Origin of the sequence: Glycomyces lechevalierae (assembly GCF_027622945.1) — a bacterium.
GTDB lineage: Bacteria > Actinomycetota > Actinomycetes > Mycobacteriales > Micromonosporaceae > Glycomyces > Glycomyces rutgersensis.
In genome coordinates, this window is sequence record NZ_JAPZVQ010000022.1 from 1 (window position 1) to 56,949 (window position 56,949).

53 protein-coding genes are annotated in these 56,949 nt (G+C 70.7%); 33 read left to right on the forward strand and 20 right to left on the reverse strand.

Annotated elements, in window-relative coordinates:
* Positions 1-215: arginine deiminase-related protein (locus O2L01_RS23615; protein ID WP_270124508.1), on the forward strand; the 215-nt coding region annotated here is incomplete at its 5' end.
* A 156-nt stretch (positions 216-371) separates the two neighbouring features.
* Here O2L01_RS23615 and O2L01_RS23620 read toward each other — a convergent pair.
* Together O2L01_RS23620 and O2L01_RS23625 are read right to left on the reverse strand one after the other, a co-directional pair.
* A complete protein-coding gene (locus O2L01_RS23620) occupies positions 372-1,217 on the reverse strand; it encodes a hypothetical protein (RefSeq protein WP_270122778.1) in 846 nt (281 codons plus the stop codon).
* Between the two features lie 131 nt (positions 1,218-1,348).
* Positions 1,349-2,077, reverse strand: a complete 729-nt coding sequence (locus tag O2L01_RS23625; protein WP_270122777.1) for a hypothetical protein — start codon at positions 2,075-2,077, stop codon at positions 1,349-1,351.
* Between the two features lie 229 nt (positions 2,078-2,306).
* On the opposite strand from O2L01_RS23625, the gene pdhA reads away from it, so the two are divergent.
* The 9 genes from pdhA to pstB all read left to right on the forward strand — a co-directional run bounded on the left by pdhA (position 2,307) and on the right by pstB (position 13,762).
* Positions 2,307-3,461: a pyruvate dehydrogenase (acetyl-transferring) E1 component subunit alpha gene (pdhA, locus tag O2L01_RS23630; RefSeq protein WP_270122776.1), complete on the forward strand. Its 1,155-nt coding sequence runs from the start codon at positions 2,307-2,309 to the stop codon at positions 3,459-3,461.
* A complete protein-coding gene (locus tag O2L01_RS23635; RefSeq protein ID WP_270122775.1) occupies positions 3,458-4,432 on the forward strand; it encodes an alpha-ketoacid dehydrogenase subunit beta in 975 nt (324 codons plus the stop codon). The genes pdhA and O2L01_RS23635 overlap by 4 nt, the downstream gene beginning before the upstream one ends.
* Positions 4,433-4,441: 9 nt before the next feature.
* Positions 4,442-5,755: a dihydrolipoamide acetyltransferase family protein gene (locus O2L01_RS23640; protein ID WP_270122774.1), complete on the forward strand. Its 1,314-nt coding sequence runs from the start codon at positions 4,442-4,444 to the stop codon at positions 5,753-5,755.
* 431 nt (positions 5,756-6,186) lie between these two features.
* Complete coding sequence (locus O2L01_RS23645) at positions 6,187-7,695, forward strand: hypothetical protein (RefSeq protein WP_270122773.1); 1,509 nt, start codon at positions 6,187-6,189, stop codon at positions 7,693-7,695.
* A gap of 129 nt (positions 7,696-7,824) precedes the next feature.
* Complete coding sequence (locus tag O2L01_RS23650; RefSeq protein WP_270122772.1) at positions 7,825-9,366, forward strand: recombinase family protein; 1,542 nt, start codon at positions 7,825-7,827, stop codon at positions 9,364-9,366.
* 58 nt (positions 9,367-9,424) lie between these two features.
* On the forward strand, positions 9,425-11,215 hold the full coding sequence (locus O2L01_RS23655) for an NHL domain-containing thioredoxin family protein (protein ID WP_270122771.1): 1,791 nt from the start codon (positions 9,425-9,427) through the stop codon (positions 11,213-11,215).
* Between the two features lie 136 nt (positions 11,216-11,351).
* Positions 11,352-11,540: a hypothetical protein gene (locus O2L01_RS23660; RefSeq protein WP_270122770.1), complete on the forward strand. Its 189-nt coding sequence runs from the start codon at positions 11,352-11,354 to the stop codon at positions 11,538-11,540.
* Positions 11,541-11,870: 330 nt separating this feature from the next.
* Positions 11,871-12,722: a DUF6042 family protein gene (locus tag O2L01_RS23665; RefSeq protein ID WP_270122769.1), complete on the forward strand. Its 852-nt coding sequence runs from the start codon at positions 11,871-11,873 to the stop codon at positions 12,720-12,722.
* A 161-nt stretch (positions 12,723-12,883) separates the two neighbouring features.
* Positions 12,884-13,762: a phosphate ABC transporter ATP-binding protein PstB gene (gene pstB / locus O2L01_RS23670; RefSeq protein WP_374727634.1), complete on the forward strand. Its 879-nt coding sequence runs from the start codon at positions 12,884-12,886 to the stop codon at positions 13,760-13,762.
* A 143-nt stretch (positions 13,763-13,905) separates the two neighbouring features.
* On the opposite strand, the gene O2L01_RS23675 is transcribed toward pstB, so the two are convergent.
* Both O2L01_RS23675 and O2L01_RS23680 read right to left on the reverse strand, forming a co-directional pair.
* Positions 13,906-14,904 carry a hypothetical protein gene (locus tag O2L01_RS23675; RefSeq protein WP_270122768.1) on the reverse strand — a complete coding sequence of 333 codons (999 nt, stop codon included), beginning with the start codon at positions 14,902-14,904 and terminating at the stop codon, positions 13,906-13,908.
* Between the two features lie 189 nt (positions 14,905-15,093).
* The gene (locus tag O2L01_RS23680; protein WP_270122767.1) at positions 15,094-16,539 is read right to left on the reverse strand and encodes an aldehyde dehydrogenase family protein; all 1,446 of its coding nucleotides are present in this window, start codon (positions 16,537-16,539) and stop codon (positions 15,094-15,096) included.
* Positions 16,540-16,745: 206 nt separating this feature from the next.
* On the opposite strand from O2L01_RS23680, the gene O2L01_RS23685 reads away from it, so the two are divergent.
* Positions 16,746-17,459, forward strand: a complete 714-nt coding sequence (locus O2L01_RS23685; RefSeq protein ID WP_270122766.1) for a hypothetical protein — start codon at positions 16,746-16,748, stop codon at positions 17,457-17,459.
* Between the two features lie 206 nt (positions 17,460-17,665).
* On the opposite strand, the gene O2L01_RS23690 is transcribed toward O2L01_RS23685, so the two are convergent.
* Positions 17,666-17,971 carry a DUF3073 domain-containing protein gene (locus O2L01_RS23690; protein ID WP_270124576.1) on the reverse strand — a complete coding sequence of 102 codons (306 nt, stop codon included), beginning with the start codon at positions 17,969-17,971 and terminating at the stop codon, positions 17,666-17,668.
* Between the two features lie 310 nt (positions 17,972-18,281).
* Positions 18,282-19,352 (reverse strand): Glu/Leu/Phe/Val dehydrogenase dimerization domain-containing protein, encoded by a 1,071-nt coding sequence (locus O2L01_RS23695; protein ID WP_270124509.1) that lies wholly within the window; start codon positions 19,350-19,352, stop codon positions 18,282-18,284.
* Positions 19,353-19,503: 151 nt separating this feature from the next.
* Here O2L01_RS23695 and O2L01_RS23700 point away from each other — a divergent pair, with 151 nt between their 5' ends.
* The 4 genes from O2L01_RS23700 to O2L01_RS23715 all read left to right on the forward strand — a co-directional run bounded on the left by O2L01_RS23700 (position 19,504) and on the right by O2L01_RS23715 (position 22,673).
* Positions 19,504-20,340, forward strand: coding sequence for a hypothetical protein (locus tag O2L01_RS23700; protein ID WP_270124510.1), 837 nt, complete (start codon positions 19,504-19,506; stop codon positions 20,338-20,340).
* Between the two features lie 205 nt (positions 20,341-20,545).
* The gene (locus O2L01_RS23705) at positions 20,546-20,767 is read left to right on the forward strand and encodes a BldC family transcriptional regulator (protein WP_205328228.1); all 222 of its coding nucleotides are present in this window, start codon (positions 20,546-20,548) and stop codon (positions 20,765-20,767) included.
* A gap of 510 nt (positions 20,768-21,277) precedes the next feature.
* Positions 21,278-21,805 (forward strand): hypothetical protein, encoded by a 528-nt coding sequence (locus O2L01_RS23710; protein WP_270124511.1) that lies wholly within the window; start codon positions 21,278-21,280, stop codon positions 21,803-21,805.
* Position 21,806: 1 nt separating this feature from the next.
* Complete coding sequence (locus tag O2L01_RS23715) at positions 21,807-22,673, forward strand: PrsW family intramembrane metalloprotease (protein ID WP_270124512.1); 867 nt, start codon at positions 21,807-21,809, stop codon at positions 22,671-22,673.
* Positions 22,674-23,239: 566 nt separating this feature from the next.
* Here O2L01_RS23715 and O2L01_RS23720 read toward each other — a convergent pair.
* Positions 23,240-24,142, reverse strand: coding sequence for an HhH-GPD family protein (locus O2L01_RS23720; protein ID WP_270124513.1), 903 nt, complete (start codon positions 24,140-24,142; stop codon positions 23,240-23,242).
* 92 nt (positions 24,143-24,234) lie between these two features.
* Here O2L01_RS23720 and O2L01_RS23725 point away from each other — a divergent pair, with 92 nt between their 5' ends.
* On the forward strand, positions 24,235-24,897 hold the full coding sequence (locus O2L01_RS23725; RefSeq protein ID WP_270124514.1) for a hypothetical protein: 663 nt from the start codon (positions 24,235-24,237) through the stop codon (positions 24,895-24,897).
* Positions 24,898-24,908: 11 nt separating this feature from the next.
* Here O2L01_RS23725 and disA read toward each other — a convergent pair whose 3' ends face one another.
* Positions 24,909-26,036 carry a DNA integrity scanning diadenylate cyclase DisA gene (gene disA, locus O2L01_RS23730; protein ID WP_374727633.1) on the reverse strand — a complete coding sequence of 376 codons (1,128 nt, stop codon included), beginning with the start codon at positions 26,034-26,036 and terminating at the stop codon, positions 24,909-24,911.
* 205 nt (positions 26,037-26,241) lie between these two features.
* Positions 26,242-26,835 (reverse strand): hypothetical protein, encoded by a 594-nt coding sequence (locus tag O2L01_RS23735; protein WP_270124516.1) that lies wholly within the window; start codon positions 26,833-26,835, stop codon positions 26,242-26,244.
* A gap of 103 nt (positions 26,836-26,938) precedes the next feature.
* Here O2L01_RS23735 and O2L01_RS23740 point away from each other — a divergent pair, with 103 nt between their 5' ends.
* Together O2L01_RS23740 and O2L01_RS23745 are read left to right on the forward strand one after the other, a co-directional pair.
* Positions 26,939-27,532, forward strand: coding sequence for a hypothetical protein (locus O2L01_RS23740; RefSeq protein WP_270124517.1), 594 nt, complete (start codon positions 26,939-26,941; stop codon positions 27,530-27,532).
* A gap of 81 nt (positions 27,533-27,613) precedes the next feature.
* Complete coding sequence (locus O2L01_RS23745) at positions 27,614-27,826, forward strand: hypothetical protein (protein WP_270124518.1); 213 nt, start codon at positions 27,614-27,616, stop codon at positions 27,824-27,826.
* 6 nt (positions 27,827-27,832) lie between these two features.
* Here O2L01_RS23745 and O2L01_RS23750 read toward each other — a convergent pair whose 3' ends face one another.
* From O2L01_RS23750 to O2L01_RS23775, 6 genes are all read right to left on the reverse strand, one after another.
* Positions 27,833-29,425, reverse strand: coding sequence for a glycoside hydrolase family 13 protein (locus O2L01_RS23750; RefSeq protein ID WP_416259811.1), 1,593 nt, complete (start codon positions 29,423-29,425; stop codon positions 27,833-27,835).
* Positions 29,410-30,744, reverse strand: coding sequence for a Gfo/Idh/MocA family protein (locus tag O2L01_RS23755; RefSeq protein WP_270124520.1), 1,335 nt, complete (start codon positions 30,742-30,744; stop codon positions 29,410-29,412). Before O2L01_RS23755 ends, O2L01_RS23750 begins: the two co-directional genes overlap by 16 nt.
* A 5-nt stretch (positions 30,745-30,749) precedes the next feature.
* On the reverse strand, positions 30,750-31,655 hold the full coding sequence (locus O2L01_RS23760; RefSeq protein ID WP_270124521.1) for a carbohydrate ABC transporter permease: 906 nt from the start codon (positions 31,653-31,655) through the stop codon (positions 30,750-30,752).
* Entirely contained in the window at positions 31,652-32,560 is a 909-nt protein-coding gene (locus tag O2L01_RS23765; protein WP_270124522.1) for a carbohydrate ABC transporter permease, read from the reverse strand. The genes O2L01_RS23760 and O2L01_RS23765 overlap by 4 nt, the downstream gene beginning before the upstream one ends.
* Positions 32,561-32,694: 134 nt before the next feature.
* On the reverse strand, positions 32,695-34,071 hold the full coding sequence (locus tag O2L01_RS23770) for an ABC transporter substrate-binding protein (protein WP_270124523.1): 1,377 nt from the start codon (positions 34,069-34,071) through the stop codon (positions 32,695-32,697).
* A gap of 120 nt (positions 34,072-34,191) precedes the next feature.
* Entirely contained in the window at positions 34,192-34,779 is a 588-nt protein-coding gene (locus tag O2L01_RS23775; RefSeq protein ID WP_270124524.1) for a hypothetical protein, read from the reverse strand.
* 96 nt (positions 34,780-34,875) lie between these two features.
* On the opposite strand from O2L01_RS23775, the gene O2L01_RS23780 reads away from it, so the two are divergent.
* Both O2L01_RS23780 and O2L01_RS23785 read left to right on the forward strand, forming a co-directional pair.
* Positions 34,876-35,583: a sulfotransferase domain-containing protein gene (locus tag O2L01_RS23780; RefSeq protein ID WP_270124525.1), complete on the forward strand. Its 708-nt coding sequence runs from the start codon at positions 34,876-34,878 to the stop codon at positions 35,581-35,583.
* A gap of 41 nt (positions 35,584-35,624) precedes the next feature.
* Positions 35,625-36,101: a GNAT family N-acetyltransferase gene (locus O2L01_RS23785; RefSeq protein WP_270124526.1), complete on the forward strand. Its 477-nt coding sequence runs from the start codon at positions 35,625-35,627 to the stop codon at positions 36,099-36,101.
* Positions 36,102-36,183: 82 nt separating this feature from the next.
* Here the strand turns inward: O2L01_RS23785 and O2L01_RS23790 are convergent, their stop codons facing one another.
* The gene (locus O2L01_RS23790; RefSeq protein WP_270124527.1) at positions 36,184-37,323 is read right to left on the reverse strand and encodes a serine hydrolase domain-containing protein; all 1,140 of its coding nucleotides are present in this window, start codon (positions 37,321-37,323) and stop codon (positions 36,184-36,186) included.
* Positions 37,324-37,630: 307 nt separating this feature from the next.
* On the opposite strand from O2L01_RS23790, the gene O2L01_RS23795 reads away from it, so the two are divergent.
* The 3 genes from O2L01_RS23795 to O2L01_RS23805 all read left to right on the forward strand — a co-directional run bounded on the left by O2L01_RS23795 (position 37,631) and on the right by O2L01_RS23805 (position 39,346).
* A complete protein-coding gene (locus O2L01_RS23795; protein WP_270124528.1) occupies positions 37,631-38,032 on the forward strand; it encodes a hypothetical protein in 402 nt (133 codons plus the stop codon).
* Between the two features lie 101 nt (positions 38,033-38,133).
* The gene (locus tag O2L01_RS23800) at positions 38,134-38,625 is read left to right on the forward strand and encodes a nucleotidyltransferase domain-containing protein (RefSeq protein ID WP_270124577.1); all 492 of its coding nucleotides are present in this window, start codon (positions 38,134-38,136) and stop codon (positions 38,623-38,625) included.
* A gap of 82 nt (positions 38,626-38,707) precedes the next feature.
* Complete coding sequence (locus O2L01_RS23805) at positions 38,708-39,346, forward strand: TMEM175 family protein (RefSeq protein WP_270124529.1); 639 nt, start codon at positions 38,708-38,710, stop codon at positions 39,344-39,346.
* 54 nt (positions 39,347-39,400) lie between these two features.
* Here O2L01_RS23805 and O2L01_RS23810 read toward each other — a convergent pair whose 3' ends face one another.
* Entirely contained in the window at positions 39,401-40,687 is a 1,287-nt protein-coding gene (locus tag O2L01_RS23810) for an adenylosuccinate synthase (RefSeq protein ID WP_270124530.1), read from the reverse strand.
* Positions 40,688-40,813: 126 nt separating this feature from the next.
* Here O2L01_RS23810 and O2L01_RS23815 point away from each other — a divergent pair, with 126 nt between their 5' ends.
* The 4 genes from O2L01_RS23815 to O2L01_RS23830 all read left to right on the forward strand — a co-directional run bounded on the left by O2L01_RS23815 (position 40,814) and on the right by O2L01_RS23830 (position 46,513).
* Complete coding sequence (locus O2L01_RS23815) at positions 40,814-41,644, forward strand: diacylglycerol kinase family protein (RefSeq protein ID WP_270124531.1); 831 nt, start codon at positions 40,814-40,816, stop codon at positions 41,642-41,644.
* Between the two features lie 336 nt (positions 41,645-41,980).
* Positions 41,981-43,900, forward strand: a complete 1,920-nt coding sequence (locus tag O2L01_RS23820) for a beta-galactosidase (protein WP_270124532.1) — start codon at positions 41,981-41,983, stop codon at positions 43,898-43,900.
* A gap of 413 nt (positions 43,901-44,313) precedes the next feature.
* Complete coding sequence (locus O2L01_RS23825; protein ID WP_270124533.1) at positions 44,314-45,075, forward strand: SGNH/GDSL hydrolase family protein; 762 nt, start codon at positions 44,314-44,316, stop codon at positions 45,073-45,075.
* Positions 45,076-45,496: 421 nt separating this feature from the next.
* Entirely contained in the window at positions 45,497-46,513 is a 1,017-nt protein-coding gene (locus O2L01_RS23830; RefSeq protein ID WP_270124534.1) for a DUF4253 domain-containing protein, read from the forward strand.
* 124 nt (positions 46,514-46,637) lie between these two features.
* Here the strand turns inward: O2L01_RS23830 and O2L01_RS23835 are convergent, their stop codons facing one another.
* On the reverse strand, positions 46,638-47,879 hold the full coding sequence (locus O2L01_RS23835; RefSeq protein ID WP_270124535.1) for a sensor histidine kinase: 1,242 nt from the start codon (positions 47,877-47,879) through the stop codon (positions 46,638-46,640).
* A gap of 138 nt (positions 47,880-48,017) precedes the next feature.
* On the opposite strand from O2L01_RS23835, the gene O2L01_RS23840 reads away from it, so the two are divergent.
* Positions 48,018-48,869 carry a CPBP family intramembrane glutamic endopeptidase gene (locus O2L01_RS23840; RefSeq protein ID WP_270124536.1) on the forward strand — a complete coding sequence of 284 codons (852 nt, stop codon included), beginning with the start codon at positions 48,018-48,020 and terminating at the stop codon, positions 48,867-48,869.
* Positions 48,870-48,927: 58 nt separating this feature from the next.
* A complete protein-coding gene (locus O2L01_RS23845) occupies positions 48,928-49,593 on the forward strand; it encodes a response regulator transcription factor (RefSeq protein ID WP_270124537.1) in 666 nt (221 codons plus the stop codon).
* Here the strand turns inward: O2L01_RS23845 and O2L01_RS23850 are convergent.
* Positions 49,590-50,357, reverse strand: a complete 768-nt coding sequence (locus O2L01_RS23850) for a TetR/AcrR family transcriptional regulator C-terminal domain-containing protein (RefSeq protein WP_270124538.1) — start codon at positions 50,355-50,357, stop codon at positions 49,590-49,592. The genes O2L01_RS23845 and O2L01_RS23850 overlap by 4 nt on opposite strands.
* A gap of 86 nt (positions 50,358-50,443) precedes the next feature.
* Between O2L01_RS23850 and O2L01_RS23855 the strand changes: the two genes are divergently transcribed.
* The 4 genes from O2L01_RS23855 to O2L01_RS23870 all read left to right on the forward strand — a co-directional run bounded on the left by O2L01_RS23855 (position 50,444) and on the right by O2L01_RS23870 (position 54,900).
* Positions 50,444-51,388 (forward strand): ATP-binding cassette domain-containing protein, encoded by a 945-nt coding sequence (locus tag O2L01_RS23855; RefSeq protein ID WP_270124540.1) that lies wholly within the window; start codon positions 50,444-50,446, stop codon positions 51,386-51,388.
* Complete coding sequence (locus O2L01_RS23860) at positions 51,385-52,224, forward strand: ABC transporter permease (RefSeq protein WP_270124541.1); 840 nt, start codon at positions 51,385-51,387, stop codon at positions 52,222-52,224. The genes O2L01_RS23855 and O2L01_RS23860 overlap by 4 nt, the downstream gene beginning before the upstream one ends.
* A 514-nt stretch (positions 52,225-52,738) precedes the next feature.
* On the forward strand, positions 52,739-54,451 hold the full coding sequence (locus tag O2L01_RS23865; RefSeq protein ID WP_270124542.1) for an ABC transporter substrate-binding protein: 1,713 nt from the start codon (positions 52,739-52,741) through the stop codon (positions 54,449-54,451).
* A gap of 95 nt (positions 54,452-54,546) precedes the next feature.
* On the forward strand, positions 54,547-54,900 hold the full coding sequence (locus tag O2L01_RS23870; RefSeq protein WP_270124543.1) for a hypothetical protein: 354 nt from the start codon (positions 54,547-54,549) through the stop codon (positions 54,898-54,900).
* 87 nt (positions 54,901-54,987) lie between these two features.
* On the opposite strand, the gene O2L01_RS23875 is transcribed toward O2L01_RS23870, so the two are convergent.
* Entirely contained in the window at positions 54,988-56,868 is a 1,881-nt protein-coding gene (locus tag O2L01_RS23875; protein WP_270124544.1) for a beta-propeller domain-containing protein, read from the reverse strand.
* Positions 56,869-56,949 lie beyond the last annotated feature (81 nt).

A 56,949-nucleotide genomic window follows, 5' to 3' on the forward strand; every position in this document is an offset into this window, starting at 1 on the left:
TCTTCCCCGACGCGGTGATCGCCGACGCCGAGGACGCCGCCGGGTTCGGCCTGAACTTCGTGTCGGACGGCCGCAACGTCGTCATCAACGCCGAGGCCGTCGGCTTCGCCGAGAAGCTCCGCGCCGCCGGGTACGAGACCGTCCCCGTCGACCTCTCCGAGCTCAAGAAGGGCGGCGGCTCCGTCAAGTGCTGCACCGCCGAACTGCGCCGGTGACCGGACCGCAGTAGTACCGAGAACCGACCGTGGGGGGGGGGGGGCCCCCCCCCCCCCACGGCCTTTCGGGGGGATCGGGTCTTGAGGATGCGGGCCGCGTCCTGCCAGGCGTGCGCGAGCCGCCTGCACTGCCCGCATCCCGGTCTCAGCGGGGGCTCACGCCGTGGCCATCGTGCTCTCGAGGTCGGACGCCTGGAAGCCCGTGGGCCGCTGCGGCACGGCTCGCGGCCTGCTCGCGTTGATCGCGGTGTCGCGCACCGGAAGCGCGGGACGCTCGTCGACCGCCACCACCGGCGGCAGGAACGATCGCTGCTGCGGCGGCTGCACTCGCGCGGCGGCCGTGAGGCGCGGGTTCGGGGCGGGGAACGGGCTCGTCGGGTGGACGGCGCCGACCGGCAGGACCTCCGCCAGCGCGGTCCGCGCGAGCGCGGTCCTGACGAGCGAGACGGTGTCCTCGGTCCGGTCCGTCGCCGCGTCGTCGACCAGGTCGAGGTCGGCGAAGATCGAAGGATTCGCGAGGCGATCGGTCGCGGGCCGGGAGTCGGCCTTGGGGCGGCGGAACGCGCGCGCCAGCAGCGCGTCGATCCGCCAGACGCGCTTGGCGTGGGCCGCCGGTAGCCAGAAGTGCCAGCGGCGCGGCTCGGTCTCGCCGGGTCCTTCGAGGACGGTGAAGTTGAGTTCGACGCCGGGTCCGGCCGGGTCGGCCGACCAGCGCAGGTTCTCGATCGCGGCCACCGGCGCGTCGAGGCAGAGGCGGACGCGGCTGAGGAGTCGCGATTGGCGGGTGACGACCATGCGCTCGCCGGTGAGCATGAGGACGTGGTCGCCGCTGCCGAGTCCGTCGGAGCCGACGCAGCGGCTGAGCAGGGACACCTGGTCGCCGGGCGCGATGTTGCGGCGCAGGAGGGAGACGTGCCGGGTCAGGGCCGTAGAGGTCAGGCCCGCCTCGGCCGAACAGGCGAGCATCGTGCGGGAGAAAAGGTCCATTTGCTTGTACCCCACAGAAAATCCGTGTGCCGTCACTGCGACGCGCTCTCAGAGGGAGTAACGGCAATCCGCATATGCAAGTTACGGCTACGGGGTGGCCTTCCCCACAACTCACTCCTTCGGGCGAGTCGCTGGACCGGCCGGACTCAGTCCTCGATGCCTGTCGAAGCGCCGGGCGCGGGTTCGGAGGCGGCGTCGGACGGGTCCTCGGGTTCGAGCTCGGGCTCGGTGGGCGCGTCGAATTCGAGGTCGAGTTCGATGTCGGCCTGGTCGAAGATGACGTCCAGGTCAATGTCCAGTTCGGGCAGGTCGGGACGGTCCCAGTCGTCGCCGTTTCCCCGGCCCTGACCTTGCCCCTGACCTTGCCCCTGACCCCGGCCTTGACCTTGACCTTGACCTTGGCCTTGGCCTTGGCCTTGGCCTTGACCCTGGCCTTCGCCGTTTCCGTTGCCGCCGTTGTGGTCCGTACCGGCGTTCCCGCCCGGGGCGGCTTCCTCGCGACCGCAGTCGTCGTCCTCGTCCTCGACCGGGACCAGTTGCGGAGGCGTGCTCGCTTCGGTCGCCGCTTCCTCGCGCGGGTCGCGCTCGGGCAGTTCGTCGGCGTCGACGATGCGTTCGGCCTGCGGCTCGGCGGGGCTGACGGCGATCTGCGGTTCGTGCCCGGGCCCGGCGGGGCCGAGCGAGCCTTCGTCGCCCCCGGTGACGCCGAAGGGGTCGGGGGTCTCGGCCTCGATGACCACGGTCTGGGGGTCGTAGCCGAGCGGTTCGGTGCCGTCGCCGCCGCCGTAGAGGTCCTTCGCGAAGGTCCATCCGATCAGGGAGAAGGACGCCACGGTCCCGGCGCTCACGCCGACCATGGCGAACCAAATTCCCACCGGCCAGTGTCCCCCCTGGTCGCTGCCTCTGCGGCGCACCGCGCGCTCCTTCCCGCCACCCCCGTGCGACGAAACGGCCGTTCAGGACCGATGATGTCGATGGCTCGACCGATCACTACTGTGCGTCAGTCCGTCGACTCGAATAGTAATGGGGCGGCGGCTATGGCGCGCACCACCCAAGACTTTGGGATGCTTGGATACACCGGAATACGAATATGAGGAGGCATCAATGGGCGACACACAGCGTCCTGCCAAGAAGGCGGCCAAGAGCCGTCCGAAACCCGCCTCAGCGAACGAACCAGAGTTCGTGCAACTGCTGACTCCGGAGGGTCAGCGCGTCAAGCATCCCGACTACGACATCTCCCTCACCGACGACGAGTACCGCAGCCTCTACCGCGACCTCGTCATCACCCGCGAGCTGGACGCCCAGGGCACGGCCCTGCAGCGCCAGGGCCAGCTCGGCCTGTGGCCGAGCCTCCTCGGCCAGGAGGCCGCGCAGGTCGGCTCCGGCCGGGCCCTCAAGCCCCAGGACACGGTCTTCCCGGCCTACCGGGAGCTCGGCGTCCAGTGGTGCCGCGGCATCGACCTCATCTCGTCGTTCGCGCTCTTCCGCGGGACCGACCTCGGCGGGCGCGACGTCGCCGCCGACCGCTTCAACATGTACGCGATCGTGATCGCCTCCCAGACCCTGCACGCCGCCGGCTACGCGATGGGCGTGGCCATGGACGGCGCGGTCGGGAACGACGACGGCGAGGCCGTCGTGGTCTACCACGGCGACGGCGCCACGAGCGAGGGCGACTTCAACGAGGCGCTGATCTGGGCCGGGGTGTTCAACTCCCCGCTGGTGCTGTTCTGCCAGAACAACCAGTACGCGATCTCGGAGACGAACGCCCGCCAGTTCCGGCTGCCGCCGTACCGCCGCGCCGAGGGCTTCGGCGTCCCGGGGATCCTCGTGGACGGCAACGACGTCCTGGCGACCTACGCGGTCACGCAGTCCGCGCTCGACCGCGCCCGCCGCGGCGAGGGCCCCAGCCTCGTCGAGGCCTACACGTACCGCATGCAGCCGCACACGACCTCCGACGACGCCACGCGCTACCGCGACGAGGCCGAGCTGGACTTCTGGCGCGCGAAGGACCCGATCGTCCGCTACCGCAAGTGGCTGACCGCCGAGGGCCTGGCCGACGAGTCCTATTTCGCCGCGGTCGACACCGAGGCCGGCGAGCAGGTCCGGGCGCTGCGCGCCCGCGTCATGGCGCTCACCGACCCGGAGGTGACCGAGATGTTCGACAACGTGTACGCCGAGATGCCCGCCGGCATCGCGGCCCAGCGGGCGGAGGCGGTCGACTTCCAGGCCTCCCTCGAGGAAGGGAGCGACGTCCGATGACCACCATGTCCATGATCAAGGCCTTGAACGAAGGCCTGCGGCGCGTCCTGGAGGACCAGCCGAAGTCCCTCGTCATGGGCGAGGACGTGGGCCGCCTCGGCGGCGTCTTCCGCGTCACCGACGGCCTGCAGAAGGACTTCGGGTCCGACCGCATCATCGACACCCCCCTGGCCGAGTCGGGCATCATCGGCACCGCGATCGGCCTGGCCCTGCGCGGCTACCGCCCGATCTGCGAGATCCAGTTCGACGGCTTCGTCTACCCCGCCTTCGACCAGCTGGTCTCCCAGCTCGCGAAGATCCCGAACCGCTCCGGCGGCCGCGTGCGCCTGCCCGTGGTCGTGCGCATCCCCTTCGGGGGCGGCATCGGCGCGATCGAGCACCACTCGGAGTCCCCCGAGGCGTACTTCGCGCACACCGCCGGCCTCAAGGTCGTCACCTGCTCGAACCCGGCCGACGCCTACTGGATGATCCAGCAGGCCGCCGCCGGCGACGACCCGGTGATCTTCTTCGAGCCGAAGCGCCGCTACCACTCCAAGGGCGAGGTCGACACCGAGAGCTCCGAGCTCGACCTCTACCGCGCCCGCACCGTCCGCGAGGGCCGCACCGCGACCCTGATCGCCTACGGCCCCACCGTGGACGTGGCCGCGAACGCCGCCGCCGCGGCGGCCGAGGAAGGCCTGGACCTCGAGGTCATCGACCTGCGCGCGCTCTCCCCGATCGACTGGGAGCCGCTGTTCGCGTCGGTCCGCAAGACCGGCCGCGCCGTCGTCGTCCACGAGGCGCCCGGCAACATCGGCCTCGGCGCCGAAGTGGCCGCGCGCATCTCCGAGGAGTGCTTCTACTCCCTGGAGTCCCCCGTCCTGCGGGTGACCGGCTATGACGTCCCTTATCCGGCGAGCCGCCTCGAAGACGACTACCTTCCGAACCTGGACCGGGTGCTCGACGCCGTCGACCGGTCGCTCGAGTACTGAGGAGCGGACATGGGTCAGAGGATCACGTTCAACCTGCCCGACCTCGGTGAGGGTCTCACCGAGGGCGAAGTCGCCGCGTGGCTCGTGGAGCCGGGCGGCGAGGTCAAACTCAACCAGCCCTTCGTGGAGGTCGAGACCGCCAAGGCCCTCGTCGAGGTGCCCAGCCCCTACGACGGGGTGCTCGCCGAGCACCACGCCGAAGCGGGCGAGACGATCGACGTCGGCAAGCCCCTCGCGAGCTTCGAGGTCGAAGGCGCCGAGGCGCCCCCGGCCGAGAAGAAGAAGGACGAGCGCACGCCCAACCTCGTGGGGTACGGCGCGCGCGAGGCCGGCTCGAAGCGCCGCAAGCGCCGCTCGGGCGAGACCCCGCCGGCCCCTGCGGCCGCGGCCCCCGCCGCTGTCGTCCCGGCGGCTCCGGTCGCGCCGCCCGCGCCCGCCCCCGCGGCGTCCGGACCGGTGCTCGCCAAGCCCCCGGTGCGCAAGCTCGCCAAGGACCTCGGCGTCGACCTCGCCTCGGTCGTCCCGACCGGACCGAACGGCACGGTCTCCCGGTCCGACGTCGAAGCCGCAGTCGCAGCTCCGGTGTCGGCCGCGGCTCCGGTCCGCGTCACCGCGTCCGCCGAAGACCAGCGCATCCCCATCAAGGGCGTCCGCAAGCTCACAGCGCAGAACATGGTCGCGTCGGCGTTCACCGCGCCGCACGCCACGGTGTTCCTCACCTGCGACGTCACCGGCATGATGGAGACGGTCAAGGAGTTCAAGGGCCGCAAGGAGTTCGCTGACGTCAAGGTCACTCCGCTGCTGTTCGTGGCCAAGGCGGTCCTGCTGGCCGCCCGCCGCCACCCGATGATCAACGCCCAGTGGGACGAAGCAGCCCAGGAGATCGTCGTGAAACACGACGTGAACCTCGGCATCGCCGCCGCCACCCCGCGCGGCCTGGTCGTCCCGAACGTCAAGGCCGCGCAGAACCTGAGCCTCGTCGAACTGGCCGGGGCCCTCACCTCGCTGGCGCGCACCGCCCGCGAGGGGAAGACCTCGCCGGCCGACATGTCCGGCGGCACCATCTCGATCACCAACGTCGGCGTCTTCGGCATCGACACGGGCACCCCGATCCTCCCTCCGGGGGAGTCGGCGATCCTCGTGTTCGGCGCCGTCCGGCCGCAGCCGTGGGTGCACGAGGGCGAGATCGCCGTCCGTCAGGTGACCACGCTCGGACTGTCCTTCGACCACCGGCTCATCGACGGGGAACTCGGCTCGCAGTTCCTCGCCGACGTCGGCTCGTTCCTGCAGCACCCTGGGGAAACACTGCTCGCCTGGACGTGATCAAGGGCACCGAGGAATCGTTGGCGGATCACGGCGTTCGGTGTTGTAATTGAGGCACGGAAACAACGAGGAAACATAACTTCGAAGCTTCCGACGTCTCAGGCGACTGGGACCGCGAACTTTATCTCCTCCCATTGGTGCGGCGAACAGCGCCGAGTTCCCGCACCATTGAGACCCTCTCCAGGGGGTTCTCACACCGGCCCGGTGCCGCGTTTGCCATGAGGGGTGGGCAAACCGCTGGCACCGGGCCTTTTTCTATGCCTCCATTCGCCACGGACCCCCCGCGGCCGTCCTATCGCGAGGCTCCCGCTCCGCCTTCCCGTGCCCGGTCACTAACCCTGTCGAGTGATCGCGAGCGCCGCTGCGGTACCGTGTGACGCGTCTGGCGTGCCCCCAAGACGCCAGGCCGGAAGCAGCATTGAGGAGCAGCCGTGACCTCCGAGCAAGGCAACCCGCCTGAAAAGGGCGAGGGCAGCGAAGACCAGAACGCAGCCGAGCGGGTCCCCGAGACCGACGCCGCGGCGACCCCGAGTCCAGAGCCGGCGACCGCCGACGACCAGGGCACCGCCACCGAGACCACCGCTGCCGACGAGAGCGAGGCCGAGCCCGCGCCCGCCGCAGACACGGCCGCCCCCGAGGCGCCGGCCGCCGAAGCCGCTCCGGAACCCGAAGCGCCGCAGGCCGAAGCCCCTGAGGCACCCGCCGAGCCTGAGGCCCCCGCTGCGCCTTCGGTCGACGAGGGCGCCACCGAGTCGGTCTCGACCTCCGCGCTCGCGGACGCCGAGATCCCGGCCGCTCCCGCCGCCGACAACCCCGCCGCCGACAACCCTGTCGCGGACGCCGCGCCGGAACCCGAAGCGCCGCAGGCGGCCCCCGAGCCGCAGCAGGTCGACGAGGGCGTCACGCAGGCGATCCCGACCGCTTCGTCGATCGACATCGACATCCCGGCTGCTCCCGCAGCCGACAACGCGCCCGAGCAGGTCGCCCCGGCCGCGCCGGAACCGCCTGCCGCGCAGGCGCCTCCGTCGTCCCCGCAGTACGACCAGGACGGCACGCAGATCCTGCGCCTCGGCCCGTCCTCCTCGCCGCCCGCGAGCCAGCCGTCTCCGCCGCCGGCCCCCGCGGCGCAGCCGTACGAGGAGCGCACGCAGGTGCTGCCGCCCCAGGGCGTCTCGGGCTTCAACGCGCCCGCGCCCTACGGCGAGCAGGCGGCCCAGTCGCCCTCCTCGGCATGGCCTTCGCCGCCGCCGAACCCGCTGACGAACCCGGACGCCCAGGCGCCCGCGCCGGCCCCGCACCCGATGCAGGCCCCCGGTGCCGTCCCGCCCCCGCCGCCTCCGGCCAACCCCTATGCGCAGCAGCCGCAGTCGGCCTACCAGGCGCCGCCGCCGGCCGCCCCGCCGACGCAGTCGGACGACACGCAGAAGCTCATCATCGGCGCGCACAACCCGCACAGCGAGCCGCCGTCGGCGGCGATGGGCGGGTACGACCCGAACCAGCAGTCGCAGCCGCAGATGGCCCCCCAGTACTCGCAGCCGGGCATGCCGCCCGGCTCGGTCCCGCCCGGCCAGTACCCGCCGCAACCGGCCCAAGGCGGTGGCGGCTCGAAGAAGAAGCTGCTGCCGATCCTCGCGATCGTCGCCGCGCTCGTCGTGGTCGCGGCCGGTGTGGGCGTGTACTTCCTGCTGTTCGCCGCGCCGAAGTTCGAGGAGGACGGCTGCGTCCGCCACACGAGCGGCGACCAGGCCGAGGCCATCGACTGCGCCGACGCCAAGGAAGGCGAGGACTACGAGATCGTGCAGAAGGTCGGCGACGGCCAGGAATGCGCCGACGCGGGCCGCGAGACCCTCACCGTGGGCGAGGACGTCTACTGCCTCAGCCTCCTCGGCGCCCCCGCCGAGGGCGAGGGCGGCGCGGAGCCGAGCGAAGACGCTTCCTAGCAGTCAGAGTTGCAGCAGTGGGGGGGGGGGGCGGCGCCGCCCCCCCCCCCCACTGCTTTGCAACTCAGTTGCTCCTACTCAACACCATCGAGTGATGCTTTGCTGGAGGATCCTAGCTAGCCTCGAGTGGTGACAGCGCGCAACGTAGCCGATCTGTATCTTCGAGTTTCGTCCAACCGAGAAGGACACTCCGGCATCGAGCGGCAAGAGGCCGACTGCCGAGAATGGGCTGCACGGAACGGTTTTGCCGTGCGCAAGGTGCATGTAGATCGCGGTCGCTCCGCTTTCAAGGCGGTGCGCCGCACCGGATTTTCGGATGCGATCACCGCCATCGCCGCAGGCGTGGCCGATGCGCTCATCGTCTGGAAGCTCGACAGGTTGTCCCGCCGCGGAATCACCGAGGTGGCGGCGCACCTGGACAAGTTTCAGAAGGCTGGTGCGCGCTTCGTGTCGGTGATGGACAAGCTCGACACCGACGAGAAATCTGCCAGGGATGTGATGATGCTGCTGGCGGATCTCGCTCGCGCGGAGTCCGAGAACACGAGCATGCGTGTCGAGAGCGCAAAGCGGCATCTCCGGGAAGCGGGCAAATGGGCCGGAGGCCGACCTCCATACGGACTCAAGGTGGACCGGGAGACACAGAGGTTGGTCCCCGATCCGGAGACCGCTGTTCATGCCCGCCTGATCGCCGACGAGGCACTGGCCGGATCGACGCTGGTTGAGATCGCCCGCCTGCTCAATGGGCACGGAATCGAATCGCCGAGAGGCGGGGAGTGGAACTCTTCGACGGTTCTCCAGCTTCTGAAGTCGCCTGCATTCGCAGGAATCATGCCGCGGACTGAGACTGCCGTGTCCGCGGACGGGACCCGGAAGTACGGGCATCGTGTTCATCCTTGGATCGACCCGGTGACCCTGATGCCGGTATCCATCGGTGAGGGAGTGATCGGAGTCGAGGAGCGCGAGATCATTCTCCGGAAGATCGCGAGCCGGAGTCTCTCGTTCGCAGGCAGCCGGACGGGTCGGAACCACAGTCCGGCCCTGCTGACAGGGCTTGCCCGATGTGGCCGGTGCGGGTCTCGGATGAGCAAAGCCGGTACTTCGTACCAGTGCTCTCGGCACCGAATGGGTCGCGACTGTGCAGGCGTTTCTGTGCAGGTCAAGAGCTTCGATCGTTATGTCGAGAACGCGGTTCGGACCCGAGCGGCCGAGCTGCAGCCGGGCGATTCGCTGATGGAAGTGGTGCTCGACCGGGTCGCCAGACGAAGCCATCCCGAGCTCCATGAGAGGCGCGATGTGATTCGACAGGAGATCTCGACACTCGAGAAACGAAGATTCGAGCTTGAAGAAGCCAGATACCTGCGAGGTGAATTCGGCGGTGAGGAAGGAGCCAACCGCTATTCGCTGATTGCGGACCACCTGCACGAGCGGCTCGAGCGACTTCGCCAAGCGGCAGCGCATGCTTCGCTGGCGCTAGCGAGTCGACCGGCGCGCTGCGAAGAGGAGCTGGTGTGGATGGTCGAGCGAGCCGATTCGCCGGAGGAGCGAAGGGAGGTGCTCGCGCTGTTCGTCGATCGTGCGGAGGTGCAACCTGGTCGTGTCGGTGCCAGGTTCGACGGTGATTCGAGGGTCGCGATCACGTGGGCGGAAGCAGGAGTTCCCACAGACTCCTGACGTGATGGATTTCTCGAACTACTGGGCTCCCGATCACGGCAGTGGCAGCCTTGAGCCCATGACGAAGCCCGCTCGAGTCCGCGCCGCCGAGCTGCGGGGGCGCTCCTGGTTGAACACTGGTGGACGGGACCTCTCCCTGGCGGATCTCAGAGGGCGTGTCGCCATCATCGACTTTTGGACCTTCTGCTGCATCAACTGCCTCCACGTCCTCGACGAGCTCCGCCCGCTCGAGGAGAAGTACGGTGACGCGCTCGTCATCATCGGCGTCCATTCCCCGAAGTTCGAGCACGAGCGCGACCCGCAGGCGCTCGCCGCGGCCGTCGAGCGCTACGGTGTCGAGCACCCCGTCCTCGACGATCCCAACTTGACCACATGGGATGCGTTCGCTGCACGGGCTTGGCCGACGCTGGTAGTGATTGATCCCGCCGGCTATGTGGTCTCAACGATGGCCGGCGAGGGACATCTCGAAGCGCTCGATGCGATCGTGGGTGAGCTGGTCGCTGAGCACACCGCCGATGGAACTCTCGACACCGCTGGTTCGCTCTACGTGGCCGCCCCGCCCGCCGAGACCGCACTCCGCTTCCCCGGCAAGGCGATCGAGCTCCCGGGCGGCGACGTCCTCGTCACCGACTCGGCCCGCCACCGCCTCGTGCGCCTCGCCCCCGACCTCGAGACCGTCGTGTCCGTGATCGGCACCGGCGAACGCGGCCGCGCCGACGGCACCGAAGCCCAGTTCAACGAGCCGCAGGGCCTCGCGCTCCTCCCGGCCGAGGTCGCGGCCGAGGCCGGCTACGACCTCGTCGTGGCCGACACCGTCAACCACCTCCTGCGCGGCGTCCGCCTCGCCGACGGCCACGTCACCACCGTCGCCGGCACCGGCAAGCAGTGGCGCATGGACAACGGCACCGCCGACGCCCTCGAAGTGGACCTCTCCTCGCCCTGGGACCTCGCCTGGTTCGAAGGCGAACTCATCATCGCCATGGCCGGCATCCACCAGCTCTGGTCCTTCGACCCGCTCGCCCGCACCGCCGGCGTCTACGCGGGCACCACCGTCGAGAGCCTCAAGGACGGCCCCCTCGACCAGGTCTGGATGGCGCAGCCCTCCGGCCTCGCCGCCACCGCCGACCGCCTCTGGCTCGTCGACTCCGAGACCTCCGCGCTCCGCTACGTCGAGCGCGGCGCCATGCACACCGCGGTCGGCCAGGGGCTCTTCGACTTCGGGCACGTCGACGGCCCCGCCGCCGACGCCCTCATGCAGCACCCGCTCGGCCTCGCGGTCCTCCCCGACGGCCGCGTCGCCGTCGCCGACACCTACAACGGCGCCCTCCGCGCCTACGACCCGAGCACCGAAACGGTCGCGACCCTCGCCGCGGACCTCGCGGAGCCCAGCGACGTGATCGTCCTGGGCGGCAAGGTCGTCGTGGTCGAATCCGCCGCGCACCGCCTCACCGCGCCCGACCTCGGCGAGGCCGCCGTCTCCGGGCAGCACCACCGGGTCACCCGCAAGCGCACCAAGGTCGCCCCCGGCGCGCTGCGCCTCGAAGTCCTCTTCGAACCGGCCGCCGGCCAGAAGCTCGACTACACGTTCGGCTCCCCGATCCAGGTCACGATCTCGGCCGACCCGCCGCAACTCCTCGCCGAGGGCGCGGGGAAGGGCGAGGAGCTGGGCCGCGACCTCGTACTCGCCGACGGCATCGAGAAGGGCGTCCTGCAGGTGGTCGCGCAGGCGGCGACCTGCGACGCCGAGGCCGAGCACCCGGCGTGCCACCTCACCCGCCAGGACTGGGGCGTCCCGATCGAGATCGCCGAGGACGGCGTCTCGACCCTCCGCCTGGTCCTGCGGGCCTGAACCCCGAGCCTGTGACCTCTTGCGGGAGCAGGTATTTCACCTGCCCGCAGCGTGTCATGAATCCGTGCGGTGCTCACGGCGCATTACGTTGTTCGGACCGCACTGCAAAGCACGTCCTATCAGGGAGGAAACCGCTGTGACCTTGGCGCCGGTGGAAGAACGCTACTCCGAGCACGAGCACTGGCTGGTGCTCAACGCCGCCGATCAGATCGTCACCGTGGGCAAGCTGCTCGAGCAGCAGGTCCGCACCCTCGAATACCTCACCCCTGAATACGCCGGCAGCCTCGCCGACTTTGAGCCGGACCTCTCTCGCCTGAACGGCTAGGCCGGCCCGGCCGTTCGGTCGAATCACGCCGGGTCGCTTCGGAGTAACGTCGGCCCGGACGCGAAAGGCGCGTCCCTCCAGAAACGGTCCGGGTTCCCCGAGAAAGGGGCACTGTCGAGACCGTGGCGGGGCCGGCAAGCCCGACGCGCGCGAGGGCCGTCCCGGCGCCGGCGCACTCTCACGGGAGCGCGTCGCAATCGGGCACTCAACGGGCACTGAGCGACTCCTGGTATCACCGCGCCGGGACGGCTCCCTCCGCGCCAATACGCTGAAAGCGAAGTCGCGCCCCAGCGGCGCTGCGGCGTCGCACCTCGCTGCTACCGTCGATGGGTGGAATCTTTCGAGAGGCCCTTCGGCGACGAGTCCGGCCCCGTCCAAGCCCCGATGCACCCCGCGTGGATCCGCATCATGCCGTGCAGCATCGAGTTGTTCCGCACCGTCCCCTCCGTGAACCCGTTCCCGGCGAGCTGGTGGGCCGACGCCTTCCCCGAGGACGACATCTGGAACGAGCCCGTCTGGTGCGACCCGGGCGACGTGGACGACTGGATCGCCGAGGCCTCCGAGCACCACCTGGGCGCGTCCCAGGAGGTCATCGAGAAGGAGGCCCGCGAGGAGTACGACCGGGCCACCGCCGAGCGCAGCGAGCGCATCGACACCTTCACCACGCACTGCCGCCGTGCCGGACTGCCCGTCCCGCACACCGTGCGCGACCTCCTCGAGTTCCTGCTCGCCCTGGGCCTGTACCGCTCCGAGATGCGCGACGGGAAGCTGTACGTCGCCCCGATGCTCTACATCAACCCGTTCGACGTGCTCGCCTTCGACAAGGTCGAGGCCATCGAGGAGGCCGCCGACCAGCGCGGGGACCTCGAGGAGCTCACGGCGATCGCGATCCGCCGCGTCGGCGGCATCGAGTACGAGTTCGACGACGAAGGGCGTTTCGTCCTCCCCGGCGGCGCGAAGTCCGCGACCGTGCAGGTGAGCCTCGCGGCGCTCGCCGAGGACTCCGGCGTGCCGGCCCCGGTGATCCGCGGGATGCTCATGGAGCTCGCCGAGGACGGGGACGTGGCCGGCTCGGTCGACATCGGCGAGGTCGGGGTGGCGGAGGAGTTCACGCTCACCGCCTCGGACGACCTGCTGGGCGGCTATCCGAACGACGAGCTGCTGCCGCCCGAGCACGCCTGAGCGCGGTCCGGGCGCCGTTGAACGGCGCCTGGACGCCTGCGACCGGGACCGCACTGCATTCACTCTCAGTTCACCTTCACGTTCACCTGCGTGCACCTGCGTGGCGTTCCATGAGGGCAGGACACGTTAACGGCGGTTGACATTCGGTGATTGGAGTTCGCGTGACCGTGAACGAGACTGGTACCCGCGCCAAGGCCCCCATCGCGGGCCTCGCCCCGGGCCGAGCGGCGCGCAGCGAAGGCTCGCTGTTCACCCCGACGCAGACCGAGACGGTCATCGACCTCAAGGGCGTCGACATCCACTACGGGAAGGCGCACGCCGTCCGCGACGTCTCGCTGCCCGTGGCGCGCAATCAGATCACCGCGATGATCGGCCCGTCCGGCTGCGGCAAGTCGACTGTGCTGCGCTCGATCAACCGCATGAACGACCTCATCCCGGGCGCGAAGGTCTCCGGCAGCATCACCTTCCACGGCAAGGACATCTACGCCTCGGGCGTCGACCCGATCGCGGTGCGCCGCCACATCGGCATGGTGTTCCAGAAGGCCAACCCGTTCCCGAAGTCGATCTTCGACAACGTCGCGTACGGCCTGCGGATCAACGGCATGAAGGACAACCTGGCCGACCGCGTGGAGCAGGCGCTCCGCGGCGCGGCGCTGTGGGACGAGGTCAAGGACAACCTGAAGAAGAGCGCCCTGGCGCTCTCGGGCGGGCAGCAGCAGCGCCTGTGCATCGCCCGCGCGATCGCCGTGCAGCCGGAGGTCCTGCTCATGGACGAGCCGTGCTCGGCGCTCGACCCGATCGCGACCGCGCGCATCGAGGAGCTCATGAGCGAGCTGGTGCGCGACTACACGATCGTGATCGTCACCCACAACATGCAGCAGGCCGCGCGCGTCTCGGACGCGACGGCGTTCTTCTCGGCGGCCGTGGACGACGCGGGCGAGCGCTACGGCTTCCTCGTCGAGTTCGACGAGACGCAGCGCCTCTTCTCCAACCCGTCCGACTCCCGCACCGAGGACTACATCACCGGCCGCTTCGGCTAGGGCCGCACCGGGACCACCGCTTACGGCGGCGCGATCGAGGGGTTCGCGCCGCCGTTCCCGTGTCCGAGGAAGCCTTGGGGAAGCGGAGCCGAGACAGCGAGAAGCGGGGCGGCCGGAGGCCGCCCCGCTTTCACGTGCGATGTCTAGACGTCGTTGCCGCAGAGGATCCCGTAGGTGCGGTTCTCGCCGTCGACCATCTTCCAGTACCAGTCGGTGCCGCAGTCCGCGCCCTTCGCTTCGGCGTCCGCGTCGGACATGTCCTTGACGGGCTCGTCGAGCATGATCGTGTCGACGACGGTGTACAGCGCCAGGCTGGAGCCGCAGTCGATGCTCCACCAGCGGTCGGCGTCGTCGAAGCAGTCGCCCACGTCCGGCATGACCGGCAGGTGCTCGGGCTCGGCCGGGTCGGGGTTGCCGACGGCCTTCATGCAGTAGAGCGAGTCGAGGCTGCCCGAGGAGTACACGTAGTCCCAGTGGGTCCACGCCTGGCCGAGCTGGTTGGCGCCCCAGCCGTCCCCGCACAGCGCGTAGACGGGTGCGGTGTCGACGATGGAGCCCTCGTCGTCGACGGCGATGTCGGCGACGTCGTAGGACTGGGCGGTGATCTCCCAGAACGCGGTCCCGTCGGAGCAGTCGACGAGCGCGCCGAGGCCGCTGCCGTCGACGTCGTACTCGTACGGGAGGCACTGCCCGACCTCGGAGCCGGCCTCCTCCTCGGCGGGGGTGGTGGCGTTCTCGTCCGGCGTGTTGTCGTTCTCGGAGGCGGACTCGGAGGTGTCGTCGCCGCCGCCTTCGGCGGTGTCGTCGTCCTTGCCCTTGAGGTTCATGGTGACGAGGAGGACGCCGCCGAGCACGAGGACCGTGGCCACGACGACGATCGTGCCGATGAGTCCGAGGTTCCGCTTCGGCGGTTCCGGCGGGAGGACGGGGCCGCCGTAAGGGCCGCCCGGGTCCTGGCCGTAAGGGGGCTGTCCGCCGCCGCCGCCGTAAGGCGGCTGCTGTCCGCCGCCCGCGCCGCCGTAGGGGGGCTGCTGCGGCTGGCTGCCGTAAGGGTTCTGGCCGCCGTTGTAAGGCGACTGGTAACCGTAGCCGGGGGTCTGCGGCTGCTCCGGCGGAGGACCGTAATTCGGAGGGACAGTCATGTCGGCCACGCTATAGGGGCCTGTCAACAATCGGCGAATCCGGGGTCGCGCGCGAGTAAGGAATGTCGCAGCTCAATGGGGACGCGTGGGGTCGAACGCCCCCGCCCGTCACCGGTGCGAGGTGACGCACCGCTCGGCGGCTTCGGGCCCGGCCGGGCCCGCCGGTGCCCGCGTGCCCGAATCAGCAGGTCAAAGAGTGTCCGGAAGGACGAGCACGCGTTCGACCGTGTAGTCCTCCATCGCGGAGCGCACGCCTTCGCGTCCCACGCCCGAGCCCTTGACCCCGCCGTACGGCATCTGGTCGGCCCGGAAGGAGGGCACGTCGCCGATGATCACGCCGCCCACGTCGAGGGTGCGGTGGGCGAGCATCGCCTGCGGCAGGCTCTCGGTGAACACGCCGGCCTGCAGCCCGTACCGGGAGTCGTTGACGGCGTTGAGCCCCGCTTCGAAGCTCTCGACGCTGGCGAGCACGAGGACGGGCCCGAAGACCTCGTCGCGCAGGACCTTCGCGTCGGGGCGCACGTTCGCGAGCACCGTGGGCTCGATGAGCGAGCCCTCGCGGGGCGTGCCTCCGCAGAGGACCTTCGCGCCTTCGTCGACGGCCTCTTCGATCCACGCCTCGACCCGCGCGGCCGCGTCGGCGCTGATGAGCGGTCCCACTTTGCAGGACGGGTCGTTCGGGTCGCCGGAGGGCAGGGCCTTGACCTGCTCGGTGATGCGGGCGGCCATGTCCGCGTAGGCGGGCGCCTCGATGAACACGCGCTGCACGGCGATGCACGACTGCCCGGCCTGGTAGTTCCCGAACATCGCGATCCGCTCGGCCGCCCAGTCCCGCTTGGGGTAGTCGGCGCTGACGAGGACGGCGGCGTTGCCGCCGAGTTCGAGCGTCACGTGCTTGTCGGGGATGCGGCGCAGGATCTGCTTGCCCACGGGCCCGGAGCCGGTGAAGGAGACGACGGGCAGGCGCGGGTCGTCCACGAGCTGGTCGGCCCGGTGGTTCGGGACGGGCAGCACGGAGAGCATCGCGGGCGGCAGGTCGGTCTCGGAGAACAGCGCGCCGAGGTGGAGCGCGGAGAGCGGCGTGGCCGGGGCGGGTTTGACGACGATCGGGCAGCCGGCGGCGATGGCCGGGCCGACCTTGTGCGCCACGAGGTTGAGCGGGAAGTTGAACGGCGAGATGCCGAGCACGGGCCCGCGCGGGAAGCGCCGCACGAGCGCCATCCGGCCTTCGGCGGCCGCGTCGGTGTCGAGCCGCTGCACTTCGCCGACGAACCGGCGTGCCTCCTCGGCCGCCCACCGGAACGTGGAGACGGCGCGGCGCACTTCGACGCGCGCCCAGGCGATCGGCTTGCCCGATTCGGCGGTGATGAGCTCGGCGCAGGTCTCGGCCTCTTCGTCGAGGCGGCGGCGCACGTGCTCGAGGGCTTCGGCCCGCACGTGGGCGGGCAGGCCCGCGCATTCGCGCGCGGCCCCCGAGGCGGCGGCGACGGCGGCCTCCACCTGCCCGGCGGTGGCCCACGAGGTGGCGCCCACCGGGGACTCGTCGTAAGGGTGGGTGACGAAGAACTCCTCCTCGCCGTGCTGCGGACGGCCTGCCACCCAGATCGGCGAAACGGGACGGAGACGTTGCGACATGCTTCCAGCCTACGGGTTCGAGTGTGTGCGGCGCTGCGGTTGGCGGGGGCGAATCCGCGCCGGAGTGGGGCGCGGCGCGCAACCCGAAGGGCCCGAAGCGGGTCGGGCGTGCACTGCGGACCGGCGCGGCGTCCGGCCGCTCCATGCAGGGGGAATCCCGTGCAACCCGGGTGCGTCCATTTGCCCGCCCAAGGCATGATGAGGACATGAGTGAACAGCAATCAGGTGCGGGGTATCCGCAGCAGCCGACCTCCGGCCAGCCCCAACAGCAGGCCTACCCCCAGGCGCCCTACGCCTCGCCGCAGGCGCAGTACCAGGCCCAGCAGCAGTACGCGGCCTATGCTCCCCCGGCCCCGTCGCTGTTCGACAAGCTCGGCGTGCCGTCCATGCCCGCGATCCTGGGTCTGTGCGGTCTCGGCGCCCTGGTGCTCGCCGGCCTCATCGCCGGCACGAGCTCCGGCGGCTCCTCCGATTTCGGCGACGGCACGGTCCTCTCCACGTTCGTCGCGGGCGAGTTCAGCGGCGACATCCTGTCGATCCTCGTGGCCGTCATCGTCATGTTCGCGCTGACGCTGTTCACCGGTGAGAAGCTGCGGAACCTGTGGAAGACGCTGGCCGTGGTCGGCGCGTCGATCTTCCTGGCGCGGCTCCTGTTCACGGTCCTGTCGCTGGGCGACGGCGACTCCGCGGCCGACGCCTCGGCCTGGATCGGCGCGCTCCTGCTCGTGGCCGCGTACGGCCTGTTCGCCGCTGGTGCGGTGATGGTCCCCGGTTCGGCCGCGGCCGCGCAGCCGGCCGCCCCGGCCGGCCCCGCGCCGCAGCCGGGCTACCCGACCGGCCAGCAGCCGGCCGTGCAGCCGCAGGCCCCGCAGGCCCCGGCGACCCAGCAGAACCCGTGGCCGCAGGCGCCGCAGCAGTAAGGCAGCCGAAGAGGCGGGGGGGGGGGGGGGGGGGGGGGGGGGGGGCGGGGGGGCCCCCCGGGGGGCCCCCCCGCCTCTTCTTTGTTCAGCTGTTGGCGTGCATCCCGAGTGCTCGGCGCCGAAGTCTTTGCTCCAGCACCTGGGGACCGGCCCGTGGGGGAGCGGTCCTTCGGGAGTCGCGCAGGGGTCGCCTGGGACACCTGCGGTCACTGGATATGGAGATTGCGGTATCGGTCGGGAGGGCCCGCCTGGTCGGCTTCGAGGAGCCGTCCGGCTAACTGCTTCTTTGGCGGGAGCCAGTCATCTTCCCGGAGCTCGTCTTCGTCTCCGTCATACCGATCGGCGTAAGCGGCGTAAGGGTCCGGCTCCTCTTCAGGAGGCTCAATGTCGACCTCGTCCTGACGACCGCCCCCGAGTTCGCGCTCCAGCGCTCGGATGTCGGTGTTCGGAGTGTGGTACTTGAGCTTACGGGCCACTTTGGTCTGCTTTGCCTTAGCTCGGCCTCGCCCCATATGGCTCGACCCCCTCGCACAGAAATCATCGGGGCAGCCGATAAGGTGCCCCGGAATGCTTGCAATCTCTTCGTGGCTCCTACGGTACAACCTCAGAGCGCAGGACTGCATCCCGGCCCATGAGTTGGGTGCCACAGATTACCGGCGATGACCACCAGACCGGGACGAACATCCGCCCGAATCGTGAGATTCGTTCTCGCTTTGCGAAGGCGCTTGACGACGCCCCGTGAGCGGAACGGTCCCCCGGCGCGCACATGCGCGCACCAGGGGACATGGTCAGCCGGTCAACCGGTCCGTCGGTGCCGGTCCATCAGTGGAAGAGCCGCACCCGCTGGAGGCGTCCGACGGCGGCCATCCGCTCCTCGGCGAGGGCGTTCGCGGCGGCGACCGGGGTGGTCCCCTCGCCCTTGGCCCGCTCGAGGATGCGCGAGGTGGTCGCGAAGATCCCGGCGGTGCGCCGCTCGGCCCGCTTGAAGTCGAACGCGCCGTCGTACTCGTCGGCGACCTGGATGACCCCGCCCGAGTTCACCACGTAGTCGGGGCAGTACAGGATCCCGGCCCGGTCGAGCTCGACGGCGATGCCCGCCTCGGCGAGCTGGTTGTTCGCCGCCCCGCACACGATCTCGGCGTCGAGGGTCTTCAGGGACCGCTCATTGAGGACCCCGCCGAGCGCGCACGGCGCGTACACGTGGATGCCCGAGGCGATGAGCTCGTCCGCGTCCGCGACGATCCGCACCTGCGGGTAGTTGTCCTTGGCCCAGTCGATCGCGGCCTGGTTCACGTCGCACGCGAGGACCTGCGCCCCGGCGTCGAGCAGGTGCGGGATGAGGTGGCGCCCGACCTTGCCGAGCCCGGCCACGCCGACCGTCCGGCCGGCGAGGTCCACCGCGCCCCACTTGTGCTGGGCCGCGGCCCGCATGCCCTGGAACACGCCGAACGCGGTGAGGATCGAGGAGTCCCCGGCGCCGCCGGCCTCGGGGCTGCGCCCGCTCACGTGGCGGGTCTCGCGGGCGACGTGGTCCATGTCCTCGACGTACGTGCCGACGTCGCACGCGGTCACGTAGCGCCCGCCGAGCGACTCCACGAAGCGCCCGTACGCGCGCAGCAGCGCCTCGCTCTTGTCGACGGCCGGGTCGCCCCAGATGACGGCCTTGCCGCCGCCGTGGTCGAGCCCCGCGATCGCGTTCTTGTAGGCCATGCCCTCGGAGAGGTGCAGGACGTCCTGGAGGGCCTCCTCCTCGGTGGCGTAGGGGTAGAAGCGGGTGCCGCCGAGGGCCGGGCCGAGGGCGGTGGAGTAGATCGCGATGATCGCGCGCAGCCCCGAATCGGGGTCGTGGCAGAACACGACCTGCTCGTGGCCGCTGCCGTCGAAGATGCTCATGGCTTGCTCTCCAGTTTCTTCTCGCGGGGGTGTCCCTGCGCCGCCGTCGCTGCGGGCACCTCCCAGGGGGCGGCCGGGTCTCGGCCGACACTCTTGTCGTAGCGCGGGTATGCCTACGCCCCCAGCATATGACTATGGAAGTATCTGCCTCGTGTACGCACCGAACGCGTCCTATCTGCGCGTCTACGAGCCGGCGGGGGCGTTCGCCGACGCCGACTACTGGCGTGCGTACGCCGCGTCGGGCCGGGCGATCGACCCCCTCGAGGGACCGCGGCTGCGCCGCGAGGCGCTGTACGAGCGGATCGGGTGGCCCTGGCGCGGCGTGCCGTCGTTCGGTCGGGACGCCTATGTCATCGACCGCGGCCGCGAGGCCGACCCTCTCATCTGCCCCTGGAACCTGCGCTACCGGATCGCCGCCTCCGCATTGGAAGTGCGGCGGCTGACCCCCGAGGCCGTGGCCGAGGCGCTGTTCCCGCCCGAGTTCCTGTCCTCCGCGGCCGAGGTGGTCGCCCTGGACGACGGCGTCGACCGCCACGACGCGCCCGCCGACTCCCATGAGCACGTCGCGTCCTGGTCCGTGCCGCTGCGCTGGTTCGCGTGCGTCCGGCCCGAGGACCGCGAGCTGGTCATCCAGCGCGGCATCGCCCAACTGCGCTACCGCACCCCGATCACGAAGGCCCGCACGGGACTCGTGGTCGCCCGTAACCTGGTGCGCGCCGAGTTCGGCGAGGGCGCCGAACTGGCCGAGGCCCTCGCCGAGACCGGCGACTGGCTCGACGGCTTCCACCGCGACTCGGTCGTGGAGCTCGACTACGGCGGGCTCGCCTCCTGCCTGGACCCCGAGGAGCTGCGGACCGAGGACTCGGTCGACCTCACCTGGCAGGCCCTCGACCACCTCGGCGCGTCCGAACCCGAGGAGGCGCAGGAGTGCTATGCGCGCCTTGTCGACCGATGGCGTGATCGTCGTCTCGCGGAGCGCCTGAACTGACCTCGGACGCGGCGGCACGGCGAGCCCGCTGCCAGCACGTTCGCATGTGGAGTGATCACTCGGATGAGCGGACCGAGCGGAAAGTCCAAGCAAAATCGGCCGTTCGGCCTATGTCGGACATCTACGACAGGCCGGACGATTGCAGAAGGAACGAATCAAGGCTCGGCGCCGGTGATTCGCAGCCCGTCTGTGGAGGAGAAGAACGATGACGACAGAGCTGAACCTTCCGGTGGAATCCGAGGCCCTGCTTACCCCGTCCGAGGTCGCCGCGATGTTCCGCGTCGACCCCAAGACCGTGACCCGCTGGGCCAAGGCCGGCAAGATCTCGGCGATCCGGACCCTCGGCGGCCACCGCCGCTACCGCGAGTCCGAGATACGCGCCCTGATCAACGGCGACATCCCCGCTCAGCGCGTCGCCGCTGAGTAGCAGCATCACCGCGGCGCTGTAGACCAGCAGCGCGGCGACGCCAGCGGAAGCGCCACCGACCAGGCACCGCCACTGGCATGAAGCAAGAGGCACCGTGGCCGACACGGTGCAGTGGAACCAGGGCCGGACCACCCTTCCGGCCGCAATGCCCCCTTCGAAGCCGCGGACGTCGGCGCCGCGCACTTCGACGATCGAGGACGCGGGCCCTCCCTCAGGGCCCGCCACCTCACAGCGAACCGCTTCCGGGCGACCGCGACGCATCGTGCTTGAACGCGCGTCGAGGCGGCGACCGTCTCACTGGACGCACCGGAAGGCCATGCTTCCGCGTCCGAGCGGCGAACCGCCGCAGGCATCCCGTTCACGAAGCGCGCACGCTTCTCGCAGGGACGCAACGCTCCCGCACCCGTCGGCGCGCGGTCGAAGCGACGTCGTTCCCCCGATCGAGCGGGCCACCTCCCATACGCGGGCGTTCCCGATGCGCCGCCGGAGATCGCGTGCCACGCTGGAACCGTGACTCGCACGAAGAGCCTCGCCATCGCCACCGCCGTCACCGCGGTGGTCCTCTTGTTCGCGCTCGCCGTGCCCCTCTTGAACAAGGCCGTCTCCCCCACCGTCGACGTCGGCGGCGAGACCTTCACGCTCGCCGGCGTCACCCTCACCGCCCCCGACGAGGTCCGGATGCGCCCCGGCTTCTACCAGCCGGAGTCCGGCCGCATCGAATTCCTTGTGGGCGAAGCGGAAGTGGACATCGCCGTCGCCGCCCCGTACGACTTCGACGCCGAGTACCTGGCCGAGGAGATGTCCCGCCTCCTCGAGGTCCAGCCCGGCGTGCAGCTCACCGAGCCGCGCGACTGCGCGGCGGACGGTGTCGAGGGCGCCGGCCGCAGCTTCGTCACCGAGACCGGCGCGGGCTTCGCGTGCGCCTTCGTCCACGACACGATCCGAGCCGAGGTCACCGCGACCGGAGCCTCACTAGACTCGGCCACTGTGGACAGAATCGACGCGCTCATCGCCCAGCTGTCCTTCGGGACCGTCTGACATGCGGATCGACCCCGCCTCCCCCGTGCAGTGGACGGCCGCGCTGCTCATCGGCGCGGCCGGCATCCTGCTCCTCTACAACACCCTCCCGGTCGCCCTCGCCTACCCGCGCGCCGGAACGACCGCCTTGGTCCTGTTCTCGCTCTTCACGATCCCGTTCTGGTGGCTGCGCGGGCGCGTCGCCGACCGCCTCGCCCTCCCGGCCGCCGCGCTCGCGATCGGCCTGGTCTGGGGAGCGACCGTGGCCGTCATGACGTCCCTGTTCGGCTCGCGCGCGCTGTACGGCCTGCTCGCCACCGCGAACGGTCCGGCGTGGGCCGAGCGGTGGTCGCCGGTGCTGGCCGCGCCGGTGGTGGAGGAGGTCGTGAAGGCCGCGGGCGTGGTCCTGGTGGTCGCGATCGCGTGGGGGCGGGTGCAGGGCGTGCTCGACGGGATCGTGCTGGGCGCGTTCTGCGGCGTGGGGTTCCAGATCGTGGAGGGGTACGCGTTCGCGATGTCGAGCACGGTCCTGAACAGGGCCGGGGACGTGGTCGAGCCGGTGATCGCGGTGTTCATCGTGCGCGGGGTGCTCGCCGGGCTGTGGAGCCACGCGGTGTTCACGGCGATCGCGGGCGCCGGGGTGGCGTACGCGGCGACGCGCCGGACGATGCGGTCGGTGTGGGTCGCGGCGGGAGCACTCGCGGGCGTGATCGCCTTGCACGCCTTGTGGAATTCGCCGCTGCTGCGGGACGGCCTGGGGCTGGGCGCGCTCGGCGTGCTGGCCGGGGTGATGCTCAAGGGCCTGCCCGCAGTGCTCATCGTCTGGTGGCTGGTCCGCTGGACGAAGCGCGCGGAGGCCCCGGCGGCGAAGGAGCCGGAGGCGGCCTGAGCGGTGCCGAGGGGTCGCCGAACGTGCGTGCCTCGGACTGGGAAGGGCCCCCGGTTTCGATGGTGCCTGAAGGGTGCGACATTCCGTGGCGCCGCTCGCTGGGGTCGCCGAAAGCGCGGTCGTCGCGGTGGGTTGGGCCCCGGTTTCGAGAGTGCCTGAGGGGTGTGACAACCGGTCAGGACATGGGGGATTCGGCGTTCGACACGCAACAATGCCGTCCCGGTCTGAGCGCGCGGTACCGAGACGGCATTGTCCGTTGCTCGGTCGCGTCCGTCGCTCAAGGCGTCCGCTCCCGCATGGGCCCGCGTTTCGTGCGTCCGGTCCGCGGTCGACGCGACGGTTCATGGCGCGAGCCGCGTCGTCGTGTTCCTGGCCGGCCGCTCGGGGGCGGCCCTGCGGTAGGCGATTCGGCCCTGGCACCGGCGGTGAGTGGACCCAGTGGTCCTTCCGGCGCCTCACTTGGTGACGAGTGAGGTTCGACCCAGGGCCGCCGATTTGAGAATCGGCGCCGACCGAGCATCGTGAAGTTCTCTCAGTTCAGACGCTACCAGCGACCGCGCGGTTTGTCACTGACTCGGGAGTTCGAATCGTCCCGATTCGTCGGTGCCGATCAGACCCTCGGTCACAAGCTGCGCGACGGCCTCGTCGAGCATCCTCCGATCCGGCCAGACAGCGTCGATCCGCTCCCGCTCGACCGGCCCGTCCGCGTCCCTGAGCAAGGCCATGACCTCGCCGCGGACGTGCCGGTTGGTGCCCTTGTACTTCTGGCGCTTGCGGCTCGGCCCGGCCGGGACCTCCTGGCCGGAGAAGCCGCACACGTCGCTCACCGGGCAGGTGCCGCACTCGGGCGCGCGCGCTTTGCACACCAGCGCGCCGAGTTCCATGAGCGCGATGGAGACGCGCGCGGCCGTGGGCGCGTCCTCGGGCAGCAGCGACTCGGCGGCGGCCAGGTCGGCTTTCGTGGTGGCGGTCCCGGCGTCGCTCTGGCCGCCGAGGCGGGCGACGACGCGGCGCACGTTCGTGTCCACGACCGCGTGCCGGCGGCCGTAGTGGAAGACCGCGACCGCCGCGGCGGTGTAGACGCCGATGCCGGGCAGCTTCTCGAGCTCGGCCGGGTCGGCGGGGACGACGCCGCCGTGGTCGGTGGCGACGATCCGCGCGCATTCCTGGAGGCGCAGGGCCCGGCGCGGGTAGCCCATGCGGCCCCATTCGCGCAGGACGTCCGCGGTCGGGGCGGCGGCGAGGTCGGCCGGGGTGGGCCAGCGCTTCATCCAGGCCTCCCAGACGGGGGCGCAGCGGGCGACCTGGGTCTGCTGGCTCATGACCTCGGAGACGAGCACGCCCCAGGCGTTGGTTCCCGGTCGGCGCCAAGGCAGTTCGGTGCGGTTGTGGGCGTCGAACCAGGGGAGGAGCCTGCCGCTCACGGTGTCGGGGGCGGGCAGTTCCGGTGTGGTGTCGGCGGCGAGCATGCCTCCCATTGTGGGTGCGAGGTCCGACAACCGTCGGCGAGGGTCGCGTGTAATTCCGCTACCGTGCGGCTCCGCTGCGTTAGCGTCCCGGCGTGCAGGGTTTCAAGGGCAAGTTCGTGAAGGGCTCGGAGCCGGAGTCGGTGTACTGGCGGCGGCGGGCGATCGTGGCCGTCGCGGTGCTGGTGCTGGTGCTGCTGGTCGTGCTGGGCCTCAACGCGCTGGGCGGCGGTGAGGAGGATCCGGCGGCGGAGGCGGACGCGGCGCAGCACGAGTGGCAGACGCCCTCGGCTTCGTCGACCTTGAACCGGCCGTTCGTGCGCGAGACGCAGCCCGCGGCCGAGCCGAGCGTGGAGCCCTCGCCGACGGTGCCGGCGGTGGAGCCGTGTGCGGCCGAGGATCTGATGCTGCAGGTGGTGGCGGCGTTCGACGAGGTGCGCTCGGGTTCGGAGGTGCCGGTGAGCGTCCTGGTCGCGAGCGGCGCGGAGACGGCGTGCACGGCGGACCTGCGCGAGGTGGCGGTCGAGCTGGCGGCCGGCGAGGACGTGGTCTATTCGACGGCGCACTGCGAGACCCCGAAGGGTGAAGAGGTCGAGTTGGCCGACGGCGCGGGGCAGACCGTGGAGTTCACGGTGGACGGCCTCGCGTCGGAGGCGGAGTGCGCGGGCGCGCGCCGGGAGCTGCCCGCCGGGGACTACGAGCTGCGGGCGCGGCTGGGCGACGCGGTCTCGGCGCCGACGAGGCTGCGCCTGACGTAGCCGCGGCTGACTCAGAGGTACCGGTCGAGGATCGAGACCTCGGCGAGGCGGGTGAGCGATTCGCGGATGCTCTGCGCCCGGCCCGGGCCGATGCCGTCGACGTCCTGCAGTTCCTCGACGGTGACGCCCAGGAGTTCGGGGAGCGCCCCGAAGTGCCCCACGACGCGTTCGATCACGGCTTCGGGGAGCCGCGGCACTTTGGCGAGCATGCGGTAGCCGCGCGGGCTGACGCGCCGGTCGAGCACGTCCGGGGAGTTGGGGTAGCCGAGCGAGCGGGCGACGGCGATGAGGTCGAGCAGTTCGGGGGAGCTCATGGCGTCGACGGTGTGGAGGGCCCGGCGGTAGTCGGCGTCGTCGGGGAGGTAGTCGCGGACGATGAGCTCGCGGTCGGTGTCGACGCCGGCCATGAGCTCGTCGAGCTGGAGGGCGAGGAGCCGTCCGTCCGTGCCGAGTTCGATGACGTGCCCTTCGACCTCGTCGGCGATGTGGCGGGCCATCTCGAGGCGCTGGAGGACGGTGACGGCGTCCCGCACCGTGACGAGGTCTTCGATCTCGAGGCTGGAGAGGCTGCCGGCGACCTCGTCGAGGCGCAGCTTGTACCGCTCGAGGGTGGCGAGGGCCTGGTTGGCGCGGGAGAGGATCTGCGTGGAGGGTTCGAGCAGGTGGTGGATCGAGCCCATGTACAGGCCGATGGTGTGCATCGACTGGCTGACCGAGATGACGGGGAAGCCGGTCTGGATGGCGACGCGTTCGGCGGTGCGGTGGCGGGTGCCCGATTCGTTCGAGTGGATCGAGGGGTCGGGCATGAGGTGGACGCCGGCGCGGACGATGCGCGAGCCGTCCGTGGTGATCACGATCGCGCCGTCCATTTTGCACAGTTCGCGCAGGCGGGTCGCGGAGAACTCGATGTCGAGCTCGAACCCGCCCGTGCAGATCTCCTCGACCTGGCTGTCGCAGCCCACGACGATGAGTGCGCCGGTGCGGCCGCGCAGGATGCGCTCCAGGCCGTCGCGGAGCGCGGTGCCGGGCGCCATGGTGGCCAGGGTCGCGCGCAGGCCCTCGTCCGGGATCGACGCCACGGGTACCCCCAATGCTGGACGTTCCGCCGGCGAGAGCGGCCGGTCGGGTGAGGCGACCATCGGCCGGCGCTCGTCTCTGGCTCGCAAGCGTCGCCATGACCGGCCGGGACGTCAGGTCGCCTCCAGTGTACGGATCACCAGCACGGGTCAGGGGGCGGCATTTGGTGCAAGACGCGCATCCCCACCGCGCCTTGAGGATCGGCAGGGCCGCGACGTGCGGGCGTACGCGATTTCGCTCAGGGCGAACAAACCGGCGCGTCGTGCCTCACAGCCGGTCGACGACCTGCACATGACCGGGCGCGAACGACGCCAGCCGCGCCAGCAGCTGCTGCGGTTCGAGCGCGAAGTCCTTGCAGCGCACCGCCAGATCGAACCCGGCCACCAAGCCCTCCGTCGCCCGGTTGGCCTCCCGCAGCACCGACCGCCCCAGGAACCCCGGCCGGTCCGAGCCGCCGCGCCCCAGGTAGTTGTCCGCCGCGAACAAGAGGTACGAGGTGCCGCGCCGCTTCGACCCCACGTGGATCGCCGCCAGCTCCTCGATGTTGCTCCACGGGATGAGCAGGCTCTTGCCGAAACCGGCGCGCACCCGCAGCCCGAAATGGTTCACCATCAGCTTCGGCGGCCGTACGAGCGGCACGAGGAAGCTCGTCGCCCCCAGCACCGCCATGACCGTGAAGAACCCCGGCAGCGCCGCCACCGGGTTCGGCTCGCCGGAGTCGAGCGTCCCCGGCTCGGTGCGCACCAGCAGGAACAGGCCGACGATGAACGCCGCGCACGTGAGCGAGTAGAGCGCCAGGGAGGAGATCCGACGGGTCGGCGAACTGCGTTCGACGGCCACCCACTCCGAGCTCCTGCGCACGGCTCACCTCCTCGGCGGCAACTCTAGCGAGACCCGGCGACACGCGCCACGGGCGAACGGCCCCAGCAGGTCCGGTGGCCGACCGCCCCTAGGCTGGCCCACCATGTACCCCGCACCGGCCTCCACCCCGCAGCCCGACGCGACCCCCGTCCCCATCGGCCGCCGCACCGCCCGGAGATGGGTGTTCGCCGGCCTCGTCTGCGCGGTGCTCGCGGCGATCGGCGCGTACGCCATGGCGATCGCGGCGACCGACATGGTCCACACCCGGAGCCAGCTCTTCTCCTTCTCCAGGAGCGCACTCCTCCTCCTGTTCGGCGGCGTGCTCGCCTTCATCTGCCTGCGCGTCGCCCGGAGCCGCCGCGATCTCGCGATCAGCACCGACTCCACCGGACTCTGGCTCACCGACGGCGACGCCCGCGCCGTCATCCCCTGGAACGACGTGGCCGCCGTCGGCCTCCACGAGTACGTCGTCACCCAGACGCACTCCTGGCCGAACCTCACCTTCACGTCCTGGTCCATCGACCTGCGCCTCCACGAACCCGTCGACTCCGGCGACCCGCTCCTCGACCGCATGGTCCTGCCCGCCGGCCCGCCCCGCTACATGATCCGGCTCCCGCACGGCACCCACATCGACGCGATGGCCGCCATCAAAGCCCGCGTCCCCGAACTCTGGCTCGAAGCGCCCGACGCCGACTGAGCCCGGCGGGAAAGCGCCGGGACCGGTCCCGGCACGGCGGCCCTACGCTGCGGGTCCCCCCGGCGACTCCTGGAGGCCCCGATGACGACACCGCCCGCACCCGTACGCGAGCACGCGCCCTGGACGATCTGGCTCACCGCGATCGCCTTCGAAGCGGCCACCGTCCTCTTCGGAGCGTTCAATACGGCCTACACGAACGGGTCCTCGCTGATCGGCCTCTTCTCCCTGGTGTTCGGCGCGCTCGCACTGATCGTCGTGCTCATGGGCCCGTCGATCCATTGGTGCTCGAAGTGAACGGCGTCAGTCGACCGTGCGCAGCCAGACCGCCGCGTCCGCCGGGAGCCGTCTGCCGTCCAGGGCTGCGCTGGCGATGAGCGGTTCGCCCGCCGGGACGTCGATCTCGTGCCCGGTCAGGTTGACGACGCACCTGAAACCGGGCTCGCGCTCGAAGTCCAGCACCCCCGGTTCACTGTCCCGCCAACGCAACTGACCGTCGCCGAGGGCCGCCTCGCTCCGGCGGATCCGCAGCGCGAGCCGGTACAGCGACAGCATCGAGTCCGCGTCGCCAAGCTGGCTCGCGACCGTCGATTCCCGCCACTCGGGCGGCTGCGGGAGCCACGCCCCGCCCGGGCCGAACTCGAACGGCGGGGCGTCGCCGCCCCACGGCAGCGGCACCCGGCAGCCGTCCCGGCCCAGGTCGAGCCCGCCGGTCCGGCGGAACACCGGATCCTCGCGCAGCGCGTCGGGCAGGTCGAAGACCTCGGGGAGCCCCAGCTCGTCGCCTTGGTAGACATAGACACCGCCGGGCAGCGCCATCGTCAGCAGCGCCGCCGCCCGCGCCCGCCGCTCGCCCAGAGCGAGGTCGGTCGGGACGCCGTGCTCGCGCTTCAAGAACATGCTGTTCTCGCGGCCGTAGCGGGTCACATGCCGGGTCACGTCGTGGTTCGACAGCACCCAGGTCGGCGGCGCGCCCACCTTCGCGTGCGTCGCGATGGTCCGGTCGATCACCTCTCTGAGCGCCCCGGCCTCCCACGCGCACTTCAGGAACTCGAAGTTGAACGCCGTGTGCAGCTCGTCCGGGCGGAGGTAGAGCGCGAACCGCTCGGGATCGCGCACCCAGATCTCGCCCACGAACACCCGCTCCGGCCCGTACTCGCCGAGCACGAGCCGCCAGTCGCGGTAGATCTCGTGCACCTCCGGCCGGTCCTTGTCCGGCTCGTCGTCAGCGTCGGTGAATGTCGGCACGCCCTTGAACCGGCCGCGCTTGTCCGGCAGCCCGGCCTGCTTCACCAGGCGCGCAGCCACATCGATGCGGAACCCGTCCACGCCCCGGTCGAGCCAGAACCGCAGGATCGACAGGAACTCGGCCCGCACCTCCGGATGGTCCCAGTTCAAGTCGGGCTGGGACGAGTCGAACAGGTGCAGGTACCACTGCCCGTCCTCCACTTGCGACCACGCCGGGCCGCCGAAGCGCGACTGCCAGTTGTTCACCTCGTCGCGGAAGTGGAACCGTTCGCGCGCAGGCGAACCCGGACCGGCGCGCAGCGCCTCCTGGAACCACGGATGCTGATCGGAGGTGTGGTTCGGGACCAGGTCCACAATGATCCGCAGCCCGAACTGATGCGCCGCCTCGATCAGCCGCTCGGCGTCTTCGAGCGTGCCGAACGCCGGGTCGATCGCCCGGTAGTCGGCCACGTCGTACCCGCCGTCGGCCATCGGCGAGGCGTACCACGGGTTGATCCACAGCGCATCCACACCGAGCTCCCGCAGGTACCCGAGCCGCGATTCGAGTCCGGCGATGTCGCCGATCCCGTCCCCGTCGCCGTCCGCGAAACTGCGCAGGTACACCTGGTAGATCGCCGCGCTCCGCCACCAACTCACATTGCCTCCCAAAGGATCGTGCGCTGTTCGAGGCGCGCCCGCTCGGCCGCGAACGCCATCCGGTGACTGTCCAAAGAGGCCTCGAGGTCCGTGGAAGCCGCCTCCCCGCCCTCGAGCGCGGTGACGAACGCGTCCACCAGCGCCTCGTCCCCGCCCGAATGCCCCCGATCGTCAGGCGCCCCGGTCGCGTCCACCGGCCCAGCGTAGATCTCGAACACCTTGTGGTCCATCGGCTTCCGCGTCGACGACGCCCCGGCCCGCGCCCCCGGCAGCTCGGGCAGCACCGCCGTCGGCGAGAACAGATCGACCTCGAGGGTCCCGGTCCGCAGGTTCCCCGCGATCTCCCCCGCCGTCCCGGTGAGCCGCACGGTCCGCGTGTTCTGCCCGGTGAACGCCGAAGTCGAGAGCGTCGCGGTCAACCCGCCCGGGAAGTCGACGACCGTCTGCTGGTGGTCCACGACGTCGTTGTCGGCGTGGAACACGCACCGCCCGTACGGCCCGCGCCGCAGCGCCGCCAGCCGACCCTCCGGGCTGAGGTCGTCGCCGAGCAGCGCCACCGGCCAGCCGTCCCGGTCCGCAAGGGCCTCAACGTAGTAGCGCGGCGCGTAGAACGGGCACGAGTCGGCGGCCGGGCAGCCGTCGAGGCAGTAGTCCGGCGCGCCTTCCGGGGCGTGCTCGGGCCGGAAGTAGGTGAGGCTGCCGGCGCTGGCGACGGACGCGGGCGGTTCGCCCGCGAACCAGCGGATGATGTCGAGGTCGTGGCAGGTCTTGGCGAGGACCATCGGGCTCGAGGTGGCGAGGTTGCGCCAGTTGCCGCGCACGTAGGAGTGCGCGAAGTGCCAGAAGCCGATGTTCTCCTCGACGCGCATGGTCACGAGCCGGCCGATTGTCCCGGTGTCGACGAGGCGGCGGATCGCGAGCCAGAACGGCTGGTAGCGCATCACATGGCTGATCCATATGCGGGCCTTGTGCTCTCGGGCGGCGGCCGCGAGGGCCTCGAGGTCGCCGGGGGTGGTCGCGGCGGGCTTCTCCAGGAGGATCGGCAGGCCGGTCTCGACGGCGGCGAGTGCGGCCTCGAGGTGGAGGCGGTCGGGGAGGGCGATCACGAAGGCGTCCAGTCCGATCGCGGCGGCGTCGGCGACGAGGTCGCGCCAGTCGGGGTAGCGGTGCTCGTTCGGCACGCCCGCGGCGTCGGCGAGCCGTTCGCGGCGGTGCGGCATCGGGTCGGCGACGGCCGCGACGGCGGCGCGGTCGGGGCGTTCGATCGCCCAGCGGCCGTACGTGCTGGAGCCGCGCGCGCCCGCACCGAGGATGCCCAGTCGGATTGCCATGTGGCTCAGCCTTTCTCCGCGCCTGAGGTGAGTCCCGTGACGAGCAGTCGCTGCGCCAGGAAGAACCCGGCGACCACCGGGACGGTGATCGCGATCGACCCGGCCATGAGCACTGTGGTCGGTACCGAGAACTCGGTGAGCTGCGCGATGCCGAGCGAGACCGTCCAGCGGTCGCGGTCGGCGACGAGGAAGAGCAGCGCGAACAGGTACTCGTTCCAGGCGATCATGAACACGTAGAGGGCGGTGGCGGCGACGCCGGGGAGGGCGAGGGGGAGCACGACGCGGCGGATGAGGGCGAGGCGGCCGCAGCCGTCGATCATCGCCGCTTCCTCTACTGAGGACGGTACAGCCACGAGGTAGGTGCGGAGCATGTACAGGGCGACCGGGACGGTCTGGGCGACGTAGACGAAGACGAGGCCGACGAGCGACCCGGTGAGGCCGATGCGGCTGAGCAGCACGAACAGCGGCACGGCGAGCACGATGCCGGGGAGGAGGTAGACGCCGAGGAAGACGACGTTCACGGCGTTGCGGCCGAAGAAGCGCAGCCGCACGGCCGCGTAGGCGCCGAGGACGCTGAAGAGGATCGCGAGCGCGGCGGTGGCGAGCGCGACTTGGAGGGAGTTCCACATGTTGCCGCCGAGGCCGTATTCGGCCATCGCGGTCGGGTACGAGTCGAAGGTGATCTCGTCGGGGATGAGGTTGAGCGGCTCGGAGACCACGGACTGGAAGGGCCGCAGGGAGAGCGAGATGCCGTAGAGCAGCGGCCCGGCGGTGACGGCGACCGCGACGGCGATGACGACCCAGCGGAGGGCGCCGAGGACCGCGTCCTCGGCGGTGAGGCGGGCACGCCGAAGGCGACCTGCACCTCTGGGCTGCGGGTGACGGGAACTTCCCGTGCAAGGCTCGCTCATGCCCGCTCCCTCTTGATCATCCACGCGTACACAGCGACCACGACCAGGAGCATCCCGGTCATGAGCAGCCCGGTCGCCGAAGCCGTGCCGATGTTCGCGCGCACCACCAGCTCCGAGTAGACCCGCACCGCCAGCACTTCGGTACCGCCCGCGCCGCCGGTGAGCAGGTAGATGTCGTTGAAGTTCTGGAAGGACCACAGGAACCGCAGCACCGCGAGCAGCGCCATCACCCCCGCGAGCTCGGGCAGCAGCAGGTGCCGGAAGATCCGCGTCTTCCCGGCGCCGTCGATCTGCGCGGCCTCCTCGATGTCCCCGGGCACCACTTGCAGTCGCGCCGTGATGAACAGGAACGCGAGCGGGAAGGTCTTCCACACCTCGAACGCGATCACGCACAACAGCGCGACCGGCACTTCGAGCGGCCCGAGGTCGCGGCTCGTCGTGGTGAGGAACGCGATCGGCTCGGCCCATCCGAGCCATTCGACGCCGACGGCGTTGACCAGGCCGTACCCGGGGTTGAGCAGTGTCTTCCAGATCGTGGCGGCCGCGACCACTGGCAGCACGTACGGCACGAGCACGAGCGCCCGGATCAGCCCGCGACCCCGGAAGGGCCGCCGCAGGGCGAGCGCGACCGCGAGTCCGACGAGCACCGCGCCGGCGGACGAGGCCGCCGCGTAGACCACGGTGGTCGTCGCGGCCGACCAGAACCGCGGCGAGCCCCAGACGGCGGCGATGTTCTCGCTGGTGAACACGAGGTTGTCGATGTAGAGGCGCGGGATGTCGACGAGCCGCACGTCGAGGAACGCGAACAGCGCGACCGCCAGGAACGGCAGCACCGCGAACAGGAGCACGACGATCACGGTGGGGCCCACCAGGAGCCGCCCGTGCAGGTCCTCACGGCGGGACATCGTCATCGGACGGCGGCCGCCGGGCACACGAACAGTCTTGCGGGGCGTCGGGAAAGGGCCCCCGGTTTCAACGGTGCCACCGGGGTCCGACACCGGATCGCGGACCGTGTTCGAACGCGGCCGTTCGGTCTCGCTCATCCGCCGAGGTCCTGTTGCGCCGCTTCGACACTCGCGGCCATGGCGGCCGCGACCTCGGCGGGCGGGGCGCCGTCGAACAGCGCCTCCGCCTCGGTGGCGAGGATGGTCTGGGAGAACACGATGCCGGCGAGTTCGGCGTCCGGGGTGCCCCAGCCCCAGCGCGTGAACTCCTCGGCTCCGGCGGCGAGCCGGTCGACCAGGGCCGGGCCGTAGATCTGCTCGATCGAGACCTCCTGGGTCTGGTCGTTGCCGAACGGCAGCGCCGACCACGCGTCCAGGTACTCATGGGACCCGGCCTCGGGGCCGGGCCGCACCGGGATGCGGCCCTCGGTCGCGGAGGCGAGGTTCTCGACGTACCCGTCGGTGAGCATGTACTTCACGAACTCCTTGGCGTCCGCGGTGTTCGCGCCCGCCGGGATGCCGTAGTTCGTGGTCTGCCCGTACTCGACGGGCGCCTCGCTCCCGGTGCCGGTGAACGTGGTCAGGTACGCGGTGTTCTCCGCGAGGAACCGCGGGTTCTCGGCGCATTCGGCGCAGGTCACGGGGTTGTCGACGTCGAGTCCGGCGACCTCGTCGACGATGTGGGAGGAGAACAGCACCATCGCGGCGGACCCCGAGAGATAAGCGGCCCGCGCGGCCTCGACGTCCACTTGCGCCGGTCCGGCCGCGGCGGCGAGCCGCTGGTAGTGGGCCAGGCCCTCGACGCATTCGGGCGAGTCGATCGCGACCGCGCCGTCCTCGGCGAGCTCGCAGCCGAACGGGAGCAGCATCGACTCGATGCCCTCCTGCGTGTACACGTCCCCGGGGGTCGTCCCGATCGCGATGCCCGCCAAGCCGTCCGAGTCGAGCGCTTCGGCGGCGGCCGCGATGTCCGCGACCGATTCGGGCGGCTCGAGCCCGGCGGCCTCGAACAGGTCGGTGCGGTAGGCGATGGTGTGGCCCCACCCGTCCGACGGGACCGCGTGCAGGCTGCCGCCGATCGTGACCATGTCCAGCGCCGCCCGGCTGAACGTGTCCGCCCCGAGCTCGTCCACGACCTCCTGCGGCGCTTGGTCGTCGAGCAGGCCCTGCGCGGCCCAGGCGGCGGTGCTCGACGGGTTGTGGGCGATCACGTCCGGCACGTCGCCCGAAGCGGCGGAGGTGACGAGGGTCTGCCCGGCCTGGTCCGGTTCGAGCGGGACCATCTCGACCTCGATGCCGGTGGCCTCGGTGAACGCGTCGATCACGGGCTGCTGCGCCGCGATCCGCTCCGGGGTGGTGTACGGCGTCCAGAAGACGATCGAACCGTCGCCTTCCTCGGACTCCTCTGGGCTGCAGGCGGATACGGTCAGCAGCAGCATCGAGGCCGCTACGCAGGTCGTCATTGTCCTCATAGCCGCTCCTAAGGGGCGAATCGGCGCGAACAGCGTCCAATCCGCACTATAGCGGCGATGTGTGGTCGCGCGGTACCCCTGCGTGTCGGTGAGCCGAAGGTTCGCGCAGCGATGCGGCGGTCAGCGCGAGCCGGTGGCCATGAGCTTGACGGCCGCCTCGGCCTCCTCGATGGTGGCGATGCCCTGGATCTGGTGGACGTCGTTGGAGCTGAGGCTGCTGTCGGTGACCTCGACCGACCGGCCGTCGACCATGATGTGCACGAGCCCGGGCCACCCGTCCTCCTCGGTGGCCGCGGTCGCGGCGGCGTTCCACGCCTCGACGCCCTCCTCGTCGAAGACCACGTACACCGTGGGCAGGCCCGCGGTCCCGTAGTCGTAATCGAGGTAGTCGACGTGCTCGGCGGTCACGATCGCCGGGGCGAGCCGCACTTCGGAGAGGACGCCGTCGACCCGGGCGCACACGTCGAGCGGTTCGGCGGGATCCGTGTCGGGGGTGACGGACTCGCCGCCGGTGGCGGGGTAGCGGGCCTCGCAGTCGGCGCTGTCGCCGTCGAGCGACGACTCCACCATGCGGAACTCGAGCTGCACGCCGTCCGCGACGGTCATGGCGGTGTCGCTCTCGGGCGGAGCCTCCCCCGCTTCCTCGGCCCCGCACGAGACGAGCGCGGGAGCGACGAGGAGCGCGACCATGGGCAGCAGTGCTTTCACGGGGATCGCCTTTCCGAAGGGTCCTCCAGAATAGACGGCGGCCCGGCCGGGGCGAGGACACGCCGTCCTGTCGGTGGCGGACTCTAGACTTCCCCGGTGATCATCTGGCTCGCCTCGTTCCCCCGCTCCGGCAACACCTTCTTCCGCATCGCGCTCAACCGCCTCTACAGCGTCCCGACCTATGTGGTCTACGACGTCGACGGCGTCGCCGCCCAGATCGGCACCGAGATCATGGACGCCCGCGACCGGCCCGCCGACTTCGCGGCGATGCGCGCCGCCGACGAGGTGCACTTCGTCAAGACCCACCGCCGCCGCGACGACCCCGTCATCGCCGACGAGGACCGCGCCATCTGCCTCGTGCGGGACGGCCGCGACGCCCTCGTCTCCTGGGCCCGCCTCTGGACCGCCCAGCACCAAGGCGAACCCGACTACGAGACCCGGTTCGCCGCAGAGGCCCGCGCGATGATCACCCGCCGCACCGGCGGCACCGGCGGCTGGGGCCAGAACGTCCTCTCCTGGCACCGCTCCGCCAGCCCCGCACCGGTCTGGGTCCGCTTCGACGACCTCATCGCGGACCCCGAGACCAGCGTCCGTGACGCCGTCGCCAAAGCCGCCCCCGGCCTCGCGCCCGCCTCAGCGGCCGCGATCCCCACCTTCGGCGAACTCCACGACCGCGAACCGGGCTTCTTCCGCTCCGGCACCACCGGCGCCCACCGCACCGAACTCCCCGACGACCTCCATGACCTGTTCTGGGCCCAACCGGACAACGCCGAAGCGATGCGGCTCAACAACTACCAGCGGTAACCCGGTGGCGCAGGGCCGCGAAGCCCTGCCAGACTGCGGAAGTGATCGATCTGCGCGTGCTCGCGCCCGACGACTGGCGAGTGTGGAGGAGCCTACGGCTCGCGGCGCTCGCCGAGGCGCCCGAGGCGTTCGCGTCGCGCCTCGCCGACTGGGAGGGTGACGGCGACCGTGAGAAGCGCTGGCGGTCGCGGCTCGCGATGCCGGGTGCGCACAACCTCGTCGCCGAACTCGCGGGGAGACCGGTCGGCATGGCGAGCGGCGTGCCCGCATCCGACCCGCAGGCCCGGGAGCTGATCGCGATGTGGGTGAGCCCCGGCGCGAGAGGCGCCGGCGTCGGCGACGCGCTCATCGCCGCCGTGACCCGGTGGGCCCGCGCGGAGGGTGCCTCGGAGCTGCGACTGGCCGTCTACAGCCACAACCTCGCCGCAGCGGCCCTGTACCGGCGCAACGGATTCGCCGACTCGGTGCCGCCGGGTCCGGAGCGGGTCGGCGAACGCGTCATGGCCAAGCCGCTCTAATCCGCCACGGGGGCAGGGCGGATCTGGTCGAAGTGGAGCGTGACCAGGACCGCCCCGCAGCCGGGGTCCGCTGCCGGATTGCCTAGGAGCAGAACTCGGCCGCGACCATTTCGGTGACGGCGTCGGAGACTTCCGGTGCGGCCGTGAGGCTCTGGTTGACGGTGATGGTGATCTGGTGTTCGGCCGCGTCGTCGGTGAAGGTGTAGGTCAGGTAGCCGACCGAGCCGCCCACGTGGCCCCAGATCGGTGTGCCGCAAGGTTCGCCGCTAGCGAGGCCGAGGCCGTAGCCGAATCCGGGGAACGCCGGGATGGTCGTCTTCATCTCGTTCAGCAGTTCGTCGCCGAGGAGGTCGCCGCTGAGGAGGGCTTCGAAGAAGCGGTTGACGTCGGCCTGGGTGGCGGCGATCGCGCCGGTGGACCAGGAGGCGGTCATGTTGAACGCCGTGAGGTCCGCGAGCGGGTCTGCTTGCGTCCCAAAGGCTTCGTAGCCGCGCATGGCCGGGGAGGGCAGGAGGGGGAACGCCCCGGCGAGGTAGGTGCGGTCCAGGCCGGCGGGAATCAGGATGCGTTCGCGCAGTTCGGTGGCGAGGTCGTGTTCGGTGACCGCTTCGATGAGCATGCCGAGCAGGATGTAGTTGGTGTTCGAGTAGTGGAAGTCGTCGCTGGGCGTCAGCGGATCCTGCGTCGCGATCGCCACGAGCGCCTCGGGTTCGTACCTCTCATAACGGTGCTCGGCGGCGGTCCGCGCGTCCGGCCAGAGGTCGTCCTCGTAGTCGGGGATGCCGCTGTTCTGCTGCAGCAGTTGGCGGATCGTGACGTCCTCCTCGTAGGGGAGGACGCCGGGGAGGTACCGGTCGACGGGCGCGTCGAGTTCGATCGCGCCCTCCTCGACGAGCTGCAGGACCATGGTCGCCGTGAAGGTCTTGGTGATGCTGCCGATCCTGATGCGGCCCTGCGGGTTCGGGGCCGAGCCGGTCCAGACGTTCCCGACCCCGGCGGTGCCGGTCCAGGTGCCGTCGTCGTTCTCGACGGTGACGACGGCGCCGGGCGCGCCCGCGTCGACGATCGCGTCCGTGAGCGCTTGGAGGTCGGGCCGCGCCGGGGCGGCCGCGGCCGGGGCCGCCGCGAACCCGACGGCGAGTGCTGCGGCGGCGCAGACCGCGGTCGACTTGACGGCGATGTCCTTGAGTTTCCCTGCCCGCCTGGCGGTTCGATGAGTCATTCCTCCGAGCCTCGTCGATCGGAGGCGCGGGTGCGATGCGGTCAGCCGGTCGATTCGGGGTGGGGCAGACCCCCGGCCGCGCCCCGGAGCCGGCTCGCCGCCCACGCCAGGACTCCCGACGCGAGCAGCACCCCGAGCAGCCCGGCGATGTGCAGGCCGATCCCCGGCGGCCTATCGGCCCTCCGCTCGCCCGCCCGCCACGTCAGCGGCGGTGTCAGCTCGGCGTCAGGGGCGTGTAAGCGCGGGCGCCCATAGTTGCTTCATCAACGAGGAACACCTCGACGACAACGCTTGAAGGAGCACCGAAATGACCGTCAACCTCACCGCCCAGGACGAGATCACCATCCGCACCGCCGCTCACGGCACCGTCTCCCTGCTGGCCGCCGCCGGGATCTCCGGTTCGGCGCACAAGGTCTCGACCGACGCCGCCCTGGCCCTCGTGGCCGCCACCGGCACCGTCGGGCACGTCGTCGCCAGCGCCAAGGGCGCCAAGCTCAAGGGCAAGTCCACGGCCGAACTCGCCGACCAGGTGTTCCCCGCGATCACCGAGTCGGTGCGGCTGCTCGAGGCCCAGGACCCGGCCGAGGCCGAGAACTTCCGCACCACCATCGGCGTCGTCATCGACGCCGCCGACCGCGCCCACAAGGGCGAGCCGAGCCCGGTCATGGCCGAGATGATCCGCAAGATCAACGAAGCCCTCAACGCCTGATCGAACGCTGCGCCGCCCCGCCAGGTCCGCCCGGACCGCGCGGGGCGGCGGCGTTATGCGCTTGAGCTGGGATTCCATCGTGCGTACTGTTGCGGGCGATGATGAACTCCGACAACGTGCTCTCCCTGCTCGCCGCGATCCGCGAGGCCGGCCTCGACGTGTGGATCGGCGGCGGCTGGGGCATCGACGCCCTCCTCGGCGAGCAGACCCGCCCGCACCGCGACCTCGACCTGATGCACCGGGCGGAGCAGGAGCGGCGCCTCCTGGACGTGCTCGGCGGCCTCGGCTTCGCCGAGACCCTCGACTGGCGGCCGGTCCGGTTCGTCATGTCCGGCCCGGGCGGTCTCGAGATCGACCTGCATCCGCTGCGGTTCAACGATGACGGCTCCGCCGAGCAATCCTCAATGGAGGAGAGTGAGCCGTTCCGGTACCCCGCCGACTGCTTCGTCACCGGAGCCATCGGCGGCAGGACCGTGCCGTGCCTGTCTGCGGCGCAACAGGTCCACTTCCACCAGGGCTACGAGCCGACCGAACGCGACCTCGCCGACATGGCGCACCTCCGCGGCGCCTTCGGCATCCCGACGCACTTCTGACGGCGGCGCTACCGCCGGTTCGACTCCGCGACGTAAGATCGCCTGCGCTTCTCAAACCCCTACAACCGAAGAGGCGAGCACAGTGGAAAAACCCCACGGCCTGGAACGCATGATCTTCTTCTCCGACGCGGTCATCGCGATCATGCTCACCCTGCTGGCACTCGAACTGCCCGTCCCCGAAGGCGACACCGCCACGGCCCTCTGGGAATCCCTCAGCGAGCACGGCGCCGCCTACCTCGCGTTCGGCATCTCCTTCGCCGTCATCGCCGCGACCTGGGTCGCCCACCACATGCTCTTCACCCACGTCCACCGCGCCGACCCGCCGCTCATCACCCTCAACCTCCTCGCCCTCCTCGCCTACGTCCTCGTGCCGTGGGCGAGCAAGACCCTCGCCGAGTCCACCGGCGGCGCCGGCGTCGCGCTCTACTCGGCCGTCATGGCCTTCCTCGGCCTTTCGATGCTGCTGGTCCTGCGCCATGTCCGCCGCGCCGGACTCCTCGGACCCGAGACGCCTGCCGCGGTCATCGGCGGCATCCGCGCCTGGACCGTCACGACCATGCTCATGTTCGCCCTCACCATCCCCGCCGCATTCTTCTTCGGACGGCCCGTGATGTTCGTCTGGCCCGTCGTCTACCTCGGCCTCCGTCTCGCCGCCGTCCTCTACACCCGCCAAGGCAGGCGCGCCACGGTTGAAAAGCACGTTGAAAAGCACGTCGAATAGCACGACGAAGGGCGCCGGCCTTGCGGCCGACGCCCTTCGCTTCGCTTTGGGGGACTAGATCATCGGGTGGCGGATGATGTTCTCTTCGCGACCCGGGCCCACGCCGACGACGCTCACCTGGGCGCCGCACAGCTCCTCGAGCCGCTCGATGTACGTCTGCGCGTTCGGCGGCAGCTCGTCGAACTTGCGGCAGTGGGAGATGTCCTCGAACCAGCCGTCGTGGTACTCGTAGATCGGCTTCGCGTGGTGCACGTCGGTCTGCGTCATCGGCATCTCCTCGACGCGCTCACCGTCCACTTCGTACGCGACGCAGATCGGGACGCGCTCGAGCTCCGAGAGCACGTCGAGCTTCGTCACGAACAGGTCTGTGATCCCGTTGACCCGCACCGCGTAACGGCCCAGGACCGCGTCGAACCAGCCGCAGCGGCGGCGGCGGCCGGTGGTGACGCCGTACTCGCCGCCCTTCTTGAGCAGGAACTCCCCGAACTCGTCGAACAGCTCCGTCGGGAACGGGCCCGAGCCCACGCGCGTCGTGTACGCCTTGATGATCCCGATCGACGTCGTGATCTTGTTCGGCGCGATGCCGGTGCCGACGCACGCGCCGCCCGTCGTCGGGTTCGACGAGGTCACGAACGGATACGTGCCGTGGTCCACGTCGAGCATCGTCGCCTGCGCGCCTTCGAGGAGCACGTTCTTGCCGGCTTCGAGCGCCTTGTTCAGCAGCAGCCGCGTGTCCGCGATGTACGGCTTCAGCCGCTCCGCGTACCCCAGGTACTCCTCGACCACGGCCTGCGGGTCGATCGCCTTGCGGTTGTACACCTTCACGAGGATCTGGTTCTTCTCGCGGAGGATCTGCTCGAGCTTGATCGAGAGGATCTTCGGGTCCAGGAGGTCCTGCACCCGGATGCCCTGGCGCGCCACCTTGTCCGCGTACGCCGGGCCGATGCCGCGGCCGGTCGTGCCGATGCGCGCCCCGCCCAGGTACCGCTCGACCACGCGGTCGAGCGCCCGGTGGTGCGGCATGATCAGGTGCGCGTCCGAGGAGAGCTTCAGGTTCGAGACGTCCACGCCGCCGGCGGTGAGCTCGTCGAGCTCGGAGATCAGGAACTTCGGGTCGACCACCACGCCGTTGCCGATGACCGGGACGACGCCCGGGGTCAGGATGCCCACGGGCACCAGGTGAATGGCGTACTTCGTGCCGTCAGGGGTCACGACGGTGTGCCCGGCGTTGTTGCCGCCCTGGTAGCGCACGACGTAGTCCATCTCGGCGCCGAGCAGGTCGGTGACCTTGCCCTTGCCCTCGTCGCCCCACTGCGTTCCGACGACCGCGATCGCTGGCATCTGCCCATCCTCCCGGGAAGTTGATCACCCGATTACCTGGTAAGCCTACTTGCATTCATTTACGCGGGGTCTCACCAGGCCTAAGCACTATGAATCGGGTCCCCGTCACACCGTAAGGTGGCGGCTGTGAACGTCGTCGTGTTGACACTCGTGGAAGCCAACTGCGCGAACCCCGGACCGCGCACACAGGCCCTGCACCTGGTGGACGAGCTGAAGGCGCGGGGCGCCGTCGTGCGCACCGCCGAGGCCGCCAAACCCGAGGAAGTCGACGAGGCGCTGACCGACCCGGACGAGCGGATCGTGCTCGCCGCGGACACGGACGAGCAGGTCAACGCCGTGATGGCGCGGCTCGTGCGGCAGGCGGTCCCGGCGCCGAGCAAGCGGCCCGAGGGGCTGCCGGACGGGCGCACGATCCCCGACCTCCCCCCGATCGCGATCCTGCCCTTGGCCACCGCGCCGGGCATCGTGGCGCGGCTGGGCCTGCCCGAGAAGCCGGCGGAGGTCGCCGCGGCCGTCACCGAGGGAGTGGTGAAACGCACTGATCTGCTGCGGCACGACGGCGGCGGCGTCGCCGTCGACGGCGTGCGGCTCGGCGGCGGGGACCGGCCCTGGCGCGGCGTGGTGAACATCGACGACGTGGTGCTGGCCGACGGCAGCGAGCACATCCTCGCGTGCGTGGTCGCGAACGCGGACGGGTACGCGGCGACGGACGACATGGTCCTGGCCGAGCCCGACCCGGCGGACGGGAAGATCGATGTGGCGGTCGCGGTGCCGGTCACCGTGGGGCGCTTGCGGAAGAAGCTGCGCATCGAGGTGCGGCGGGCGCGCGGGCGGGCCGTGGCCGTGCACCCGGAGGACTCGGTGACGTTCATCCAGGACGGGCTCGTGAGCGAGCTGGGGCGCAAGCGCACCTGGTGGATCGAGCCGGGCGCGGCGGGCTGGTACGCGGCGTCCTAGGGGCGCAAAGGGTTTGGGCGTTTCCTGGCGCTAGCCTTCAAAACGGACATTCGCAGCGCCCCCGGCAACAACCCTGACAGCGAGGTCCGACATTGCCGCGAAGTGCAAGCGCGGCTGCGGGCTTCAGCCGCGCGCCGGGTGTCGCAACGCACACGCTCGCGAGCGGTTTCGCCTGCTCACGCGCTCGCCGTTGAAACGTTTCGAGACCTCCGCCACTCACTCCAGGAACTTTGTAAGAGGGGTCGAAAAAGCTGGTCAATGAGGTTGCTGGCCACTGCGGGTTCCCGTAGCCTGGATGGCGCACCCAGTACCTCCCCCAGCGAAGGAGCACCCCGCATGGCGATCGTCTATGGCGGTGACTACAACCCCGAGCAGTGGCCCCGCGAGACCTGGGCCGAGGACATGCGCCTCATGCGCGAGGCGGGCGTCAACCGCGTCAGCGTCGGCATCTTCTCCTGGGCCCTCTTCGAACCCGAGGAAGGCCGCTACGAGTTCGGCTGGTTCGACGAGGTGCTCGACCTCCTGCACCGGAACGGCATCGAGGCCTGCCTCGCCACCCCGACCGCGTCCCCGCCGCCGTGGTTCGCCGCGACCTACCCCGAAGCGGTCATGGTCGACGCCGAGGGCCGCCAGCTGACGCACGGCTCCCGCCAGGGCTTCGACCCGTCTTCGGACGTCTACCTCGCCAAGGCCCTCGCGATCGCCGAGAAGATCGCCGAGCGGTACGCCGACCACCCCGCGGTCGCCCTGTGGCACCTCCACAACGAGTACGGCTGCCACAACGCCCGCTCGTACACCAAGGCCGCGACCGCGAAGTTCCGCACGTGGCTGCGCGACCGCTACGGCGACCTCGACGGCCTCAACGCCGCCTGGGGCACCGCGTTCTGGTCGCAGGCCTACTCCGCCTGGGACCAGGTGTACGCGCCGCTCCCGACCCCCACGATCCCCAACCCCGGCCAGGTGCTCGACTGGAAGCGGTTCTCGTCGTGGCAGCTCGTCCAGAACTACCGGGCCGAGGCCGCGGTCATCCGCAAGTACTCCGACAAGCCGATGACCACGAACTTCATGACCGGCTCGCACCCCGAGATCGACCTGTGGGAGTTCAGCGAAGCCGTCGACGTCGTCTCCACCGACCACTACCTGATCGGCGAGGACCCGCACGTCAACCTCGGTTTCGCCGCGGACTACGCCCGCTCGCTCGGCGCCGGCAGGCCGTGGATCCTCATGGAGCACTCCACCTCCGCCGTCAACTGGCAGGGCCGCAACCGCGCGAAGGCCCCGCGCGAGATGCTCCGCAACTCGTTCTCGCACTTCGCGCGCGGCGCGGACGCCATCATGTTCTTCCAGTGGCGGGCGTCGCGGCAGGGCGCCGAGAAGTGGCACTCGGGCATGGTCCCGCACGCGGGCACCGACTCCAAGATCTGGCGCGAGGTCTGCGAACTGGGCGCGCGCCTCGGCGAGCTCGCCGAGGTCGAGGGCTCGCGGGTGGACGCGGCGACCGCGATCCTGTGGGACTTCCCGAACGCGTGGGCGCAGGAGCACGAGGCGCGCCCGACGAACGAGTTCACCGCGCAGGGGATCTTCGACACGTATTACGCGGCGCTGTGGCGGGCGGGCATCACCGCCGACGTCGCCGAGCCCGAAGGCGACCTCTCGAAGTACCGGTTCGTGGTCGTCCCCGCGGTCTACCTGCTGTCCCGCAAGGGCGCGGAGAACCTGCGGCAGTTCGTGAACGGCGGCGGCACCGTGCTCGTCACCCCGTACTCGGGGATCGCGGACGAGACCGACACGGTCTACCTCGGCGGCTACCCGGGCGCGTTCCGGGACGTCGTCGGCGTGCGCAGCGAGGAGTTCTACCCGTTGATCGGCGGGACGGTCGAGCTCGCCTCGGGCGGGCACGGCACGATCTGGAGCGAGGCCGCCGAACCGGCAGGTGCCGAGGTCCGCGACACCTACGCGGACGGGACCCCGGCCTGGCTGGTCAACCGCTTCGGCGAGGGCACCGCGCACTACCTGACGACCTTCCCCGACGACGCCACGCTCGACCGCATCGTCGCCGCGGCCGCCGCCGACGCCGGGGTCGCGCCCGTCGCGGAGGCGCCGCTGGGCGTCGAGGTCGTGCGCCGCGCCCACGAGGACGGCCGGAGCTGGCTGTTCTGCATCAACCACACGGACGCGGACGCCACGGTCAAGGCGGCCGACGTGCTGATCGACGTCCCGGCCGGCGAGGTCGTCGTGCACCGCGAGCACGCGTAACCGCGCCGGACCCGAGCCCGCCCGGCACGACCGGGCGACATGCGGCGGCGGGAGGACGACGGCCAGTCTCGGTGCCGACGCCCTCCCGCCGTTTTCCGCGCCCCCCGGAAGACGAGTCGGATTCCGGTCTCCGGCCCTTGTCGGACTCCGCGCGTAGTGTTGCATCGGGGGTCCCCAAGTGTCCGATTTGCCCGGACCCTCCGTTCATGTTCGACCAACGGAACCCTAAGCGGCAGAAGGACACTCGCGTCTGCCCCGCCAGGCACCTCACTGTTCACCTAGACGGCTGTGGCCGTGCTCGCCACCTGATCGAAATCCGATCGTTATCTGGGTGAGGCATGCTGGTCAGCGCCCGCGCCGTCACCGCGGCTGGGCGCGTCAGTGGGGAACGGCTCAGACGGAGGTGGGGTGCAATGGCGGCGGAGTACTCGAGTTTCGTGGCCATCGGCGACAGTTTCACCGAAGGGGTGGGCGACCCCGATCCGGGCGGCGACCGCTACCGCGGCTGGGCCGACCTGTTCGCCCTCCGCGCCGCCGAGCAGTGGCCGGCCTTCGCCTACGCCAACCTCGCCATCCGCGGGCGCCTCTTCGACCGCATCGTCGACGAGCAGGTCGTCCCCGCGATCAAGCAGAGCCCGGACCTCGTCTCGTTCGCCGCCGGCGGCAACGACGCCCTCCGCCCCGGCTTCAACCCCGTGCAGCTCTCCACCCGCGCCCACGAGGTGGTCCGCCTCCTCAAAGCCTCGGGCGCCGAAGTCGTGCTCTTCACCTGCGCGGACATCACCCCACACATCCCGGGCATCGCGGTCCTGCGCAAGCGCTTCGTCGCCACCAACGACGCCTACAAGCGCGTCGCCAAGCGTCACAACGCGGTCCTCGTCGACCTCTGGAACGACAAGGCCTTCGAGGACCCGCGCCTGTGGTCCGAGGACCGGCTCCATCTCAACACCTTCGGCCACCAGCGCGTCGCCTACGACGTGTGCGAGGCCCTCGGCGTCGAGCCCGACCCGGCCTGGAGCGAGCCGCTGCCGCACATGCCCCGCCCGCGCCGCGAGATGAACGGCGTCCAGTGGGCCGGCAAGCACCTCGCCCCCTGGGTCAAGCGCCGTCTCACCGGCAAGTCCAGCGGCGACACCGTCGACCCCAAGCGCCCCGAACTGACCAAAGTGAAATGATGCCCCGCCCTACCCGAACCGAGGAAACCTGATGGGCCTGCTCTTCAAACTCCTGGCCGTCCTGGTCATCATCCTGACCTGCGCCTTCTTCTTCGGCCTGCTCTTCAGCAAGGGCCGCGGCAAGTAACGCCCCCGAGCGTTCCTCGCGATCTTCCTCCGCCGCTTCGGGGGTGGGCGTGGCGCTCCCGCGCACGACAGGGCATCATGGAGAACTGTGGGACTCCTCCAGCGTCTGTTGGGGCGCCGGGACACACCTGATTCAGTGCCAGATCCCGCCGCCCAACCTGAACCTGCCTCCGAGCCCGAGGCCGCGACCGAACCGGTCGCCTCCTCTGGCGCCCTAGACGATGCCGCCCCCGAAAGCAGCCCGGACCCCTCGCCGGAACCTGCGGAGGAGGACAGCATCGCTACCCAGGCGCCAGTGACCGGCCTGCGGCTCGTGCCCGCGCTCGAGCCCGAACACGAGCCGGAGCCCGAGCCCGCCGGCCCGATCCTCACGGCCGTGCCGGACCTCGAATCGGACCCCGACCTCGAGCCGGGAGCAGCAGCGGACCCGGACGGGGCCCCCGCGGGTTCTTCAGCGCCCGAACCGGAACCAGAGGCGGCGATCTTCGTGCCCGAGCGGCCCCGCCGCGAACTGCTCACATTGGACAAGCCGGTCCCGCCGCGCCCGCCGACCACCGGCCGCGACGAGATGATGCCGCGCATCGAGGACGACGAGTCCCTCGACATCGCCGGCTCGCCCCGCGCCGAACTGCGCGCCGCCGGGCTCGCCGTGCCGAAGATGCACCAGCTCGTGCGCCGCGGCGACACCGCCATGTGGGCCTTCGCCGTCCGGTCCTCCGAAGCCCTGCGCTGGTGGCTCGACATCCGCCAGTCCGCCGAGAAGACCGGCTGGATGCCCGTCCTCCTCGGCTCCGCCGAGGAGTGGCGCGACAACGGCGAGGCGATCATCCACGAGGGCGACGACGAGCTCACCCGCGCCGACGAGATCGACGCCGCCGAACTCCTGCACGACAAGGCCGCCGAGGCCGGCGAGCCCGCGCGCGGCGTCCCGATCCTGCCGCGCCGCGGCGACACCGACTTCGCCACGCCCCACGAGCAGCACGGCCTCCTCGGCCTCGTCAGGACCGACGCGGGCTGGAAGATCCCGGCCATGTTCCCGTGGAAGGGCTCCACGAACTGGGAGCTCTACGGCGCCGAGCACGCGGCCGTCCTGCACTCCTGGCACCGCCGCTTCGAGGCCGAACTGGTCGCCATGACCTACGACGTCATCGAGCTGTACGTGCCGCACCCGCCCAATGCCGAAGAGGCCCTTGGGGTCGCGAGCGAGGTCTACGCCTACTGCCCGGACCTCCTCGACTCCGGCGTGCCGACGCTCGAAGACCTCGCCGAGCACATGATCAGGTCGAAGGCCTGGTACTTCCGATGGACTTAGGTCCGACCGGCAACGCAGCCGGTGGACGTAGTCGCATTGCATCGAGCGGCGCGGCCGTCCGGCCCGCCCCCAAATTGACTCGCGGCCCGCAAGCCCACTCGGTGAGCTTGCGGGCCGGCTTCGTTCACCCGGTGAAGATCGTGCGGTCGCCGCCTTCGACCGGCGCGCTTCCCTTCGGGTGCAGCGGCATCGCCGCCCGCACCTCCCACCGGCCCGATCCGTCCGGGCCCGCCGACATCTCGCCGCCCAGCAGCCGCACCCGCTCGGCGATCCCCTCCAGCCCGCGCCCGCCGCCCGTCCCGCGCGAACCCTCACCGACCGCGTTCAGCACCTGCAACTCCAAGCGCGCGTCGGCGACCCGCAGTCGCACCTCCACCGCCTCGCCCGCAGCGTGCTTGAGCGCGTTGGTCACGCCTTCTTGGACGATCCGGTACGCCTCCCGCGACATCGCCGCAGGCACCGACTCGACCTCGCCGTCGACCAGCACCGCGAATGCGGTGCCCGCCTGCCGAACCCGGCCGCCGAGCCGCTCCAGGTCCGCGAGCGTCGGGGCCGCCGTCGCCACAGCCGGCTCCTCCCGCAGTGCCCCCAGAGCCCGGTCGAGGTCGTCCAGGGCCGACCGCGACGACTCCTCGATGGCCGACAGCGCCTCCCGCGCGGACTCCGGATCGGTCTCGAGGACCTGTCGCGCCACCGCCGCCTGGATCGTCGAGGTCGTCAGCGTGTGCCCGATGGCGTCGTGCAGCTCCCGCGCCAGGCGGTTGCGCGACGCGACCCGCAGCGCCTCCGCCTCGGCCGCCGCGAGACGCTCGGCCATCCCCGGCCCGAGCAGCCGCACCGCAAGTCGCCGCATGAGCGCCGCATACGCTGCGGCGCAATAGACCAGCACCAGCAACAGCCCCACCGCGACACCCCAGGTCCAAGCCCCGGCCAGGCCGGGCTGGACCGTCACCGGGACGAGGATGACGACCGCATCCCCGCCGTTCAGCCAGATCACCGGCAGCGCCACCCCGACCAGCGCCACCGCCGAGACGAACATGAGCGCCGCCCCCGCGAACACCCACGCCAAGAACCAGCCCGCCGTCGAGAACCGCCGCACCGCAACGGGTTCCGGAAGGCCCGCCCCGAGCAGCCGGTTCGCCGTGCGCACCGCGAACCGCCGCGAGAAGACCGGCAGACCGGACGCCGCGATCGCAACGCATCCGGCCGCAGCGAGCACCGGCCCGGGCACCGGGCCCGGCCAGACGAGCGCGACCGCGGCCGCGACCGGCAAGCCGATCAGGGCCGCGGCCACCGCGGCCGAAAAAGCGTGCGTCCAGCCCCGCAGGGCGGCCGGATTACCGAAGGGGTGCAGGAGCTGTCGCATGCGGTCGAGTCTCGCACCCGCGGCGGCCCGGCGACTCCCTCCGAAGGGGGAGACCGGATTCCCCACCGCTCGGGAGGCACGGGCCCCGCGCCGAGGCGAACGTTGGCCCCGACATCGTTTCGAGAAAGGAACACCCCCGTGGAATCCAGAACCAAAGGCGTCGTCGTCTTCATCGCGATCGCCTTCGGCACGGCCTGGGCCGGCATGTTCGGCGCTCCGCTGCTGTTCGGCCTGTCGCTGGTGAACCCCCTCGTCCAGTTGGCGGGCATCGCGTTCACGCCCGCCATCGCCGCGTTCATCGTGCGCAAGTGGGTCACCCGGGAAGGCTTCGCCGACGCCGGCCTGCGGCCGCGCCTCCGCGAGCACTGGCGCCTCTACCTGGCCGCGTGGCTCGGCCCGCTCGCCTTCGCCGCCGCGTCTCTCGCCGTAGCGGTCGCGGTCGGCCTGTGGGACTTCGACCCCGCCGCCCTCTCGCTCCTGCCGGGCGCGTCCGTGTGGGTGACGATCGCCGCGCTCCTAGTCCTGGTGGTCGTGCTGACGCCGATCTACTGGGGAGAGGAGTTCGGCTGGACGAGCTACCTGCGACTGCGCCTCTTCCCCGAACGCCCGCTCCTGTCCACGCTCGCCACCGGGCTCATCTGGGCGGTCTGGCACTACCCGCTCGCGTTCATGGGCTACATCGAGTTCGACAACGTCATCCTCGGCCTCGCCGTCTGGACCGTCTCGTTCATGCTCCAAGAGGTCATCCTCACCTGGCTGCGCCTGCGCAGCGGCTCAGTGTGGACCGCCAGCCTCGCCCACGCGGGCAACAACATGGTCTTCGCCCTCCTGATCGGCACCGCGCTCGGCGACGACCACCAGATCGCCGGGACGCTGCTCGGCATCGTCCCGTGCGCCGTGATCGCGCTGTGGCTCATGCTCAGCGGACGCGTCGCGTCGGACCGGCACACCGCCGCGCCGCTCGAACGCGAGCCGGTCGCCGCGCGCTGACCGCGTTCTCACTCCCGAGAGGGAGGCCCGCGCGACGGCGGGGTGGCATCATCGACCGGTGACCACCCCGCCGATCCGCGTCCTCATCGCCGACGACGACCCCTTGGTGCGCACCGGACTGCGCACCCTCCTCGCCGCCCAGCCCGGCATCGCGCCGGTCGCCGAAGCCGCCGACGGCAGCCAAGTGCTCCCGCTCGTCGAGGAGCACCGCCCCGACGTCGTCCTCATGGACGTGCGCATGCCCGACCTCGACGGCATAGCCGCGACCCGGCTCCTGCGCGAACGGCTCGCCGACCCGCCGCAGGTCCTCGTCATCACCACCTTCGAGAACGACGACTACGTCTACGACGCACTGCGCAGCGGCGCAGCCGGATTCGTGCTCAAACGGGCGGCCATCGACCAGATCGCGCTGGCGGTCAGGGTGGTCGCGCAGGGCGACGCGCTGCTGTTCCCCGAGGCGGTCCGCGCGCTGGCGGCGCCGCACGCCCCGCCGCCGGGGAACGCGCACGGCCCGGTGGCGCTGACGCGGCGCGAGGCGGAGGTGCTGCGGCTCGTGGCCGAGGGGCTGTCGAACCAGGCGATCGCGACGCGCCTGTTCCTGGGCCTGGAGACGGTGAAGACGCATGTGGGCAGCGTGCTCACGAAGCTCGGGGCGCGCAACCGCACGGAGGCGGTCATCGTCGCGTACGAGTCGGGTTTCGTGCGCCCGGGCGAGCGCCGCTAGGCGGGCTTGCGGCGGCTGGCCTCCATGCGCGGGGCGAGGCCGTCGAGGAAGCGGTCCAACGCGTAGCGCATCGCGTCGTGGCCGGTGAGGTCCCAGGCCTCGGGGTCGCTGAAGCGTCCGAGGTGCCGGTACCGGCCGGAGGCGACGGCGTGTTCGAGGTAGGGGGCCTGGGCGCGCCACCAGTCCTCTTCGGCGGTCTCGGGCCGCTCCTCGGCGCTGTCGCGGATGAGGTACTGGCGGGCGGTGCCGGTGACGATGTTCATCACGGCGGTGGTGGCGAGGTTGATCTCCTTGTCGGGCAGGTCGTGCGCGGCGAACGCGGCGAGCACGAAGTCGTAGCCCGCGAGCGAGTCCGGGCCGAGCACGGGCCGCTTCTGGTTGATCTCGAGCAGCCACGGGTGGTCGCGGTAGACCTCCCAGGTGCCTTCGGCGACGAGTTCGAGGCCGTCGCGCCAGTCGAGGGTGCCGAGGTCGGGTGCGCCGGATCCGATGCGGGAGAGGCGGTCGACCATGAGGTCGATGAGTTCGCGCTTGCCCGGGACGTACCGGTAGATCGTCATGGCGCCGACGCCGAGTTCGGCGGAGACGCTGCGCATGCCGAAGCAGCTGCCTTCGCGGTCGGCGACCGCGATCGCCGCCTCCACGATCCGTTCGACGGTGAGCTTCGGCTTGGGCCCGGGCTTGCTGTGCTGCGGCCCGAATTCGCGCCAGAGCAGCTCGAGGCTTCGTTGGGGGTCGCCCGCCCCCGTCTGTGGTGTCGCCATAGGGGCCTCATCGTATCGCGCTTGCTAACCGGGTACGGTGTATGCTATTACTGGGTACAACGTACCCGATTGAAGGGCGACCGTCCATGGGAACCACCACCGTCGAGGCCAGCAACCTCGGCAAACGATTCAAGGGCACCGCCGCGCTCGACGGCTTCGACCTCACCGCCGAGGCCGGGACCGTCCTGGGGCTCCTCGGCCCGAACGGCGCGGGCAAGACCACCACCGTCCGCATTCTCACCACCCTGCTCGGGTTCGACACCGGGCGCGCCGCCGTCGCCGGGTTCGACGTGGCCCGCGACGCCCGCCAGGTGCGCCGCCGCATCGGCCTCACCGGCCAGCAGACCGCCGTGGACGACCTCCTCACGGCCCGCCAGAACCTCGTCCTCTTCGGGAAGCTGTTCCGGCTCACCAAGACCCGCGCGGGCGAGCGGGCCGATGAGCTCCTCGCCCAGTTCGGCCTCGCCGACGCCGCCCACCGCCAGACCAAGGGCTTCTCCGGCGGCATGAAGCGCCGCCTCGACCTCGCCGCCAGCATGATCCTCGCCCCGCAGGTGCTCTTCCTCGACGAGCCGACCACGGGCCTGGACCCGGCCGGGCGGCGCGAGGTCTGGGACGCCGTCGAAGGCCTCGCCGCCGACGGCACCACCGTCGTGCTCACCACCCACTACCTCGACGAGGCCGACCGCCTCTGCGACCGCATCGCCGTGATCGACCACGGCCGCAACCTCATCGACGACACCCCCGCCGGGCTCAAGCGCCGCATGGGCGCCGACCGGCTCGAGATCGTCGCCGCCGACCCCTCCGACCTGCCTGTCCTGCAGCAGATCGTCGAAGCGGTGGCCGACGGCGAGACCGCGCTCGACGAAGGCGCCTCGAGCGTCTCGGCGCCCGTCTCGGACCCGGTCGCGGCCCTCACCGCCGCCGCGACCGCCTTGCAGGACAAGCGCCTCACGGTCGCGGACATCGGCCTGCGCCGCCCCACCCTCGACGAGGCCTTCCTCGAACTCATCGCCAAGGAGGACCAGTGACCGCCACCCTCGCCCCGCTCCCCGACGAGACCTTCATTTCGCGTCTCAAGTGGACACTGCACGACTACCGCGCCATCGTCGGCCAGGAGTTCACCCACCTGGTGCGCCAGCCCGCGAACTTCGCCTGGGGCCTCGGCTTCCCGATCGTCATGGTGCTCCTGTTCGTGTACGTCTTCGGCTCGGCCATGGACGTCACCGGCGAGGGCGCCGGCGTCGACTACGTCGCCTACGCCATGCCCGGCATGTTCGCCATGACCATCGCCTTCGGCTTCACCAGCACCGCCTGGGCCGTCGCCGAGGCCAAGGAGAAGGGGTTCATCGACCGCGTGCGCTCGATGCCCATGGCCTCCTCCGCGGTCGTGGTGGGGCGCAACATCGCGGACACGATGCACGCCGCCGTCGACCTGGTCGTGCTCGTCCTCATCGCCCTCGCCATCGGCTGGCGCTCCGGCGGCACGCTCACGGAGACCTTGGGCGCCTTCGCGATCCTGCTGTGGCTGCGGTTCGCGCTCATCTGGGTGGGCGTGTGGACGGGCCTCCTGGTCAAGAGCGTCGAGCAGGCCGGGAACCTCTTCGCGATCGCGTTCCCGTTCGGCATGGTCTCCTCGGTGTTCACCCCGCCCGAGCTCATGCCCGGCTGGCTCGGCGTGATCGCCGCGTGGAACCCGGTGTCCGCCACCGCGACCGCGATCCGCGACCTCTTCGGCAACCCGAGCGCGGTCGGCGACTCCTGGCCCGAGCAGCACGCGCTCCTCGCCGCGATCGTCTGGCCCGTGGTCATCACCGCGATCTTCCTGCCGCTCGCCGTCCGCAAGTTCCAGAACCTCGGCCGGTAGCCGCGAACACCTGAGGGAAACAGGAAGGGGTCCGCGCCGTCCGGCGCGGGCCCCGTTCGCATTCCGGACTCCTCGCCGCAATCCCCGCGAAACGCGTTGGCATCGAAAATCTCGCCTGTCTCAATTTGATATCGAAGTTCACCGCGATGCGGGAGCGATTCCACCGCTGTGCGTGTTTTCTGGCTTTTGCAAGGGCGCCAAAGGGGGCCAATCCGGAACTCGGTGTTCTGTGTCGTCCGTCGCATTGCGATAGCTTGAAACGATGCGAGGCCGCGCTCTCACGCGCGGCGACCCCGCACGCACTCGCGTCCTCGCGCACCGGCATCCGGAGCGTTCTCGCTGGGAAGGCTCCTCACGGTCTGTGGTCGGAACCCGACACGCGCAGGCCCGCCTAGAAATGACCGCGCCCCCTAGGCGTCGCCGGTCGGACGCGAACGCCCTCCCTCCAGGCGTTCGACGCCCCCTCCGGCTTTCGACGCGGCGCGTCATCCCTCGAATCGAAAGCAGCACTGAAATGACCAAGAGGCGACATCTCCCCGCGCTCTTCGCCACGGCAGCCCTGGCCACCGCCGCGGCCTGCACCGACGACGAGAACCCGGACGCGGGAGGCGACGACGAGTTCCCGCGCGACGAGACCCTGTACTCGACCGGCACGGCCTGGGGCCCGCCCGGCGACTTCAACCCGATCTCGGCCGGCGGGGTCACCGGCCTCAACGGCCTCGGCTACGAGTACCTGTTCCTCTTCGACACCGTGGAGCAGCGGCTCACCCCGTGGCTTGCCGAATCCGGCGAGTGGACGGGAGAGCGCGAGTTCGAACTGCGCCTGCGCGAGGGCGTCACATGGAGCGACGGCAAGCCGTTCACCGCCGAGGACGTCGTCTTCACCTTCGAACTCGGCAAGATCGACGGCGTGCCCTACGCGAACGTGTGGGATTGGCTGGAGGAGGCCTCGATCGTCGACGAGCGCACCGTCAGGTTCCGCTTCTCCGACGCGCGCCAACAGGAATGGGACAACTTCCTGTACACCCACGTGATCGTCCCCAAGCACGTGTTCGAGGCGTACACCGCCGACGAGCTGCTGAACGGCCCGCTCGACACGCACCTGGTCGCCACCGGCCCCTACGCGGTCCACAGCTTCGACGACACCCGCGTCGCGTGGGTCAAGCGCGAGTCCTGGTGGGCCACCGAAGCGCTCGGTCTCGAAGTCCGCCCGAAGTACATCGTGGACCTTGTGACGCTCGGCAACGCCGACATCCTCAACATGCTCATCGAAGGCCGCCTCGACCTCGCCAACAACTTCATGTCCGGCATCGACGACTTCCTCACCGGCGACCCCGAGCTCACCACCTACTACGACAAGCCCCCGTTCATGGCCCCGGTCAACACGGCCATGCTCATCCCGAACACGACCCGCGAACCCCTCGACGACCCCGAACTGCGCCGCGCCATGGCCTTCGCGATCAGCCCCGGCCAGATCGTGGACGCCGTCTACGGCGGCATGGTGAGCGAAGCGCACCCGACCGGACTCCTGCCGATCTGGGAGCGCTACTACGACGAGGCGGCCGTGGACGAGTTCGGGTTCGTCTTCGAACCGTCCAGCGCGGTCGAGATCCTGGCCGCCGCCGGGTACCGGGACGAGGACGGGGACGGCTTCGTCGAGACCCACGACGGCGAGCCGTTCGAGCTGCAGCTCGTCGTCCCGGCCGGCTGGACCGACTGGGAGGCCGCCGCCCTCTCCATCGCCCGCGACCTCAGCGACGTCGGCATCAAGACCACCGCGGTCTTCCTCGACGCCGCCGAGGTCGACACGACCCGCGAGAGCGGCGACTTCGACCTGCAGATCAACAACCGCAGCGGCCTCACCAACTCGCCGTGGAGCCACTTCCGCCACCTCTTCGAGCTCCCGGTCCGCGACACCCAGCGCCTCGCGAACTTCTCCCGCTGGGAGGACGAGAACGCTTGGGAGCTCACCCAGGAGCTCGCGACCCTCGCCACCGACGACCCCCACTACCCCGAGGTCATCGCCGAGCTCGAGCGCATCGCCATGCGCGACCTCCCCGCCATCCCCATCTGGTACAACGGCGCCTGGTCCCAGGCCTGCAACGCCGTCTGGACCGGCTGGCCGACCGGCAACGACGGCGAGGCCGGCACCTACCCCAGCTTCTGGAACGAGATGTGGGGCCTCGGGGCCGTCAAGATGCTCACCGAGATCCGAAGAGCCGAATAACGACCAGACGTGCCCGCGCCGCCTTGGGCGGCGCGGGCCGCCGGCGCGTTCGTGGAGGCGCGTTGGCTAGAGTCCGTGCCGGAAAGGGGTGGAACGTGGACGGATCGACCGATGTGGACCTCGCGGCGCAGCTCCGGCCGGTGCTGGCGCTGGCGGAGGAGCAAGAGCGGCTGGGCGAGGCGCTGGACCGGATGGAGGACGCGACCGGCCCGGCGGCCCTGGAGGAGCGGGAGGCGGTCGAGGAGCGGTTCGCCTCCCTCGATGAGGAGATCTGCCGCGCCACCGCCAAGGCCCTCAAGGCGATCGGGCTCTGGCACGGAGCGGCGATGATCGACGCGGGGCTGGCGGTCCCCCACGAGGTCTGGGCCGGTCTCGTCGAGCAGTACCCGCCGTACCCGTCGGCCGTGCCCGACCTCGAACTCAGGCCGCGCCGGTCCTGGAGGGCCTAGCGGTCCCGCACGAACAAGGTCGGGCCCGCACCGCACCCGAAAGCGGTGCGGGCCCTGTCTTCTTCCTCCCGGCTCCGGGGGAAAGCGTTACTGCCAGCCGACCCAGGCGGTGGATGCGTAGTCGCCGCCGAGATGGTTGGCCTGGAGGCCCGCGTTGGAGAGCGTCCAGAGCTGGTCGCCGATCACCAGCGTGCGCAGGACCTGGGTGTTGTACGGGTCGGCGCCGGCATCGCTGTGGTCGATCCAGGCGGCCTCGGTGAGCGTGTCGGCGCCGACGTCCAGGACGACCACGCCGGACCCGTACTCCATGTCCCAGTCCGAGACCGGGATGACCGCGATCGCGGCGTCCTCCCAGTAGAGGAATGCGTGCGGGTCCCACTGGACCGCCGAGTCGGCGCCTTCGCGGTGGTACTGGTCAAGCATCGTGGCTTCGCTTGCGGCAGTGTCGAACAGGCTCACCTGGAGACCCGTGGTCTGGCCTTCGGCGGTGGCCTCCTGGCCGACGCCGAGGAGGCGGTCCGGGCCGACCGGGTGGAGGTACCCGGAGTAGCCGGTGATCTTGAGTTCGCCGGTCACCACCGGATTCGCCGGGTCGGAGAGGTCGATCGTGTAGAGCGGGTCGGTCTGGCGGAAGGTCACCACGTACCCGGTGTCGCCGATGAAGCGCACGGCGTAGATCTGCTCGTCCACACCGAGATCGGTGACCGACCCGGTCTCCTCCAAGGCGTCGTCGCCGACCGCGAACACCGTCACCGTCGACTTCGACGGCTCGCTCGGCTCGTCGGGCGCGACCTCCCAGGCGCAGTCGTTCCACACCCCGCAGTTGCCGCCCGAAGCCTGCTCGGTGGTCGCGACCCGCAGGTGGCCGTCGTACTCGCTCAGCGAGTACTGGTTGAGCAGCGTGCCCGGCACGGCGGCCTCGCCCGCCAAGCGCGCCTTGCCGTCCGCGAACACGAACCGGTAGATCTCGCTCTCGGCGTTCGTCTCGTCCTCGCCCCACGCGTAGTCGTAGTGCGCCAGGTAGAGGCTGTCCGTCGTGCCGTGCACGGTGGAGCCGTCGACCATGACGGTCTGCGGCGAGGCCTCGGTCCAGTCGCCGTCCGCGGGGAGGGCGAGCACGCTCACCGAGGCGCCGGTGAACCGCTCGGGGTGCGCGATCTCCGCGCAGTCGACCTCGTGCGCCTCGCCGTTGACCTCATAGGACGGCAGCCAGTCTGAGAGCTCCGTGTCCCGCACGGCCTCCGCGATGTCGTCATCGGAGACGTCGCCGCTCCACAGCTGCTCCCACACCGGCTGGATCTGCGGCTGCGAGCCGATCGCCAGGCGCACTTCGCCGTCCACGAGCCGGGCGTCCACCATGGACCCCTCCATCGTGAACGTGTCGAGCACGTCCAGCGAAGCGGGGTCGAGGCGTTCGAGCCGGAACTCGCTCACGTACTCGTCGCCGTCCTCGACGCTCAAGGCGGACATGAGGAGCAGCTCGTCGTCGCCGAGGAACAGCTTGTGGTCCCAGGCCTCGTCGGCGATCGCGCGCTCGGCCACGACCTCGCCCGAGCGGGTGTCGACCACGCGCACGGCGTCGTAGTCGACGACGCTGTAGATGAACGTGCCGTCGGTCTTCACGATGTCCGGTTCGTCAACGCCCGCAACAGCGTTGTTGGTGCCGGAGAACGCGTCGTCGCTCGCGGCCTGCGGTTGGGACTCGGTGCTGGCGGCACCCGAGTCGGCGGCGAATTCCTCGTCGCTGCGGAGCAGTTCGTTGGGCTCCCAGTTGCTGAACGCGGTGATCGCGGCGTCCTGGATCCCGGCGAGCGCGTCGTCGCAGGAGTCGAACGCGGCGAGCTGCGCCGAGACGGGAACCCAAGGGGGCGCGACGAAGGCGTCTTCGTCGGGGGCTTGAGAGGTGCACGCGCTCGCGGTGGCGACCGTCGCCGCCGCGGCGCATGTGATGAGGAGTCTGGTCTTCATGCTCCTCGGACGCCGGGGCGTCGAGAATGGTTCCCGCCGAACATGCGACAGGCCCGGAGGCGTCCCGGTCACGGCGAAGCT

Bases quoted from the DNA above. Each gene is read 5' to 3' on its own strand.
- O2L01_RS23635 (WP_270122775.1), top strand. From the start codon at position 3,458: ATGACCACCATGTCCATGATCAAGGCCTTGAACGAAGGCCTGCGGCGC.
- O2L01_RS23800 (WP_270124577.1), top strand. From the start codon at position 38,134: ATGAACTCCGACAACGTGCTCTCCCTGCTCGCCGCGATCCGCGAGGCC.
- disA (WP_374727633.1), bottom strand. From the start codon at position 26,036: ATGGTCGCCTCACCCGACCGGCCGCTCTCGCCGGCGGAACGTCCAGCA.
- O2L01_RS23715 (WP_270124512.1), top strand. From the start codon at position 21,807: ATGCGGATCGACCCCGCCTCCCCCGTGCAGTGGACGGCCGCGCTGCTC.
- O2L01_RS23740 (WP_270124517.1), top strand. From the start codon at position 26,939: ATGTACCCCGCACCGGCCTCCACCCCGCAGCCCGACGCGACCCCCGTC.
- O2L01_RS23770 (WP_270124523.1), bottom strand. From the start codon at position 34,071: ATGAGGACAATGACGACCTGCGTAGCGGCCTCGATGCTGCTGCTGACC.
- O2L01_RS23695 (WP_270124509.1), bottom strand. From the start codon at position 19,352: ATGAGCATCTTCGACGGCAGCGGCCACGAGCAGGTCGTGTTCTGCCAC.
- O2L01_RS23640 (WP_270122774.1), top strand. From the start codon at position 4,442: ATGGGTCAGAGGATCACGTTCAACCTGCCCGACCTCGGTGAGGGTCTC.
- O2L01_RS23810 (WP_270124530.1), bottom strand. From the start codon at position 40,687: ATGCCAGCGATCGCGGTCGTCGGAACGCAGTGGGGCGACGAGGGCAAG.
- O2L01_RS23655 (WP_270122771.1), top strand. From the start codon at position 9,425: ATGACGAAGCCCGCTCGAGTCCGCGCCGCCGAGCTGCGGGGGCGCTCC.
- O2L01_RS23855 (WP_270124540.1), top strand. From the start codon at position 50,444: ATGGGAACCACCACCGTCGAGGCCAGCAACCTCGGCAAACGATTCAAG.
- O2L01_RS23760 (WP_270124521.1), bottom strand. From the start codon at position 31,655: ATGAGCGAGCCTTGCACGGGAAGTTCCCGTCACCCGCAGCCCAGAGGT.
- O2L01_RS23865 (WP_270124542.1), top strand. From the start codon at position 52,739: ATGACCAAGAGGCGACATCTCCCCGCGCTCTTCGCCACGGCAGCCCTG.
- O2L01_RS23675 (WP_270122768.1), bottom strand. From the start codon at position 14,904: ATGACTGTCCCTCCGAATTACGGTCCTCCGCCGGAGCAGCCGCAGACC.
- pdhA (WP_270122776.1), top strand. From the start codon at position 2,307: ATGGGCGACACACAGCGTCCTGCCAAGAAGGCGGCCAAGAGCCGTCCG.
- O2L01_RS23790 (WP_270124527.1), bottom strand. From the start codon at position 37,323: ATGACTCATCGAACCGCCAGGCGGGCAGGGAAACTCAAGGACATCGCC.
- O2L01_RS23825 (WP_270124533.1), top strand. From the start codon at position 44,314: ATGGCGGCGGAGTACTCGAGTTTCGTGGCCATCGGCGACAGTTTCACC.
- O2L01_RS23820 (WP_270124532.1), top strand. From the start codon at position 41,981: ATGGCGATCGTCTATGGCGGTGACTACAACCCCGAGCAGTGGCCCCGC.
- O2L01_RS23690 (WP_270124576.1), bottom strand. From the start codon at position 17,971: ATGGGGCGAGGCCGAGCTAAGGCAAAGCAGACCAAAGTGGCCCGTAAG.
- O2L01_RS23755 (WP_270124520.1), bottom strand. From the start codon at position 30,744: ATGGCAATCCGACTGGGCATCCTCGGTGCGGGCGCGCGCGGCTCCAGC.
- O2L01_RS23765 (WP_270124522.1), bottom strand. From the start codon at position 32,560: ATGTCCCGCCGTGAGGACCTGCACGGGCGGCTCCTGGTGGGCCCCACC.
- O2L01_RS23850 (WP_270124538.1), bottom strand. From the start codon at position 50,357: ATGGCGACACCACAGACGGGGGCGGGCGACCCCCAACGAAGCCTCGAG.
- O2L01_RS23680 (WP_270122767.1), bottom strand. From the start codon at position 16,539: ATGTCGCAACGTCTCCGTCCCGTTTCGCCGATCTGGGTGGCAGGCCGT.
- O2L01_RS23720 (WP_270124513.1), bottom strand. From the start codon at position 24,142: ATGCTCGCCGCCGACACCACACCGGAACTGCCCGCCCCCGACACCGTG.
- O2L01_RS23795 (WP_270124528.1), top strand. From the start codon at position 37,631: ATGACCGTCAACCTCACCGCCCAGGACGAGATCACCATCCGCACCGCC.
- O2L01_RS23685 (WP_270122766.1), top strand. From the start codon at position 16,746: ATGAGTGAACAGCAATCAGGTGCGGGGTATCCGCAGCAGCCGACCTCC.
- O2L01_RS23745 (WP_270124518.1), top strand. From the start codon at position 27,614: ATGACGACACCGCCCGCACCCGTACGCGAGCACGCGCCCTGGACGATC.
- O2L01_RS23875 (WP_270124544.1), bottom strand. From the start codon at position 56,868: ATGAAGACCAGACTCCTCATCACATGCGCCGCGGCGGCGACGGTCGCC.
- O2L01_RS23835 (WP_270124535.1), bottom strand. From the start codon at position 47,879: ATGCGACAGCTCCTGCACCCCTTCGGTAATCCGGCCGCCCTGCGGGGC.
- O2L01_RS23705 (WP_205328228.1), top strand. From the start codon at position 20,546: ATGACGACAGAGCTGAACCTTCCGGTGGAATCCGAGGCCCTGCTTACC.